Source organism: Phytopseudomonas seleniipraecipitans (assembly GCF_900102335.1).
GTDB lineage: Bacteria > Pseudomonadota > Gammaproteobacteria > Pseudomonadales > Pseudomonadaceae > Aquipseudomonas > Aquipseudomonas seleniipraecipitans.
In genome coordinates this window covers 56155-112108 of record NZ_FNBM01000009.1, presented here as the reverse complement: position 1 = coordinate 112108, position 55954 = coordinate 56155, and the positions used below count along the sequence as shown (strand labels likewise).

54 protein-coding genes (2 of these 54 running past the window's edge) are annotated in these 55954 nt (G+C 61.9%); 38 read left to right on the top strand and 16 right to left on the bottom strand.

The annotated features are described in order from the left end of the window. Window positions 1-312, top strand: partial view of a hypothetical protein gene (locus tag BLS60_RS17690; RefSeq protein WP_070883605.1) — the 3' portion only. 24 nt of this gene lie to the left of the window's left edge; 312 of the gene's 336 nt are visible here — the last part of the coding sequence; the start codon falls outside the window, past its left edge; it ends in the stop codon at window positions 310-312. Between the two features lie 116 nt (window positions 313-428). On the opposite strand, the gene BLS60_RS17685 is transcribed toward BLS60_RS17690, so the two are convergent. The 3 genes from BLS60_RS17685 to BLS60_RS17675 form a co-directional block, all read right to left on the bottom strand. Next, window positions 429-1121 (bottom strand): YetF domain-containing protein, encoded by a 693-nt coding sequence (locus BLS60_RS17685; RefSeq protein ID WP_092370672.1) that lies wholly within the window; start codon window positions 1119-1121, stop codon window positions 429-431. A gap of 248 nt (window positions 1122-1369) precedes the next feature. After that, entirely contained in the window at window positions 1370-1651 is a 282-nt protein-coding gene (locus BLS60_RS17680) for a DUF1652 domain-containing protein (protein WP_092370669.1), read from the bottom strand. Window positions 1652-1744: 93 nt separating this feature from the next. Beyond that, window positions 1745-2047, bottom strand: coding sequence for a con-10 family general stress protein (locus BLS60_RS17675; RefSeq protein ID WP_092370666.1), 303 nt, complete (start codon window positions 2045-2047; stop codon window positions 1745-1747). Window positions 2048-2676: 629 nt separating this feature from the next. Here BLS60_RS17675 and BLS60_RS17670 point away from each other — a divergent pair. The 4 genes from BLS60_RS17670 to recD all read left to right on the top strand — a co-directional run bounded on the left by BLS60_RS17670 (window position 2677) and on the right by recD (window position 12881). Then, window positions 2677-3453 carry a hypothetical protein gene (locus BLS60_RS17670; RefSeq protein WP_092370663.1) on the top strand — a complete coding sequence of 259 codons (777 nt, stop codon included), beginning with the start codon at window positions 2677-2679 and terminating at the stop codon, window positions 3451-3453. A gap of 286 nt (window positions 3454-3739) precedes the next feature. Continuing rightward, window positions 3740-7183: an exodeoxyribonuclease V subunit gamma gene (gene recC, locus BLS60_RS17665; protein ID WP_092370660.1), complete on the top strand. Its 3444-nt coding sequence runs from the start codon at window positions 3740-3742 to the stop codon at window positions 7181-7183. Further along, on the top strand, window positions 7180-10860 hold the full coding sequence (recB, locus tag BLS60_RS17660) for an exodeoxyribonuclease V subunit beta (protein WP_092370657.1): 3681 nt from the start codon (window positions 7180-7182) through the stop codon (window positions 10858-10860). The genes recC and recB overlap by 4 nt, the downstream gene beginning before the upstream one ends. After that, window positions 10857-12881, top strand: coding sequence for an exodeoxyribonuclease V subunit alpha (gene recD, locus BLS60_RS17655; RefSeq protein WP_092370655.1), 2025 nt, complete (start codon window positions 10857-10859; stop codon window positions 12879-12881). Before recB ends, recD begins: the two co-directional genes overlap by 4 nt. Window positions 12882-13344: 463 nt before the next feature. Here recD and BLS60_RS17650 read toward each other — a convergent pair whose 3' ends face one another. Beyond that, a complete protein-coding gene (locus BLS60_RS17650; RefSeq protein WP_092370928.1) occupies window positions 13345-13923 on the bottom strand; it encodes a Maf family protein in 579 nt (192 codons plus the stop codon). A gap of 111 nt (window positions 13924-14034) precedes the next feature. On the opposite strand from BLS60_RS17650, the gene BLS60_RS17645 reads away from it, so the two are divergent. The 13 genes from BLS60_RS17645 to BLS60_RS17585 all read left to right on the top strand — a co-directional run bounded on the left by BLS60_RS17645 (window position 14035) and on the right by BLS60_RS17585 (window position 24215). Further along, window positions 14035-14562 carry a YceD family protein gene (locus BLS60_RS17645; protein WP_070883613.1) on the top strand — a complete coding sequence of 176 codons (528 nt, stop codon included), beginning with the start codon at window positions 14035-14037 and terminating at the stop codon, window positions 14560-14562. Window positions 14563-14574: 12 nt separating this feature from the next. Next, complete coding sequence (gene rpmF / locus BLS60_RS17640; RefSeq protein WP_025167420.1) at window positions 14575-14757, top strand: 50S ribosomal protein L32; 183 nt, start codon at window positions 14575-14577, stop codon at window positions 14755-14757. Window positions 14758-14760: 3 nt separating this feature from the next. Continuing rightward, window positions 14761-15771 carry a phosphate acyltransferase PlsX gene (gene plsX / locus BLS60_RS17635; protein ID WP_092370652.1) on the top strand — a complete coding sequence of 337 codons (1011 nt, stop codon included), beginning with the start codon at window positions 14761-14763 and terminating at the stop codon, window positions 15769-15771. 105 nt (window positions 15772-15876) lie between these two features. Next, window positions 15877-16821, top strand: a complete 945-nt coding sequence (gene fabD / locus BLS60_RS17630; protein WP_092370649.1) for an ACP S-malonyltransferase — start codon at window positions 15877-15879, stop codon at window positions 16819-16821. A 21-nt stretch (window positions 16822-16842) separates the two neighbouring features. Continuing rightward, complete coding sequence (gene fabG, locus BLS60_RS17625) at window positions 16843-17586, top strand: 3-oxoacyl-ACP reductase FabG (protein ID WP_092370646.1); 744 nt, start codon at window positions 16843-16845, stop codon at window positions 17584-17586. Between the two features lie 191 nt (window positions 17587-17777). Beyond that, on the top strand, window positions 17778-18014 hold the full coding sequence (gene acpP, locus BLS60_RS17620; RefSeq protein ID WP_003245177.1) for an acyl carrier protein: 237 nt from the start codon (window positions 17778-17780) through the stop codon (window positions 18012-18014). 211 nt (window positions 18015-18225) lie between these two features. Then, window positions 18226-19470, top strand: a complete 1245-nt coding sequence (fabF, locus tag BLS60_RS17615) for a beta-ketoacyl-ACP synthase II (protein ID WP_092370643.1) — start codon at window positions 18226-18228, stop codon at window positions 19468-19470. Then, the gene (gene pabC / locus BLS60_RS17610; RefSeq protein ID WP_092370640.1) at window positions 19470-20282 is read left to right on the top strand and encodes an aminodeoxychorismate lyase; all 813 of its coding nucleotides are present in this window, start codon (window positions 19470-19472) and stop codon (window positions 20280-20282) included. The genes fabF and pabC overlap by 1 nt, the downstream gene beginning before the upstream one ends. Before the next feature lie 3 nt (window positions 20283-20285). Next, a complete protein-coding gene (mltG, locus tag BLS60_RS17605) occupies window positions 20286-21350 on the top strand; it encodes an endolytic transglycosylase MltG (RefSeq protein ID WP_092370636.1) in 1065 nt (354 codons plus the stop codon). After that, window positions 21347-21979, top strand: coding sequence for a dTMP kinase (gene tmk / locus BLS60_RS17600; protein ID WP_092370633.1), 633 nt, complete (start codon window positions 21347-21349; stop codon window positions 21977-21979). Before mltG ends, tmk begins: the two co-directional genes overlap by 4 nt. Continuing rightward, complete coding sequence (locus BLS60_RS17595) at window positions 21972-22958, top strand: DNA polymerase III subunit delta' (RefSeq protein WP_092370630.1); 987 nt, start codon at window positions 21972-21974, stop codon at window positions 22956-22958. The genes tmk and BLS60_RS17595 overlap by 8 nt, the downstream gene beginning before the upstream one ends. Before the next feature lie 34 nt (window positions 22959-22992). Next, on the top strand, window positions 22993-23349 hold the full coding sequence (locus BLS60_RS17590) for a PilZ domain-containing protein (RefSeq protein WP_070883621.1): 357 nt from the start codon (window positions 22993-22995) through the stop codon (window positions 23347-23349). A gap of 83 nt (window positions 23350-23432) precedes the next feature. Further along, entirely contained in the window at window positions 23433-24215 is a 783-nt protein-coding gene (locus BLS60_RS17585) for a TatD family hydrolase (protein WP_092370627.1), read from the top strand. 221 nt (window positions 24216-24436) lie between these two features. Here the strand turns inward: BLS60_RS17585 and BLS60_RS17580 are convergent, their stop codons facing one another. Further along, a complete protein-coding gene (locus tag BLS60_RS17580) occupies window positions 24437-25570 on the bottom strand; it encodes an aminotransferase class V-fold PLP-dependent enzyme (RefSeq protein WP_092370624.1) in 1134 nt (377 codons plus the stop codon). 76 nt (window positions 25571-25646) lie between these two features. Between BLS60_RS17580 and BLS60_RS17575 the strand changes: the two genes are divergently transcribed. Continuing rightward, entirely contained in the window at window positions 25647-26312 is a 666-nt protein-coding gene (locus BLS60_RS17575) for a TetR/AcrR family transcriptional regulator (protein ID WP_092370621.1), read from the top strand. On the opposite strand, the gene BLS60_RS17570 is transcribed toward BLS60_RS17575, so the two are convergent. Then, window positions 26297-28354 carry a hybrid sensor histidine kinase/response regulator gene (locus BLS60_RS17570; RefSeq protein WP_167357681.1) on the bottom strand — a complete coding sequence of 686 codons (2058 nt, stop codon included), beginning with the start codon at window positions 28352-28354 and terminating at the stop codon, window positions 26297-26299. The genes BLS60_RS17575 and BLS60_RS17570 overlap by 16 nt on opposite strands. Window positions 28355-28529: 175 nt before the next feature. Here BLS60_RS17570 and BLS60_RS17565 point away from each other — a divergent pair, with 175 nt between their 5' ends. Both BLS60_RS17565 and BLS60_RS17560 read left to right on the top strand, forming a co-directional pair. After that, window positions 28530-29135 carry a DUF4823 domain-containing protein gene (locus BLS60_RS17565; protein ID WP_092370615.1) on the top strand — a complete coding sequence of 202 codons (606 nt, stop codon included), beginning with the start codon at window positions 28530-28532 and terminating at the stop codon, window positions 29133-29135. 38 nt (window positions 29136-29173) lie between these two features. Next, window positions 29174-29740 carry a DUF1285 domain-containing protein gene (locus tag BLS60_RS17560; protein WP_092370612.1) on the top strand — a complete coding sequence of 189 codons (567 nt, stop codon included), beginning with the start codon at window positions 29174-29176 and terminating at the stop codon, window positions 29738-29740. A 39-nt stretch (window positions 29741-29779) separates the two neighbouring features. Here the strand turns inward: BLS60_RS17560 and BLS60_RS17555 are convergent, their stop codons facing one another. Next, on the bottom strand, window positions 29780-31444 hold the full coding sequence (locus tag BLS60_RS17555) for an electron transfer flavoprotein-ubiquinone oxidoreductase (protein WP_092370609.1): 1665 nt from the start codon (window positions 31442-31444) through the stop codon (window positions 29780-29782). Window positions 31445-31764: 320 nt separating this feature from the next. Here BLS60_RS17555 and BLS60_RS17550 point away from each other — a divergent pair, with 320 nt between their 5' ends. Together BLS60_RS17550 and BLS60_RS17545 are read left to right on the top strand one after the other, a co-directional pair. Continuing rightward, the gene (locus BLS60_RS17550) at window positions 31765-32514 is read left to right on the top strand and encodes an electron transfer flavoprotein subunit beta/FixA family protein (RefSeq protein ID WP_070883628.1); all 750 of its coding nucleotides are present in this window, start codon (window positions 31765-31767) and stop codon (window positions 32512-32514) included. Beyond that, on the top strand, window positions 32514-33443 hold the full coding sequence (locus BLS60_RS17545; protein ID WP_092370606.1) for an electron transfer flavoprotein subunit alpha/FixB family protein: 930 nt from the start codon (window positions 32514-32516) through the stop codon (window positions 33441-33443). The genes BLS60_RS17550 and BLS60_RS17545 overlap by 1 nt, the downstream gene beginning before the upstream one ends. A gap of 94 nt (window positions 33444-33537) precedes the next feature. Here BLS60_RS17545 and BLS60_RS17540 read toward each other — a convergent pair whose 3' ends face one another. Then, on the bottom strand, window positions 33538-34506 hold the full coding sequence (locus BLS60_RS17540; RefSeq protein ID WP_092370603.1) for an alpha/beta fold hydrolase: 969 nt from the start codon (window positions 34504-34506) through the stop codon (window positions 33538-33540). Between the two features lie 98 nt (window positions 34507-34604). Here BLS60_RS17540 and BLS60_RS17535 point away from each other — a divergent pair, with 98 nt between their 5' ends. The 7 genes from BLS60_RS17535 (at window position 34605) to BLS60_RS17505 (ending at window position 40340) form a co-directional block, all read left to right on the top strand. Then, window positions 34605-35435, top strand: coding sequence for a substrate-binding periplasmic protein (locus tag BLS60_RS17535; RefSeq protein ID WP_092370600.1), 831 nt, complete (start codon window positions 34605-34607; stop codon window positions 35433-35435). Between the two features lie 9 nt (window positions 35436-35444). Beyond that, complete coding sequence (locus BLS60_RS17530; RefSeq protein ID WP_092370597.1) at window positions 35445-35798, top strand: DUF4398 domain-containing protein; 354 nt, start codon at window positions 35445-35447, stop codon at window positions 35796-35798. Continuing rightward, window positions 35795-36604: an OmpA family protein gene (locus BLS60_RS17525; protein ID WP_083328765.1), complete on the top strand. Its 810-nt coding sequence runs from the start codon at window positions 35795-35797 to the stop codon at window positions 36602-36604. Before BLS60_RS17530 ends, BLS60_RS17525 begins: the two co-directional genes overlap by 4 nt. 197 nt (window positions 36605-36801) lie before the next feature. Continuing rightward, window positions 36802-38244, top strand: a complete 1443-nt coding sequence (locus BLS60_RS17520) for an aminotransferase-like domain-containing protein (protein WP_092370925.1) — start codon at window positions 36802-36804, stop codon at window positions 38242-38244. Window positions 38245-38520: 276 nt separating this feature from the next. Continuing rightward, window positions 38521-39111, top strand: coding sequence for an RNA polymerase sigma factor (locus BLS60_RS17515; protein WP_208597318.1), 591 nt, complete (start codon window positions 38521-38523; stop codon window positions 39109-39111). Beyond that, a complete protein-coding gene (locus BLS60_RS17510; protein ID WP_092370594.1) occupies window positions 39108-39698 on the top strand; it encodes a hypothetical protein in 591 nt (196 codons plus the stop codon). Before BLS60_RS17515 ends, BLS60_RS17510 begins: the two co-directional genes overlap by 4 nt. 114 nt (window positions 39699-39812) lie before the next feature. Further along, the gene (locus tag BLS60_RS17505) at window positions 39813-40340 is read left to right on the top strand and encodes a hypothetical protein (RefSeq protein ID WP_143024618.1); all 528 of its coding nucleotides are present in this window, start codon (window positions 39813-39815) and stop codon (window positions 40338-40340) included. 45 nt (window positions 40341-40385) lie between these two features. On the opposite strand, the gene BLS60_RS17500 is transcribed toward BLS60_RS17505, so the two are convergent. The 3 genes from BLS60_RS17500 to BLS60_RS17490 form a co-directional block, all read right to left on the bottom strand. Further along, on the bottom strand, window positions 40386-41141 hold the full coding sequence (locus tag BLS60_RS17500) for a CPBP family intramembrane glutamic endopeptidase (protein ID WP_092370588.1): 756 nt from the start codon (window positions 41139-41141) through the stop codon (window positions 40386-40388). 44 nt (window positions 41142-41185) lie between these two features. Further along, entirely contained in the window at window positions 41186-41353 is a 168-nt protein-coding gene (locus BLS60_RS17495) for a DUF2897 family protein (protein ID WP_070883636.1), read from the bottom strand. Window positions 41354-41514: 161 nt separating this feature from the next. Continuing rightward, window positions 41515-42861 carry a class II 3-deoxy-7-phosphoheptulonate synthase gene (locus BLS60_RS17490; RefSeq protein ID WP_092370585.1) on the bottom strand — a complete coding sequence of 449 codons (1347 nt, stop codon included), beginning with the start codon at window positions 42859-42861 and terminating at the stop codon, window positions 41515-41517. A 170-nt stretch (window positions 42862-43031) separates the two neighbouring features. Here BLS60_RS17490 and BLS60_RS17485 point away from each other — a divergent pair, with 170 nt between their 5' ends. From BLS60_RS17485 to pabB, 4 genes are all read left to right on the top strand, one after another. Next, complete coding sequence (locus BLS60_RS17485) at window positions 43032-43805, top strand: spermidine synthase (protein WP_092370582.1); 774 nt, start codon at window positions 43032-43034, stop codon at window positions 43803-43805. 116 nt (window positions 43806-43921) lie between these two features. Further along, window positions 43922-44320, top strand: a complete 399-nt coding sequence (locus tag BLS60_RS17480; RefSeq protein WP_092370579.1) for an ester cyclase — start codon at window positions 43922-43924, stop codon at window positions 44318-44320. A gap of 336 nt (window positions 44321-44656) precedes the next feature. After that, window positions 44657-46339 (top strand): DEAD/DEAH box helicase, encoded by a 1683-nt coding sequence (locus BLS60_RS17475; RefSeq protein WP_092370576.1) that lies wholly within the window; start codon window positions 44657-44659, stop codon window positions 46337-46339. A gap of 156 nt (window positions 46340-46495) precedes the next feature. Next, window positions 46496-47863 carry an aminodeoxychorismate synthase component I gene (gene pabB / locus BLS60_RS17470; protein ID WP_092370574.1) on the top strand — a complete coding sequence of 456 codons (1368 nt, stop codon included), beginning with the start codon at window positions 46496-46498 and terminating at the stop codon, window positions 47861-47863. Here pabB and BLS60_RS17465 read toward each other — a convergent pair. Next, complete coding sequence (locus BLS60_RS17465) at window positions 47848-48615, bottom strand: DODA-type extradiol aromatic ring-opening family dioxygenase (RefSeq protein WP_092370919.1); 768 nt, start codon at window positions 48613-48615, stop codon at window positions 47848-47850. The two genes, pabB and BLS60_RS17465, sit on opposite strands and share 16 nt — an antisense overlap. A gap of 106 nt (window positions 48616-48721) precedes the next feature. On the opposite strand from BLS60_RS17465, the gene BLS60_RS17460 reads away from it, so the two are divergent. Continuing rightward, a complete protein-coding gene (locus BLS60_RS17460; RefSeq protein WP_092370571.1) occupies window positions 48722-49372 on the top strand; it encodes a thiopurine S-methyltransferase in 651 nt (216 codons plus the stop codon). 59 nt (window positions 49373-49431) lie between these two features. Here the strand turns inward: BLS60_RS17460 and htpX are convergent, their stop codons facing one another. The 3 genes from htpX to BLS60_RS17445 form a co-directional block, all read right to left on the bottom strand. Further along, complete coding sequence (gene htpX, locus BLS60_RS17455; protein WP_070883642.1) at window positions 49432-50304, bottom strand: protease HtpX; 873 nt, start codon at window positions 50302-50304, stop codon at window positions 49432-49434. Window positions 50305-50531: 227 nt separating this feature from the next. Continuing rightward, window positions 50532-50978, bottom strand: coding sequence for a hypothetical protein (locus BLS60_RS17450; protein ID WP_092370568.1), 447 nt, complete (start codon window positions 50976-50978; stop codon window positions 50532-50534). An 87-nt stretch (window positions 50979-51065) separates the two neighbouring features. Further along, on the bottom strand, window positions 51066-52277 hold the full coding sequence (locus BLS60_RS17445) for a pyridoxal phosphate-dependent aminotransferase (RefSeq protein WP_070883644.1): 1212 nt from the start codon (window positions 52275-52277) through the stop codon (window positions 51066-51068). Window positions 52278-52424: 147 nt separating this feature from the next. Between BLS60_RS17445 and msrB the strand changes: the two genes are divergently transcribed. The 3 genes from msrB (at window position 52425) to BLS60_RS17430 (ending at window position 53869) form a co-directional block, all read left to right on the top strand. Beyond that, complete coding sequence (gene msrB / locus BLS60_RS17440; RefSeq protein ID WP_092370565.1) at window positions 52425-52817, top strand: peptide-methionine (R)-S-oxide reductase MsrB; 393 nt, start codon at window positions 52425-52427, stop codon at window positions 52815-52817. Window positions 52818-52935: 118 nt separating this feature from the next. After that, window positions 52936-53424, top strand: coding sequence for a glutathione peroxidase (locus tag BLS60_RS17435; RefSeq protein ID WP_092370562.1), 489 nt, complete (start codon window positions 52936-52938; stop codon window positions 53422-53424). Between the two features lies 1 nt (window position 53425). Next, complete coding sequence (locus BLS60_RS17430; RefSeq protein WP_092370559.1) at window positions 53426-53869, top strand: MarR family winged helix-turn-helix transcriptional regulator; 444 nt, start codon at window positions 53426-53428, stop codon at window positions 53867-53869. Window positions 53870-53887: 18 nt separating this feature from the next. Here BLS60_RS17430 and BLS60_RS17425 read toward each other — a convergent pair whose 3' ends face one another. Further along, window positions 53888-55954 carry the 3' portion of a hybrid sensor histidine kinase/response regulator gene (locus BLS60_RS17425; RefSeq protein WP_092370556.1) on the bottom strand. Its footprint extends 243 nt past the window's final position, so 2067 of the gene's 2310 nt are visible here — the last part of the coding sequence; the start codon falls outside the window, past its right edge; the stop codon is at window positions 53888-53890.

Genomic DNA, 55954 nt, shown 5'->3' with positions numbered 1-55954 from the left:
ACTATCGCCGTGCTCGGCGCGTTGTTCGTTGGCGTTGCCGGCTGCAGCAATATCAAACCGACCGAAGACCATCTCAAGACACTCTCGGAAACCAACATCGGCGAGCCGGTGCGGAGTGTTTCCAATGTGCGCAGCGATTCAACGCAGACCTACTACCTCGCGCGCACGGCTTCCGGTGATTACAACTGCACCGTTCCGAGCGGCGCCACGGGCGGCATGCTGGCATTTTCCTCGATGGGGATGATGAAGCCATTCGCTACCTGCCAGCTCAAAGGTACTCGCGGCGGCCCGCTGACACCGTTCTCTAACTAACGTTGTAACCATGGAATAGGGCTGACCGCAGCCACGGAAGGCTGCGGTCAGCTTCCCGCACTCAGGCCTGCGTCGCGCCCATACGTGCCTGGGGATGCAATACGTAGAGCCACTCCTCAGCGCGTGCGTGGATGGTGCAATGCCCGCGACCAGATAACCTGTTCGCAACGTGGGCAGGCGGCTTCCTGCTGGCGCTCCATGAGCTGTGTGTGGCCGCAGCGTGTACAGGCATAAACGGCGGTTTCAGGCACGTGCTGATAGTCGGTGCGATGCTCGCTTGGTAACACCGAAAGGCCGGGTTTGACTGCCTCGGCAGAGTAGAAGTACAGGCTCACATCGCCGTCGGTTTCAAGAATGCCCAGGCGCACCTGGCCGAGGTGTTCGACGCCTTGCTGACGCAGCTCCATAAAGAACTCGTCGGAAGAGATATTCATGTAGTCCAGGCTGTTCAGCTCGTACAGCCCGTCCTTGATGATGGTGACTGGCTTGCCTTCCATCCAGTTGGAAAAGCGCTCGCTGTGGCTCATGGTCAGAACGGTCGCACGGTACAGCACCAGCAACGTGACGAAGACCATTGCCACTGGTAGCAGCGGAACATCCTCGTAGAACGAGACGTCGCCCGCGGCTGAGCCTAACGTGAGGATCACCACCAGCTCGAACAGCGACAGCTGTCGAATCCCACGCCGGCCACTGACTTTCAAGAAGACAAAAACGACGAGGAACGCGAACGCCGCTCGAAAGGCTACTTCTCCCAGAAATAAAAAAGGGAAATCCCCCAGCAGCATACGCTGCCAATCGAATGCGCTCATGGTCGCTCCGCTATGCTATCTACCTTGCGTTAAGACCGCTCAAATGGGGAATGGATCAAGTAAGTGATCGAGGCCACGGTCAGCCGTACTGGAACGTACAGGAGTCAGAAAGCTGAAGCGCTGCTGATTCCCTGAGCAGGCGTCGATAGTAGGGCTAGCGTTCGCTTATAGGGCGTGCGGCGTGCCGATACGCATTGACCCAGGAGGTTCCTGAGACATAAATAGGTACCGCGAATATCACGCTTTCGTCAGCGTCGAGAAACAACGTGTCTTCTCCCGCAATGGAAGGCATAGATGGTCGGGTGTGTTTTTTCGACCTGTGCTTCTATATTCGCTATCAGTTCCATGATGGCACCGCAACTTAGCGCGGTGCCAATGGGGTAATCTTGAATTTTGACGAATAGCTCAGTGTCTGGATCTTTGACTTCGATAGTGACGGTGAGTGGGCGGTGTAGCGAAGCCTGAAGATGCAACGGCTTGAAGTACCGGGCAACGAATGCCATTGCATCCAGGAATTTGATTTTATTCAAAGCGCTTTCAATCTCCTTTTAGCGGCCCCGTCCCGGTTCTAACACCAACGACACCGCTATAAAGGCCCGGCATGCCGGGCCTTTATAGAAATGCTACGAGCCATTATTGCCGCCATGGCTGTTTTGGCCGCCTTTACGACCCGCCTCTGCGGCCCGCTCGGGATTGTTGGCAAAATTGCCACCGCTGTTGTGTCCTCCCTTACGGCCGGCTTCTGCAGCGCGCTCTGGGTCGTTAGCGAAATTGCCGCCGCTGTTCTGCCCACCCTTGTGGCCGGCCTCGGCAGCGCGCTCTGGATCATTGGCAAAATTCCCGCCGCTGTTTTCACCTCCCTTACGACCCGCTTCAGATGCTTTCTCTCGGTCATTCGCAAAATTGCCAGGGTTGTTGTTGGTCATGGTTGCATTCCTCTTAAGTTAAGTGCGTAAGACGACTGCCTCACACCTAGTATGAAAGAGCGAGTATTTGATTCGTTCGCCATTTTTTTCCATGTTATGACAGGCGGTTAAAGTTATAGTGAATTGCCAGTATCTATAAGGAGTAAGCGGTCATGAAGCGGCCACTTATGATATTCATAAATAATTTTACTAATTCCTCGCTTGTACGCGCGCTGTATAAGTTGACGCATCGCACATCTCGTTTCGCTTGTTGTTGCTGGTTAGTTCGTGATGGCGGATGGGACTTGGTTTTAGTTAAGGATCTACGGCATAGAAGACCGCTATATCCCCTAAAATTTTCTGATCACTGCCTGGTTATCCTGCATGTTCCGAATAGGAGCCAGGGGCACGCCTGACGGTTGCTGGCGTAGTGATAGTGGGCGGTACAACTATTTTAATTTCCTGCTGGCTTGCCGGCTTATGGCCATTAAACCGCTAGTCAGAAAATTCTCAGAAACATGGCAGGGAGGTATTTCAATCGCTACATATGCAAAGCAACCTATTTATTGTCTGCCTTCGATATGAGTCGACGTCTCGGTCGGCTTGGCCGCTAACAAGGCTGTAAATATTCAGTTAAGGAGCGACTCTGTATGCCCGAATTCCTCAAGGCCGATCCGCAGGTGGTGCCGCGAATCGTCAGTGAAATGGAGCAACAGGGTTACGCCGTTATCGAGCGTTTTTTATCAGAAGAACAGTTGGAGGCAGCCCGCGCCCATGTGAAGCATGAGGTGGCGCGGCATGAGCAGGAATACTTTGCGCTGCAGGGCCGGGATGCAGTCAGGGGCAGTGTTATTGAGGCGATGAGTGTTTCGCCTGAGGTAACCGATCTTTTTCGGCAGATTTATCAGGCAGGCCTCGGCCAACCACCGCGTTCGCCGGCCATCTTCCCCGCATTGCGTTGCCTGCAGGGCACCAGTGGCAAGCGCGAGTCCTATTATTTCCACTATGACGCCGCGGCATTGACCGCGCTTATCCCGCTGGTTACGCCCACAGCGGGCCGCCACTGCGGGGATTTCATCTTCTTCCCGAACCTGCGCAATATCCGTTCGAGTCTGTACGCCAACATCGCCGAAAAGGCGCTGATGCAAAATACCCTGACCCAGAAGCTGGTCACCTTTGCCGTCAAGCGTGGCTGGTTGAAACCCGTGAAAATCAAGATCGTCCCGGGTAACGCCTATTTCTTCTGGGGCTACCGCTCTCTGCATGCCAACGAACCCTGCGACCCGAAGGCCCTGCGTTCCACGGTATTGCTGCATTACGGTGAGCCGCACAGCCGTGACAACCTGGCTTCACGGCTGTTTCTCGGCTGGAATTTCCGCCGGGCGCGGGCCAGTAATCAGCGAACTACGCGCAAAAACGTCCGCTAGCGAAGGGCGTCTGTCCCCTTCGATCAGTCTTATCCGATGTGGTGGTCGCGTTACCGCCAGGGCTGCCACTTCACGTTTTTGGGCATTGCTCACCTTCGTAGACAAACTGCCACCGGCTTGATGCCACGTGTGATCCCGGGCGGGTACCGGGTGAGGCTGGAGTGTCGCGACGTTGGCTGCGGGCGCTGTACTTACCTGGCAATCAATCGCCGCTGCAGGTCGCATCTCAGCGCCCCGCTCTGTCATCATTCGCCGTCTGATTCTGCACACCCCAGGAGCTTCATCGATGTCGGCGCTGAACCCCGGTCTGATCGTGATTCATGGCAACCGTCTTGAGGAGCTGCGCGCCCTGGCGGTGGAGTGGATGCGCCGGTACCCGTTGCGGCCGCTGGAAAACGAGGTGCTGCTGGTACAGAGCAACGGCATCGCTCAATGGCTGAAACTGGCGTTGGCCGAACAGGAGGGCTGCGGCATTGCGGCGGCGGTGGATGTGAGCCTGCCGGCACGCTTTCTCTGGCAGGCCTACCGCAGCGTGCTGGGCAGCGAGGCGATTCCTCAGCAGTCGCCGCTGGACAAGGCGCCGCTGACGTGGCGACTGATGCGCTTACTCCCGAGCCTGTTGAGCGAACCGTGCTTTGCACCGTTGCGGCGCTTTCTGGCGGACGATGCCGACCTGCGTAAGCGCCATCAATTGGCCGAGCGTTTGGCTGACCTGTTCGACCAGTACCAGGTGTACCGCGCCGACTGGCTGGCGGACTGGGCCGCGGGCCTCGATCAGTTGCGCAGTGCCCGTGGCGGCTTGAAGCCGCTCGATGACACGGCGCTCTGGCAGCCGCTGCTGTGGCGCACCTTGCTGGCCGATGTTGGCGAGGAGCACCTGTCGCAAAGCCGTGCCGGCGTGCACCCGCGTTTCGTCGCCAAGCTGGCCGAACTGGAAGCGCCCCCCCATGGCCTGCCGCGTCGGGTCACGGTATTCGGCATTTCCTCGTTGCCGGCGCAGATGCTCGAGGCGCTGGCCGCCATGGCACGCTTCAGCCAGGTGATGCTCTACGTGCATAACCCGTCGCAGCATCACTGGGGCGATATTGTCGAAGACAAGGATCTGCTGCGCCACGAATACCGCCGGCAGAAGCGCAAGGCTGGCGGCCAGGCCGGTCAGGTCGGTCAGCTGGGATTGTTCGACGCGGTGGAACTGCACCAGCATGGCCAACCGCTGCTGGCTTCCTGGGGCAAGCAGGGCCGGGACTACATCAACCTGCTGGATCAGTACGACGAGCCGCAGCGTTACCGCGAGCAGTTCGAGCGCATCGACCTGTTCAGCACGATGAACGAGGGGTCACTGCTCGGCCAACTGCAGAACGACATCCTTGATCTGCGCCCAGTGGAGGAAAGCCGCACGCACTGGCCAGCGGTCGACCCGCAGCAGGATCATTCGCTGCGCTTTCACGTCGCCCACAGTGCCCAGCGTGAGGTCGAGGTGCTGCATGATCGTCTGCTGGCGGCGTTCAGCGAAGACCCGACGCTGCGCCCGCGCGACGTTATCGTCATGGTGCCGGACGTTAATACCTACGCGGCGCACATCCGCGCGGTGTTCGGCCAGTTCGCCAGTGATGACCCACGCTTCATTCCCTTCACCCTGGCGGACCAGGGCCTACGCGGCAAGGAGCCGCTGGTGATTGCCCTGGAGCACCTGTTGCGCCTGCCGGACAGCCGCTTCAGCGTCAGCGAGATTCTCGACCTGCTGGACGTGGCCGCCGTACGCGCGCGTTTCGCCATTGGCGAAGAACAGTTGCCGCTGCTGCGCCGCTGGCTGGAAGGCGCCGGTGTGCGTTGGGGGCTGGATGCTGGCCAGCGTGAGAACCTTGGCCTGGGTGCCGGGCTGGAGCAGAACAGCTGGCGCTTCGGCCTGCGGCGCATGCTGCTGGGTTACGCCGTGGGTGGCGCCGGCGCGCGCGCGGGCATCGAGCCCTATGACGAGATCGGCGGCCTGGATGCCGCACTGATCGGCCCGCTGACGCGCCTGCTGGACGCGCTGGAAATTCACTGCGACAGCCTTGCCGAAACGCTGCAGCCGGTCGCCTGGGGCGAGCGCTTGCGGGCGCTGCTCGACGATTTCCTGCTGCCTCAGGATGAGCGCGACGAGGTGCTGCGCAACCAGGCCCAGGATGCGCTGGAAAGCTGGCTGGAACTCTGTGACGCGGCAACGCTTGAAGAAGCCCTGCCGTTGGCCGTGGTGCGTGAGGCCTGGCTGGGCGGGCTGGACCAAGGCGGCCTCAGTCAGCGCTTCCTGGCGGGCGCCGTGAACGTGTGCACGCTGATGCCGATGCGTGCTATCCCGTTTCGTCACTTGTGCCTGCTGGGCATGAACGACGGCGATTACCCGCGCAGCCAGGCGCCACTTGATTTCGACCTGATGGGTGGCGACTACCGCCCCGGCGACCGTTCCCGCCGTGAAGACGATCGCTACCTGCTGCTCGAAGCACTGCTGGCGGTGCGCGAGCGCCTGTACATCAGCTGGGTCGGGCGCAGCATTCGTGACAACACCGAGCGACCGCCGTCGGTGCTGGTCGGCCAGTTGCGTGACCACTTGGCCAGCGCCTGGCGTCTGACGGATGGCGTCGATCTGCTCCACGCGCTGACCATCGAACACCCGTTACAACCCTTCAGCCGCCGCTACTTTGCCGGCGACGGGCCGTTGTTCAGCTATGTGCACGAGTGGGCCGCCTCGCACCGCGCCCTCGTGGCCCAGCCGCTTGAACAGCCACTGGGGACCTACCTGGCCGATGCCGCGCTCAATCTGGAAAAGCTGCAGCGCTTTCTGCGTGACCCGGTGAAGCACTTCTTCACCGTGCGCCTCAAGGTGCACCTGGACGAAGCCGAGCAGGCCGAACTGGACACCGAGCCCTTCGCCCTCGACGGATTGCAGCGTCATCAGATTCAGCAGGCGTTGCTGCAGGCCGCCGCCCTGGCGCTGCAAGATCAGCAGGGCGTCGACGCCGCGCTGGAACGGGCTGCACGGCGCATCCAGCGCAGTGGTCTGCTACCGGTGGCGGGCTTCGGTGATCGCCTGCGCGCGCAACTGCTTGAGCCGTTGCCGGAACAACTGCGCAGCTATGAAGCGCTGCTGGCGCGCTGGCCCAATCGCCTGCCGTCGCCGATTCGCCTGAGCTTCGCCCACGCCGGCCTGGAGTTGGACGACTGGCTCGGCGAACTGCGCAGCGCCGGTGACGCCCTGGCGCGCCTGGAATTGCAAGCCGGTGGCCTGAAACGCAAGGACCGTTCGTACAAATGGCACCGCCTGCTCAGGCCCTGGGTCAGCCATGTAGTGGCCGCCGCCTGCGGGCATCCGCTGACCACGCTGCTGGTCGCCGAGGACGTGCGCCTGGCCTTCGAGCCACTGACCCAGGCCGACGGCGAGCACATCCTGCGCCACTGGCTGGAAGCTTATGCCGCTGGCATGCAGGCGCCGCTGCCGGTGGCGATCAATACCGCCGCGGCCTGGTCCGCTGCCGTCGAGAAGGATGCGGACAAGGCCGAGGAGGCCGCACGCAAGACCTATGAGGGCGGCCACCTGGTTACCGGCGAAGTGCAGCAGAGCGCCAGCCTGGCTCGCCAGTACCCGGACTTCGACACACTGCTCGGCGATGGCCAGTTCCCGCACTGGAGCGCCGTGCTCTACAAATCATTGCTCGATGCAGATATCGCCGAACTCAAGGATGATCAGCCATGAGCCAGCCATCACGCCCTCTGGCACTGCGTTTCCCGTTGCACGGCAGCCGTCTGATCGAGGCCAGCGCCGGTACCGGCAAGACCTACACCATCTCTGCGCTGTACCTGCGCCTGATCCTCCGTCATGGCGGCGAGGCGGCGTTCCGCGAGCCGTTGCTGCCGCCGCAGATTCTGGTGGTGACCTTCACCGATGCCGCCACCCGCGAGTTGCGTGATCGCATCCGTGCGCGTCTGGTGGAAGCCGCCACGGTGTTTCGTGGTGATGCCGAGGGTGATGCCTTGCTGGCGACCCTGAAGACCGACTTCGCCGCCGCCGAATGGCCGGAGTGCGCCCGGCGCCTGGAGCTGGCCGCGCAATGGATGGACGAGGCGGCGGTGTCGACCATTCACGGCTGGTGCCAACGCATGCTGCGCGAGCATGCCTTCGACAGCGGCAGCCTGTTCAGCCAGACCCTGGAAACCGACCACAGCGAGCTGCTTGCCGAAGTGGTGCGCGACTACTGGCGTCAGCATTGCTATCCGCTGCAAGGGCCGGCCCTTGAGTGGGTGGCGGAGCATTGGCGTGCACCGGACGAACTGGGGCTGCGCATCCGCCCGCTGCTCGGCGAGAACGACGATGGCGCCGCCCTGACGCTCGGTAATTTGCTGGACGATACCCTGCAGGCACGTCGGAGCGCGTTGACCGCCCTCAAGCAACCCTGGGCGGTTTGGGCCGACGCGTTGCAGGGTGTGCTCGATCAGGCGGCCGGTGCCAAGCAGGTCGATGCCCGCAAGCTGCAGACGCGCTTCTACACACCCTGGTTCGACAAGCTGCGTGCCTGGGCACTCGGCGATGACGAAATACTGGACATCGGCACTGGCTTCACGCGGCTGACCCCGGACGGCCTGGCCGAGGCCTGGAAGGTCGGGGCACCACCCGCGCATCCGGCGCTGGATGCCATGGCCACGCTCAAAGCCGAGCTTGAAGGCCTGCCCACGCCTGGCGATGCCGCATTGCGCCACGCCGCCGCGTGGATTCGCCAGCGCTTCGACCGCGAGAAGCGCCAACGCGCCGAAATGGGCTTCGACGACATGCTCACCCGCCTGGACGACGCCCTGCAGAGCGACAGCGGCCCACGTCTGGCCGAGGTGATTCGTCAGCAGTTCCCGGTGGCGTTGATCGACGAATTTCAGGACACCGATCCGCTGCAGTACCGCATCTTCGACACCCTGTATCAGGTGGCGGCGAATCGCGACGACTGCGGGCTGTTTATGATTGGCGACCCCAAACAGGCCATCTATTCCTTCCGCGGCGCGGACATCCACACCTACCTGCGGGCACGCCGCGCCACCGCCGGGCGGCATTACAACCTGGACACCAACTTCCGCTCCAGCGAGCCCATGGTTGAGGCGGTCAACGGGTTGTTCCAACTGGCCGAGTCCCGCGAGGACGGGCAGGGTGCCTTTCTGCTGCGCGACGATCTACCGTTCATTGCGGTCGGCGCTCAAGGGCGCAAGGAAGTCTGGACGGTTGAGGGCGAGGCGCAGCCAGCGTTGAACCTGTGGCATCTGCACAGCGACGAGGCGGTCGCCAAGGGGCGTTACCTGGACGCCCTAGCCGGTAGCGCCGCGGCAGAGATCGTCCGCCTGCTGGTGCTTGGCCAGCAGCAACGCGCCGGATTCCTCAAGGGCGATACGCTCACGGCTCTGCGGCCCAGCGATATCGCCGTGCTGGTGCGCGACTTCAAGGAAGCTCAGGCGATCCGTGGCGAGCTGGCGGCGCGTGGCGTACGCAGCGTGTACCTGTCGGACAAGGATTCGGTGTTCGACACCGTGGAAGCCCATGACCTGCTGCTGTGGTTGCGCGCCTGCGCCGAACCTGATCAGGACCGCCCGCTGCGCGCGGCGCTGGCCAGCTCGACCCTGGGCCTGAGCCTGACCGAGCTGGAGCGACTGAACCTCGACGAGCGCTTCTGGGAGGCGCGGGTCATGCAGTTCCGTGGCTATCGTCAGCGCTGGCAGCGCCAGGGTGTGCTGCCGATGCTGCGTCAGCTGCTGCAGGATTTCGGCCTGCCACAGCGGTTGATGAGCCGCCCGGACGGCGAACGGGTGCTGACCAACCTGCTGCACCTGGCCGAGCTGCTGCAACTCGCTGCCGCTGAACTGGACGGTGAGTTGGCGCTGATCCGCCACCTTGGCGAATCCCTGGCTGGGCGCGGTCAGGCTGCCGAGGAGCAGGTGCTGCGCCTGGAAAGCGATGATGCCCTGGTGCGCGTGGTGACTATCCACAAATCCAAGGGCCTGGAATACCCGCTGGTGTTTCTGCCCTTCATCTGTTCCTTCCGCCCGCTGGACGACAAGAAACCGGTGCAGGTGCACGACGGCGAACGCCGCCGGCTGCTGCTCAAACCCGACGAGGCGAGCCTGGCACAGGCCGAGCAGGAGCGCCTCGGTGAAGACCTGCGTCTGCTCTACGTGGCGCTGACCCGCGCCCAGCACGCCTGCTGGCTGGGCATCGCAGACCTTAAGATCGGCACCGGCAAGACCTCGCGGCTGCACCAGTGCGCTCTCGGTTACCTGCTCGGCGGCGGGTTGCCTCTGGCGCAAAGCGCGCAGTTGATCGACTGGCTGACTCCGCTGGCCGATCCGCCCCGTTGCGTGGCGCTGCCCGCTCCGGCGGCCAGCGAGCAGCAGTACCGCGCGCAGGAGGCCGACGCGTTCGAGCCGCAGTGGCGCACGCCGCTGCGCCGTGCTGCCGAGCATTGGTGGATCGCCTCCTACAGCGCCTTGCGCATGCAAGAAGGCGAAGCGAGCGTGGTGGGGCGCCACCCGGTGGATCGCCACCCGGTAGATCGCCACCCGGTAGATCGCCACGAAGACGTGTCCCCTGACAGCTCGACCGTACAGATCGCCGGTGATGACGAGAACCCGGCACTGGCGCTGGAGCAAATTCCGGTCTCCGCCCAGGGCCTGCACCGCTTTCCGCGCGGGCCGAATCCCGGCACCTTCCTCCATGGCCTGCTGGAAATCGCTGCGGCAGAAGGCTTCGCGGCCATGGCGGCGGCGCCGGATGTGTTGCGCGAACACCTGGCGCGGCGCTGCCAGCGGCGTGGCCTGGAAACCTGGATCGAGCCGCTATGGCTGTGGCTGCAGGGCCTGCTGGTGCAGCCCATGGCGCTCGGCAATGGCCAGTCGGTGAGCCTGGCGACCCTGGGCGAGTATCAGGCGGAACTGGAGTTCTGGTTCGAGGCCCGGCGGGTCGATGTGCTGCGTCTGGATGCGCTGGTGCAACGCTCTGAAATGCCCGGCGTGGCGCGCCCGCAGCTGAGCCCGGATACCCTGAATGGCATGTTCAAGGGCTTTATCGACTTGGTGTTCGAGCATGAGGGCCGTTACTACGTGGTCGACTACAAGTCCAACTGGCTGGGTGCTGATGAGCAGGCCTACACCGCGGAGGCCATGAGCGCCGCCGTAGCCAGCCACCGCTATGACTTGCAGTACGTGCTCTATGTGCTGGCTCTGCATCGCCACTTGCGGCTGCGCCTGGTCGATTACGACTACGACACGCACCTGGGCGGCGCGCTGTACCTGTTCCTGCGCGCACCGGGGGCCGGGCAGTATCTGGCGCGGCCGGACCGCGGATTGATCGAAAAGCTGGACGCGCTGTTTCTCGGCGAGCCCATGGAGGACCTGGTATGACGCCGATGTTCGACACCCGTGAAGGCCTGTTTGAACTGCTGGCAGCCTGGAGCGAGCGCGGCTGGCTGCGCGAGCTGGACCGTACTCTGGCGCATTTCTTCGCTGAGCTCGACCCCGAAGCATCACCCCTGCTGTTGCTGGCAGCTGCGCTGGCCAGCCATCAACTGGGCCAGGGGCATGTGTGCCTCGATCTGCAGACCACCCTGGCCGATCCGGATTCGGCGCTGTCGCTGCCGCCGGAAGGCGAGGGCGCCGAAGGCGTCAGCCTGCTGCCCTCCGAGGTACTGGCTGGTCTGAGCACCGATGCCTGGCTGGCGGCCTGCGCGAACAGCGCGCTGCTGCACGATGCCGAGGATGAGGTCGCGCCGCTGGTGCTGCGCGGTACCTGTCTGTATCTGCGCCGCTACTGGGAGTACGAGCGCAGCGTCGCCGGGGACATTGGCGAGCGCTTGCAGGCCCCGGCGGATGCACCGGCCGATCTCGCTCAGCGCCTGGCGGTGCTGTTTCCCGAGCCGCTGGAACTGGGCGGTCAACGCCTCACCGACTGGCAGAAACTGGCCTGCGCCCTGGCGGCACGGGGGCGCTTCACGCTGATCACCGGTGGCCCCGGCACGGGCAAGACCACCACCGTGGTACGCCTGCTGGCGCTGCTGCAGGCGGCCGCGCTGGATCAGGGTGCACCGTTGCGCCTGAGCCTGGCGGCACCCACCGGCAAGGCGGCAGCGCGGCTGACCGAGTCCATCGGTGCGCAGGTGGCAACGCTGCCGGTCAGCGAGGCGGTGCGTGAGCAAATTCCCAAAACGGTCACCACCTTGCACCGTCTGCTCGGCAGCCGGCCGGACAGTCGCCATTTTCGTCATCACGCCGCCACCCCGTTGCCGCTGGATGTGCTGGTGGTCGATGAAGCCTCGATGATCGACCTGGAAATGATGGCCAACCTGCTCGACGCGCTGCCGATGCATGCGCGGCTTATTCTGCTCGGTGACAAAGACCAGCTGGCCTCGGTGGAGGCCGGTGCGGTGCTGGGCGATCTATGCCGCGATGCTGAGGCCGGCGGTTACAGCCAGGCCACCCGCGAGTGGCTGGCACGGCAGACGGGCGAGCGGATCGACGCCACACAGTTGCAGGTGGGTGAGCGCGCGCTGTCGCAGCACATCGTCATGCTCCGCCATTCCCGGCGCTTCGCCGGGGGCTCCGGTATCGGCCGTCTGGCCGTCGCGGTGAATCGCGGCGCGGCGATGGAAGCACGTGAGGTGTTGGCTGCCGGTGGCGCGGATCTGCACCAGTTGCGACTGGCAGGTGAGCAGGACCGCGCCTTCGAGCGCCTGCTGCTTGATGGTTTGCCCGGCGGCGAGCAACGCCCGGTGGGCTATGCCGACTACCTGAGCGTTCTCCGTGAGCAGCGGCCTGGCCTGACTGACGGTGAAGAGCGCTGGGATGCCTGGGCTGCCAGGGTGCTGGCCGCTTTCGATCGGTTTCAGCTGCTGTGCGCCGTACGCAAGGGGTCCTGGGGTGTCGAGGCGCTCAACGGACGCATCGCCCATGCGCTGCTGCAGCGTGGGCTGATCGAACAGGAGCATGGCTGGTACGAAGGCCGCCCGGTGCTGGTCACGCGTAACGACTATGGCCTGGGCTTGATGAACGGCGATATCGGCATTGCCCTGCGCTTGCCCGAGCCGGCGCTGGAGGCGGGCGGCCCCATGCGCTCGGCGCTACGCGTGGTGTTCCCGCGCAATGACGGTTCGGGCAGTCTGCGCTCGATCCTGCCCAGCCGCCTTGGCGCCGTGGAAACCGTCTTCGCCATGACCGTGCACAAATCCCAGGGCTCGGAGTTCGCCCATTGCGCCCTGGTGCTGCCGGACAACATCAACCCGGTGCTGACCAAGGAGCTGGTCTACACCGGCATCACCCGCGCCCGCGATTGCTTCAGCCTTATCGAAAGCCGCGCCGGCGTATTCGAAACCGCCATTCAGCGCCGCGTTGAGCGCCGCAGCGGGTTGTGGGAGCGCTTGAGCACTTAGCTCATCGGCGTCGAATGTGTGGTCGATCCAAGAGGGTGGATGAGGTTCTTTTCATCCACCATGGCGATGCAAGAAGGATTGCGGTCACCTGCGTATCGACGTCCGTCAGCTGCCACCGTTGTCTAATCAGCTGAGCCGCGCTGCTGGCCACCGTTTCGTAGCGCGTGGTTGAGCGCAGCCGCACCTGGGTATCGCTTCGCTGGACGCTAGGCTATGACGATATTCAGAGTGCCTGAACGCCCTCGAGCATCTTGGCCAGACGGATCCGCCAGGGCGATGGCGGGACACAACTGCGATTCACGGCGTATCGACACCCACCAGCCGCATCGGTATCGAGGTGCCGGATGGCACGATGCGGTCCCGGCCACCGTTTCGGAATCCGCCGTTGAGTGCGGTAATACCGTGGCGCGGGTCACCGCTGTTCTCCGGGTATCGCTTCGCTGGACGCCAGACTATGACGTTATCACGGTATCTGAACGCCCGCGGTGTCGAGCATCTCCACCAGGCGGATCAGTGGCAGCCCGATCAGGCTGTTGACGTCGCTACCCTCGGTGCTGCGAAACAGGCTGATGCCCAGTCCTTCTGCCTTGAAGCTGCCGGCACAGTCGTAAGGCTCTTCGGCTTTCAGGTAGCGCTCGATCTGCTCGGCGGTCAGGTCGCGAAAATGCACCGTATAAGGAATGCAGTCGACCTGACAGCTGCCATCGCGGCTGTCGAGTAATGCCAGGCCGGTTAGAAAGGTGACGCTCTTGCCGCTGGCTGCGCTGAGTTGTGCGTGGGCACGGCGATAATCGTGAGGTTTACCGAGTACCTGGCCGTCGAGCACGGCAACCTGGTCGGAGCCGATGATCAGGTGTTCGCCGAAACGCTCGGCCAGCGCCAGGGCCTTTTCCTGAGCCAGACGGCGTACCAGATGCTCGGCGGACTCGCCCTTGCGACGCGCCTCATCGATGCTCGGTGCGGCCCATTCGAAGGGCTGACGCAAACGGCTCAGCAGCTCACGGCGGTAGGGTGAACTGGAGGCGAGAACCAAGGAAGACATCGGCATTGGCCTTGTACGGAATGGGCTGGAAATTCTAGCCGTCAGCAAAGCACCTGGACAGGCGGAATTTCCTTTGACAGCGCACGGTTGCATCCATAGAATGCGGCGCCTATGTCAAACGGCCCGATTCCACCTCACGTTGATCCACGCAAACTCGCCGATCGTGGTGCCACCCTTGAGGGTGAGCTACCGCTAGCCGATTTGTCGAGGCTCTGCGACCCTCTTGCCGATAACGGCGGTAACGTGCGTGCGAAGTTTTCTTTCGAGCGTGACGAGCGCCATGCTGTGGTCATCCACAGCAAGCTCGAGGTTGAAGTCAAGATGGTTTGCCAGCGTTGTCTGGATCAGGTCACCTTACCGATCCTCAGCGAGTGTGATTACGCTGTGGTGAAGGAAGGCGCGAATACCCAGTCCGTGCCGCAAGGCTATGACGTACTGGAAATGGGTGAAGATCCTCTGGATCTGCTGGCCTTGGTCGAGGATGAGCTGTTGCTCGCCTTGCCCATCGTGCCGGTCCATGACCCGAAAGATTGCCAGCCGCCGGCGGGCCTTGATGAGCCTGAGTCGAGCGAGGACGGGGTGACGCGGTCCAACCCGTTCAGTGTATTGGCACAGTTAAAGCGTGACCCAAACGTTTAGGAGTTTACTAGTATGGCTGTTCAGCAGAACAAAAAATCCCGTTCCGCCCGTGACATGCGTCGTTCGCATGACGCGCTCGAGGGTAACGCTCTGTCCGTTGAGAAGAGCACCGGTGAAGTTCACCTGCGCCACCACGTATCGCCGGAAGGTGTTTACCGTGGTCGCAAAGTGATCGACAAGGGCGCTGACGAGTAAATCTTGTCCGCTCCGATCATCGCGATTGATGCAATGGGTGGGGACTTCGGTCCCCACTGCATTGTTCCAGCCAGCGTCGCCTGTCTGGCTGAATTCCCCTCGCTGCACCTGGTTCTAGTCGGCCAAGCCTCCCTTATAGAAACCCTGCTCGCTGGTATCTCCGGTGTGGATTACTCACGCCTGAAAATCGAGCATGCGGCCGAGTCTATCGAGATGGGTGAGCGTCCTGCTCAAGCCTTGCGTGGCAAGCCGGATTCCTCCATGCGCGTGGCGCTGGAGGTGGTGCGCGACGGGCGTGCGCACGCTTGCGTGAGTGCCGGCAATACTGGCGCGCTGATGGCCTTGTCGCGGCATGTGCTGAAAACCCTGCCCGGTATCGACCGGCCAGCGATGATCGCGGCCATTCCGAGCCGCAATGGCGTCTGTCATCTGCTCGACCTGGGTGCCAATGTCGACTGCACGGCCGAGCATCTCTGTCAGTTCGCAATCATGGGGTCAGTGGCAGCCGAGGTGCAGGGCGTGGCGGCGCCGCGGGTCGGTTTGCTGAATGTCGGCAGCGAGGAAACCAAGGGTAACCAGCAGGTCAAGCAGGCGGCTGCGATGCTCGAGGGCGTCGATGGGCTCAACTATGTCGGCTTCGTCGAGGGGGATGGCTTGTATCGCGGCGATGCTGACGTGCTGGTCTGCGATGGTTTCGTCGGTAATGTGCTGCTCAAGTCCAGCGAGGGCCTGGTGACGATGATCGTGTCACGGCTCGAGGCGCTGTTTCGCAGTACGCTGCTGGGGCGCGTTGCCGGGTTGCTGGCGTTGCCGCTGTTGCGCCGCTTGCGCAGCGAGCTGGCCCCGGCACGGCACAACGGTGCGAGCTTCATTGGCCTGCAAGGTATCGTGGTGAAGAGTCACGGCAGCGCCGGCCCGGATGGTATAAAGAGCGCCATTCGCCGGGCAATGACCGATGTGCAAGAGAATTTGCCAGAGCGACTGAGTGGTCGGATCAGGCACTTACTGCCGTAATATGTGACCACTTGGGATGGTCCGCCATCCAAAATGTCAGTTTTCCAGCGCGCGCCGATGGCGGGCGTTAATTTTCGACGAGAAGATCACTAAGGGAACCGTTCCATGTCTGCATCCCTCGCATTCGTCTTTCCCGGTCAGGGCTCGCAAGCGCTGACCATGTTGGCCGGACACGGCGCAGAGCACGCGCTGGTCCTCGACACCTTCAGTGAAGCATCGAGCGCTTTGGGTTATGACCTGTGGGCATTGACCCAGCAGGGCCCGGAAGACCAGCTCAACCAGACTGACAAGACCCAGCCTGCCATACTGGCTGCCTCTATCGCCTTGTGGCGCTTGTGGCTGGCCGAGGGCGGCGCGCGTCCTGCGTTCGTCGCCGGGCATAGCCTGGGCGAATACAGTGCGCTGGTCGCCGCTGGCTCCATCGGCTTCGCCGAAGCGGTGAAGTTGGTCGAGCTGCGTGGCCAGCTGATGCAGCAGGCCGTACCGGCCGGGCAGGGTGGCATGGCGGCCATTCTTGGTCTGGAAGACGCCGACGTGCAGGCCGCCTGCGCCGAAGCGGCGCAGGGCGAAGTGGTTAGCGCAGTCAACTACAACGCGCCGGGCCAGGTGGTAATCGCCGGTTCCGCGGCTGCCGTGGCTCGCGCGGTCGAGGCTTGCAAGGCACGTGGCGCGAAGCGTGCGCTGCCATTGCCGGTCAGCGTACCGTCGCACTGCGAGCTGATGCGTCCCGCTGCCGAGCGCTTTGCCGAGTCGGTTGCCGCCATCGCGTGGCAGGCCCCGGAGATTGCGCTGGTGCAGAACGTCAGTGCCGATGTGGTGGCCGACCTCGATACCCTCAAGCGCGATCTGCTGGCTCAGCTGTACAGCCCGGTACGCTGGGTTGAGTCAATGGTCCGTCTCGGCGAGCAGGGCGTTACCGATCTGGTCGAATGCGGCCCAGGTAAAGTGCTGTCAGGTTTGAACAAGCGTTGTGTCAAGGGCGTCAATACGCACAACCTCGACACCCCCGAAGCCTTTGCCGCTGCGCGCGCTGCACTGGCCGCCGTCTAGGCCGAACACTAGGAGAATGCTATGAGTCTGCAAGGTAAGGTTGCACTGGTCACTGGCGCAAGCCGCGGTATCGGCCAGGCAATCGCCCTGGAGCTGGGTCGTCAGGGCGCCGTGGTGATCGGTACGGCGACGTCCGAAGCGGGTGCCGAGCGTATCGCTGCCACCCTCAAGGAAAATGGCATCGAAGGCACTGGCCTGATGCTCAACGTGAGCAACGACGAGTCGGTCGCCGCCACGCTGGAAAAGATCCAGAAGGATTTCGGCCAGGTGCTGGTGTTGGTCAACAATGCTGGCATCACCCGCGACAACCTGATGCTGCGTATGAAAGATGACGAGTGGCATGACGTCATCGATACCAACCTCAACAGCCTCTATCGTTTGTCGAAGGCCGTGCTGCGCGGCATGACCAAGGCGCGTTTCGGGCGTATCATCAACATCGGTTCGGTGGTGGGTGCCATGGGCAACGCCGGGCAGGTAAATTACGCAGCGGCCAAGGCTGGCCTCGAAGGTTTCGGCCGTGCACTGGCCCGTGAGGTTGGTTCGCGTTCGATCACCGTCAACGCTGTGGCACCGGGTTTCATCGATACCGATATGACCCGTGAATTGCCGGAAGCACAGCGTGAAGCGCTGCTGACACAGATTCCGCTGGGCCGTTTGGGGCAGGCACAAGAGATCGCCAATGTGGTTTCTTTCCTTGCCTCCGATGGTGCAGCTTACGTCACAGGGGCTACTATCCCTGTGAACGGCGGGATGTACATGAGCTGAATACGGGCGGTGCCTTCGGCGAACGTCTTCGATCGATTCAAACTTGGTGGCAAAATTGCGGGTTTGGAAATGAGGTCGTTGAGGTATTTCCGTGGGCGCCATTGGCTTTCAGCTTGAAAAGCCGAAAACCCTTTCTATACACTTGCCGGCACAACCAGCTGGCTGGATTTGTCCAATAGGAGTGACAACACGTGAGCACCATCGAAGAACGCGTCAAGAAAATCGTTGCCGAGCAACTGGGCGTGAAGGAAGAAGAAGTAACCAACAGCGCTTCCTTCGTTGAAGACCTGGGTGCCGACTCTCTTGACACCGTTGAGCTGGTGATGGCTCTCGAAGAAGAATTCGAGACCGAAATCCCGGACGAGCAAGCCGAGAAGATCACCACTGTTCAGGAAGCAATCGACTACGTTACTGCGCACGCGCAATAAGCAGTTCGTCGCTTCCCGAATCGGAAAAGCCGCACGTCTGCAAAGGCGTGCGGCTTTTCTTTAACGGGTCACTGTAAAAGCAAGAAGAACGCCGACGGCGTCTTTCCGCTCGGGTGAGTCTGCCCAGAGCCAATCGCTGGATGATCAATGCCTGGGCAAAGGCTTGCCAGGTGCATCGAGGCGTAGAAAAACCTGATAAGAGGAGATTGCTGTGTCGCGTAGACGCGTCGTGGTTACCGGTATGGGCATGTTGTCGCCGCTGGGTAACGATGTGCCGAGCAGCTGGCAGGGCATTCTGGCCGGCCGCAGTGGCATCGGCCTGCTTGAACACATGGATCTTTCTGCCTATTCCACCCGCATTGGTGGCTCGGTAAAGGATTTCGATGTCGAGCCGTATCTGTCCGCCAAAGAGGCGCGCAAGCTCGATCTATTTATCCAGTACGGTCTGGCGGCCTGCTTTCAGGCAGCTCGTGACGCCGGCCTGGAAGTCACGGATGCCAACCGTGATCGCATCGGTGTGGCCATGGGCTCCGGCATCGGCGGCCTGACCAACATCGAGAATAACTGCAAATCGTTGCACGAGCAGGGGCCACGGCGCATCTCGCCGTTCTTCGTGCCGGGCTCGATCATCAACATGATTTCCGGCTTCCTGTCGATTCACCTCGGTCTGCAGGGCCCCAACTACGCCATCGCCACGGCCTGCACCACCGGTACCCATTGTATCGGCATGGCCGCACGCAACATTGCCTATGGCGAGGCTGACGTGATGTTCGCCGGTGGTGCCGAGATGGCGGCCTGTGGTCTGGGCCTGGGCGGCTTCGGTGCGGCGCGCGCCATGTCCACTCGCAATGACGAGCCGACCAAGGCCAGCCGTCCGTGGGACAAGGGCCGCGATGGCTTTGTGCTTTCCGACGGTGCTGGTGCGTTGGTGCTCGAAGAGCTCGAGCACGCCAAAGCACGTGGCGCGACCATCTATGCCGAGCTGATCGGCTTCGGCATGAGCGGCGACGCCTTCCACATGACTTCGCCACCCGAGGACGGTGCTGGCGCCGCGCGTTGCATGACCAACGCGTTGCGTGATGCCGGCATTCAGCCCTCCGACGTGCAGTACATCAATGCCCACGGCACGTCGACGTCGGCCGGCGACAAGGCTGAAGTGGCAGCGATCAAGACCGTCTTCGGTGATCACGCGCATTCGGTTGCAGTCAGCTCGACCAAATCGATGACCGGGCACCTGCTCGGCGCCGCAGGTGCGGTCGAGGCGATCTTCAGCATCCTGGCGCTGCGTGATCAGGTCGCGCCGCCGACTATCAACCTGGACGAGCCGGACGAAGGCTGCGATCTGGACTTCGTGCCGCACCAGGCGCGCAAAATGCCGATCGAGGTGGCGCTGTCCAACTCGTTCGGGTTCGGTGGCACCAACGGCTCACTGGTATTCCGTCGGTACGCTGATTGATGCTCAGCTGGGTCGATGGCCGGCCGGCCACGTCGTTGTCCCTTGGGGATCGCGGCCTGGCCTACGGTGACGGCCTGTTCGAGACCATCGCCGTGCGCGGCGGCCAGCCGGTGCTGCTCGACCGCCACCTGGCGCGTGTCGGTGCCGGCTGCAAGCGTCTGCTGATCAACCTCGATAGCGCGCAACTACGCGGCGAGCTGTTGGCCTTCTGCGCCGAGCTTCAGCAGGGCGTCGCCAAACTGATTGTCACCCGCGGTGACGGCCAGCGAGGCTACGCGCCGTCAGCCGGGGCTCCACGGCGTATTCTGCAGGCTGGCGTCATGCCGGCTCACCCGCCGCAGCACGCCGAGCGCGGTGTCCATCTGTTCTCCTGTCAGGCCCGCCTGGCCGAGCAGCCACTGTTGGCCGGCCTCAAACATCTCAATCGCCTCGAACAGGTATTGGCTCGTGCCGAATGGCAGGATGCCGAACACGCGGAAGGATTGATGCGCGATGTGTCGGGGCGAGTGATCGAGGGCGTGTTCAGCAACCTGTTTATGGTGCGCGATGGCATGCTGTCGACCCCTGACTTGTCGCGTTGCGGCGTGGCGGGCGTGATGCGTGCCGAACTGCTGGAACAGGCGCAGAGCCTGGGGATTATCTGTCAGGTGCGTGATATCGAACTCGACGAGCTATTGACCGCCGACGAGGTCTTCGTCTGCAACAGCCTGTACGGCATATGGCCGGTTCGCGAGTTACAGGGCCGTCACTGGTCGGTCGGACCGCTCACCCGTAAACTGCAGGCCATTGCCCGTCATCTACTGGACTGCTGATTCGTGATCCGCAAATTACTGTTAATGCTCGAAATTGCCGTTGTGCTGGCTGGCCTTACGCTGGGCTTTGCCGCTTGGCAGCAGCACCGCGCTCTGGAGCAGCCGCTGGCCATTAGCGAGGAACGCCTGATCGAGGTGCCCGCCGGTGCCACGCCTGGTGGCGTACTCAACCGGCTGGAGGCCGATGGCGTGATCGATGGCGCGATTTGGTTGCGCCTGTATTGGCGTTTCAATCTGCAGGGACAACCGCTGCACAGCGGCGAATACCGCCTGACGCCCGACCTGAGTGTGCGGGATATGCTCGACCTGTGGCGACGCGGTGAAGTGGTCCAATACAGCCTGACCCTGGTCGAAGGCTGGAGCTTCCGCCAGGTGCGGGCAGCACTGGCGCGTCAGGACAAACTGGAACTGACCCTGAGTAAGCTGAGTGATGACGAGATCATGGCGAAGCTTGGGCAGCCCGGCCTCAACCCCGAAGGGCGCTTCTTCCCCGATACCTACCGCTATGTGCGCGGCATGAGCGATCTGGACCTGCTCAAGCAGGCTCACAAACGCCTGCAGGTGGTGCTCGATGAAGAGTGGGCGAACCGCTCCGAATCGCTGCCGTACAAGAATCCGTACGAAGCGCTGATCATGGCCTCGATGATCGAGAAGGAAACCGGCGTGCCGGAAGAGCGCGGCGAGATCGCCGGGGTGTTCGTTCGCCGCCTGGCGATTGGTATGCGACTGCAGACCGATCCGACGGTCATCTTCGGTCTTGGTGAACGCTATCAAGGGCGGATCACTCGCGCTCATCTGCGCGAGCCTACGCCTTATAACACCTACACCATCGACGGTATGCCGCCGACGCCGATTGCCCTGGTCGGCCGCGAGGCGATTCATGCGGCGCTGCATCCGGTGGCTGGCAAGGCGCTGTATTTCGTCGCCCGTGGCGATGGCAGTCACGTCTTTTCGGAGACCCTCGACGCACACAACCGCGCCGTGCGTGAATACCAGTTGAAGCGGCGGGCGGACTACCGTTCCAGCCCGGCGCCGACTTCTCAGAACAGCGATAAGGACACCCCGTGAGCGGCTTGTTTATCACCCTGGAAGGCCCCGAGGGCGCCGGCAAGAGCACCAATCGCGAATACCTGGCGGCGCTGCTGCGCGAGCAGGGGATCGACGTGCTGCTGACCCGCGAACCCGGCGGCACGCCGCTGGCCGAGCGGGTGCGTGAATTGCTGCTGGCGCCCAGCGGCGAAGCCATGGCCAGCGATACCGAGCTGCTGCTGGTATTCGCGGCACGTGCCCAGCACCTCGCTCAGGTCATTGTGCCGGCGTTGAGCCGCGGTGCCGTGGTGCTTTGTGACCGTTTCACGGATGCCACGTACGCGTATCAGGGCGGCGGCCGTGGCCTGGATGTGCAGCGTATCGCGCAGCTGGAAACGTTCGTGCAGGGCGCGCTGCGTCCCGATCTGACCCTGGTGTTCGATTTGCCGGTGGAAGTGGGCCTGGCGCGTGCAGCTGCCCGCGGGCGCCTGGATCGCTTCGAGCAGGAAGGCCGCGAGTTCTTCGAGGCGGTGCGTACGACCTACCTGCAACGCGCCAGGGCCGAGCCGGCGCGTTATCGCATTCTCGATGCGGCGCAGACCCTCGAAGCCGTGCAGCGCGACCTCGATGAGCTGCTGCCGCAGCTGTTGGAGCTGCAGCGTGGCTGATGTCTATCCGTGGCAGACCGCCCTGTGGCAGCAATTGGCCGGACGCAGCCAGCATGCCCACGCTTATCTGCTCCATGGCCCTGCCGGGATCGGCAAGCGAGCGCTGGCCGAACGGCTGATGGCGCTTTTGCTGTGCAAGTCTCCGGTGGCGCTGCAGCCCTGCGGGCAGTGCAAATCATGTCATCTGCTGGCTGCCGGCAGCCACCCGGACAACTACGTGCTTGAGCCGGAGGAGGCCGACAAGCCGATCAAGGTCGATCAGGTACGGGCACTGGTCAACTTTGTGGTGCAAACCGCACAGCTGGGCGGGCGCAAGGTGATCCTCGTCGAGCCGACCGAGGCCATGAACCTGAACGCCGCCAATGCGTTGCTCAAGAGCCTGGAAGAACCTTCGGGCGATACCGTGCTGCTGTTGATCAGCCACCAGCCGAGCCGGCTGTTGCCGACCATCAAAAGCCGGTGCGTGCAGCAGGCCTGCCCGCTGCCCAGCGAGAGGGTGAGCCTGGAGTGGTTGGGCGAGGCCCTGCCGGGCACCTCCGAGCAGGAGATTCGCGAGTTGCTGTACCTGGCGGCGGGCTCTCCGCTGGCGGCGGTCAGGCTGCAGGCACAAGGGGTGCGCGAGCAGCGTGCGCTGGTTGTAGAGGGTGTGAAAAAGCTGCACAAGCAGCAGATTTCCGTCAGCCAACTGGCCGAGGGTTGGAAAGAGGTGCCCTTGCCGCTGCTGTTCGACTGGTTTTGCGATTGGGCGCATCTGATCCTGCGTTACCAGCTCACGCAGGACGAGCAGGGCCTTGGCCCCACCGATATGGCCAAGGTCGTGCAGTACCTGGCGCAGAAGGCGCCGCAGAGCAAAGTGCTGAGCATTCAGGAATGGCTGCTGCAACAGCGGCAGAAAGTCCTGGGTAAAGCCAACCTCAACCGTGTGCTGCTTCTCGAAGCCTTGCTGGTGCAGTGGGCAAGCCTGCCTGGACCGGGCTAGAATCGATGCCACGACACGAAATCAGGAATCACGCATGAGCTTGCCACCGAATCTGGGGCCCCGTAACGGCATCTTGTCCCTGACCATCAAGGACAAGTCGGTGCTTTATGCCGCCTACATGCCCTTTATCAAGAACGGCGGTCTGTTCATTCCTACGAACAAGAACTACAAGCTCGGCGATGAAGTCTTCATGCTCCTCAATCTGATGGACGAACCGGAAAAGATCCCGGTCGCTGGCAAGGTTGTGTGGATCACCCCCAAGGGCGCTCAGGGCAACCGCGCCGCTGGTGTGGGTGTGCAGTTCAACGAAGGCGACAATTCTGCTCGAAACAAGATCGAAACCTACCTGGCGGGCGCTCTCAAGTCCGATCGCCCCACCCATACGATGTAGGCTGCAAGCCCCCAGTCGCGAGCGACAAGTGAGCCCTGGCGACTCGCTTGCGGCTCGATGCTTGCCGCTTGAGGCGCTACTTCATGCTGATAGATTCCCACTGCCACCTTGATCGTCTTGACCTGACTGCCCACGGCGGTTCATTGGACGAGGCGCTGGTTGCCGCGCGCGCACGCGGTGTTGGTCATTTCCTGTGTATCGGGGTGAGTGCCGACAATGCTGCCGCGGTGCGCAGCCTGGCGCAGCGCTATGCTGACGTCGATTGCTCGGTTGGCATCCACCCGCTCGATCTGCAGCCGGGCAGCGCGCCGGCACTGGACTGGCTGCTCGCCGAACTCGATCACCCCGGTGTGGTGGCCATCGGCGAGACTGGCCTCGATTACCACTACGAGCCAGAGGCGGCCGAGGCGCAGCGCGAGGCGTTCCGTTTGCACCTGCACGCCGCCCAGATCACCGGCAAGCCGGTGATCGTGCATACCCGCGAAGCCCGCGCCGATACGCTGGCGCTCCTGCGTGAAGCGGCATTGCCGCAAGGCGGGGTGCTGCACTGCTTCACCGAAGACTGGGAGATGGCCAAGGCAGCACTGGATATCGGCTTCTATATCTCGCTGTCGGGCATCGTCACCTTCCGCAATGCCGACGCGTTACGCGAAGTGGCTCGCCAGGTGCCCGCCGACCGCCTGCTGGTGGAAACCGACTCGCCGTATCTGGCACCCATCCCGCACCGCGGCAAACCCAACCTGCCGGAGTACGTACGTGATGTCGCCGAGTACCTGGCAGTGCTGCGCGGCGTGAGTTATGACGAGCTGGCGCAGCAGACGGGCGAGAACTTCAAGCGGTTGTTCCCCTTGGCGCGGGTCGCCTGATTTGCTGTCGGCCTGCGGCTTGCGGCAGGTAAAAAAAACCCGGGTTCGGGGGAATCCGGGTCAAGACCATTAGGAGTCAAGCGAAGTGCGCGGTCCTCGGCACTCCGGCCGCCGCGACACTTGGGGGAGATGCCGCAACGGTCTCTGAAGTATTGGTCATTTGCGGCCGACGTCTATGCCGGCTTTAAACGGATTTGGAATATTTCTCCGGCTGCTAGTGCTCATTGCGAGGCGACGGCGCGTAACAGCCGCAGCGTTTCTTCGATAACGCGTGGCGGCGTGTAGAAGTGTGGTGACAGGCGAATCCCGCCGCCGCGCTGGGCGCAGATGATCTGTGCTGTTTTCAGACGCTCGTGCAGCGCACGGTTCTCCCATCCAGCCAGGGCGAAGGTAACGATGCCCGCGCGTTTTTCCCGCTCTTTGACGCTGAGTAGCTGGACGCCCGACAGACCCTGCAGTCCGTCGAGCAGCCATTGCACCCGTTCGTGTAGCGCGTCTTCGACCTGACGCATGCCGACCTCCTCAAGCAGCGACAGACTCGCCTCCAGCGCCATGGCGCCGAGCATGTTGGGGCTGCCGCATTCGAAGCGCCTGGCGCTGCGTGCTGGTTGCCAGTCATCACGGTCGTAGTCGCCAGCGTGCTCAAGCATGTGCCAGCCGTATTCGTGCAGCGTCAGCTGCTCACGCAAATCCTGTCGGCAATAGAACACGCCCAGGCCTTCCGGGCTCAGCAGCCATTTGTGGCCGTCAGCCATGGCAAAGGCGCAGCGACTGCTTTGCACGTCCATGCCCACGGCGCCCAGTTGCTGGATAGCATCCACGCACAACAGCACGCCGCGTTGCTCGCAGCCAATACCGAGGCGCTCCAGATCCAGGCGCAGGCCGCTGGCGTATTGCACCGCGCTGATCGCCATTAGGCGGGTGCGTGGCGTACAAGCAGCGAGCAGTGCGCTTTCTGCGGCGCCGTCGTGCAGGTTCACCTGCACCACCTCAACGCCCCGTGGCCGTAGAGCCTCCCAAACGATGCGGTTGGACGGGAATTCTTCACTGCTGATGATGATCTGGTCGCCTTCGCGCCAGTCCAGGCCGAAGGCCACGAACGACAGCGCTTCGGAGGTGTTCTTGACCAGTGCGATATCAGCCCGCGACGGCGCATTCAGCAGGCGCGCCAGGCGCTCGCGCAGGCGGCGTTCTGTTTCCAGCCATTGCGAGTAATCACGCGCGCCGCTGGTGATGTTCTCCTTCGCGAAGCGCTCCACGGCCCGCGCGGTGCGTGCCGGCCAGGGGGCGACCGCCGCGTGGTTCAGGTAGTAAAGATCGGCTGGCTGAGGAAACTCGTCGATGATGGCATTCATGAGCGTGTGATCCGTGCAATTTGGCGTTAGTTAGGCATAATAACGGACTTGAATTTTCTGACCTTGTCATATCCTTATGCAGAAAGAACCCCGCAAGATCCGTGAGTTTCGCCGCCGCGAGCAGGAGATTCTCGATATCGCCCTCAAGCTCTTCCTCGAGCAGGGCGAGGACAGCGTGACCGTCGAGATGATCGCCGACGCCGTGGGCATTGGCAAAGGCACCATCTACAAGCATTTCAAGTCAAAGGCAGAAATCTACCTGCGGCTGATGCTCGACTACGAGAGTGACCTGAGCGAGTTGCTGCAGTCGTCCGATGTCGACCGTGACAAGGAAGCGTTATCGCGCGCTTACTTCGAGTTCCGCATGCGTGATCCGCAGCGTTACCGACTGTTCGACCGCCTCGAAGAGAAGGTGGTCAAGGGCAATCAGGTGCCGGATCTGGTCGAACACCTGCACAAGATGCGCGCATCCAACTTCGAGCGTCTGACCCAGTTGATCAAGGGCCGGATCGGCGAAGGCAAACTCGAAGACGTACCGCCTTACTTCCATTACTGCGCCGCCTGGGCGCTGGTACATGGCGCGGTGGCGTTGTATCACTCGCCGTTCTGGAGCAATGTCCTGGAAGATCAGGAAGGCTTCTTTCAGTTCCTTATGGATATTGGCGTGCGTATGGGTAACAAGCGCAAGCGCGATCCCGAGGCGCTGGCGGCTGACTCGTCTGTGGATCAGCCAAGCAGCTGAGTGACCCGGCTGGCTAGCGTGTCGATCTCGAAGGGTTTGGTAAGCACCTGCATGTCGGCGTCCAGGTCGTCGGCGTGCATGACCGAACTCTCTGCGTAACCGGTGATAAACAGCACTTTCAGCCCGGGCCGGATCTCTCTGGCCGCGTCGGCCACCTGCCGACCGTTCATGCCCCCAGGCAACCCGACGTCACTGACCAGCAGATCGACGGTTGCACTCGACTGCAGAATGTCCAAAGCGCGCGGGCCATTTTCGGCATGCAGCACGGCGTAGCCCAACTCTTCGAGTACCTCGCCTATCAGCTCGCGTAACGTCGTTTCGTCGTCGACGAGCAAGATGTTTTTGTGCGGCGCAGGCAGCGTTTTCAGTGACTCGCCGGGTTGCGGGGCGGCGTCAGGGGCTTGCGCCAGTTGGTGGTCGCGAGGCAGCAGGATGTACACCGTGGTGCCATCGTCCACGCACGACTCGATGTATGCCATGCCGCCTGATTGCCGAGCGAACCCGTAGATCATCGACAGGCCGAGCCCCGTACCCTTGCCGGTTGGTTTAGTGGTGAAGAAGGGGTCGAACGCACGCGTGATGATGGGTTGCGCCATACCGCTGCCGGTGTCGCTGACTTGCAGGGACAGGTATTCGCCGGGCGGCACGTCATGCATCTGCGCCTGTTCCAGCGTGAGTGTCACGTTGCGGGTGGTAATTCCCAGCGTGCCTGCCTCTGGCATGGCGTCACGCGCGTTGATGCACAGGTTGAGCACCGCATTTTCCAGTTGATTGGGATCGACCAGTACTGTCCAGGGTGAGGTGGCAGGATCGAACTCGACCTGAATGTGCGGCCCAACGGTGCGCTGCAGCAGTTCCTCGAGGTCCTGGACGAGGTGATTGACGTTGATCGGCTTCGGCGCGAGCGTCTGCCTGCGCGAAAAGGCCAGTAGCCGATGGGTAAGGTTCGCGGCCCGGTTGGCTGCTCCCAGTGCTGCGCCGGTGTAACGCTCGAGCCCGCCGATGTTGCCTTGGCTAATGCGGCTGCCGAGCAGTTCCAAGTTGCCGATGATGCCAGCCAGGAGGTTATTGAAGTCATGAGCGATGCCGCCGGTGAGTTGACCGACGGCATCCATTTTTTGTGCCTGGCGCAGTTGTTCTTCAACCTGGGCAAGTGTGGCTGCCCGCTGTTTTTCTTCGTCGATGTCGCGGCCGTAGGCGTAGGTGGTTTCGCCATCGACGGTCAGGTACCAGGCAATCCACCGCCAGGAGCCATCGGCATGTGCACAGCGCGACTCGATTTGCACGCTGTCATTGGTTAACAGAGCCAGTTGCTCGCGCGCCGCCTCGATATCGTTCGGATGCATCAACTCTAGAAACGAGCGGCCCAGTAGCGATTCGCCTTGCTGGTCGAGGATTCGTTGCCACGACGGACTGGCGCTGCTCAGCCGGCCGGAATCATCCAGCGTTGCCAACAGGTCACGTGAATGCTGCCAGATGCTGTCGCGCTCACGGGTGCGCTGGGCGACTCGTTTCTCGAGGGTTTCATTGAGGGTGCGTTGCCGCTGCTGCTCATGCAGCAACTGGCTTTCGATGACGACCTTCTCGGTCGTCTCGACCACCGTGTCGAGAATTCCCAGCACCCGCCCATGTTCGTCGCGAACCGGGCTGTAGCAGAAGGTAAAGTAGGCCAGTTCGGGATAACCCCGACGTACCACCTGCAACTGAAAATCCTCGATGAAGGTGGCTTCGCCTGCGAAGGCGCGTGCAGCGATCGGCGCAATCGCCTCCCAGCTTTCGCTCCAGACATCGCTGAACGGCCGGCCCTGGGCGTTTGGCTTCTCACCCAGCAACGGCTTGAAGGCCTCGTTGTGTATGGTGATCAATTCGTCGCCCCACACCAGGCACTGGGGGAACTTGGAGGCCATGATCATTTCCACGGCTACAGCCAGGGTGGCCGGCCATGTATCGCGAGCGCCGAGCGGAGTTTCGTGCCAGGGGAACTCGAGCATGCTGGGTGGCGTGCTGGTTGTACGGTTGCTGTTCGATTGCTCGAATGTCATGAGGCGGCTGTTCCGCTGAAGGGCTGGGGCGGCGGCGCTGGGGAAGCGTTTGCTAGGTTGAGGCATCGGGAGTGGAATTTATCATCAACGGTAAGCTCAGGTCTTGATGGGGCTGGCGCGAAACCTGCTTAACGCAGGTATTCGCCGGTTTTCCGCCGCCGGCCGGGAGAGTTAGATGCGTAATCTGTTTGCTGCCGCTTTGCTGCTGAGCCTGGCTGGCTGCATGAATATAAGCGACATGGCTGATGGCGCCACCTATCACTTGCGTGACGCCGGCGTGCTCGACCATAGCAAGGTTCGACGCACCGCCTCCTGGCGTCTGCAGGCCGATTCGTTCATCTACATCGCCCAGGGCCATTTCGCGCCCAGTGGCAAGCACGCCTACCCGCGGCCCAACGTGGTCGCCGAAGAAGCGTTCCGCGGTTTCGTCGAATACTTCCCCATGGTGCGCCGCTCTCGGGCGCCGGTCGGCCTGGACGAGGCCCTGGGCGAGGCCCGTGCTGCTGGTGCCCACTACCTGCTGTACACCCGCTTCGCCTACGCCGACGACCGCATTGGCACCCTGGAAGAGTGGGAAGACCAGGAAGCCTTTGACCGGCTTGGGACTGATCGCAGCGTGCTGCAGCTGATGCTGATCGAAACCAACACTCGTTACCTGGTGGATAACGCGCGTATTCGCAGTCGCGGCGGATTCCTGACGTTTTACGACGCCCGGCCCGAAGATCTGATCAGAGCGCCGCTCGAGGATTATGCGCGTACACTTTTGGGCTTCAGTCGTTAACGGCCCGCTTCTGCCTGGAGCTGGCCTTGGGAGGGGCAGTGAGCGAAACCGATAAAGCCGGTGATCTGCTGGCGCAGATTCCGCCAGCAGGCAGCAAGGGCATGCCGCCGGTGCATGTGTGGAATCCGGATTTCTGCGGCGATATCGATATGCGTATTGCCCGCGATGGCTCATGGTTCTACATGGGCACGCCGATTGGTCGTCCGGCCATGGTGCGATTGTTCTCGACAATCATTCGCCGCGATGGCGATGACTATTTTCTGGTGACCCCCGTCGAGAAAGTCGGCATCACGGTCGACGACGCGCCTTTTGTGGCCGTCTCGGTCGAGACGACCGGGCAGGGCGAAGCGCAGGTGCTGCGCTTCGTGACCAATGTCGGTGACGAGGTAGAGGCGGGAGGAGAGCATCCGCTGCGGGTGGTCCTGAATGCGCAGACCCAGGAGCCGTCGCCCTATGTCCACATTCGCGCCAATCTGGAAGCGCTGATCCATCGCAACGTCTTCTATCAGTTGGTCGAGCTGGCGCAGCCCCGTGAAATCGATGGCAAGGCTTGGCTGGGCGTGTGGAGCTGCGGGGTGTTCTTTCCCATTGGGCCGCTGGAATAGCGCTCAACAAAAAGGCTCCCGAGGGAGCCTTTTTGTTGGTTACATGTTGGGGTAGTTAGGCCCGCCCGTGCCTTCCGGTGCCACCCAGGTAATGTTCTGGGCTGGGTCCTTGATGTCACAGGTCTTGCAGTGCACGCAGTTCTGCGCGTTGATCTGGAAGCGCTTGCTGCCGTCGTCGTTGGCTACCACTTCATACACGCCCGCCGGGCAATAGCGCTGCGCGGGCTCATCGTACAGCGGCAGGTTCTTGTCGATCGGAATGCTTGGGTCAGTCAGCTTGAGGTGGCAGGGTTGCTCTTCTTCATGATTGGTGTTGGAAAGAAACACCGAACTCAGTTTGTCGAAGCTGAGCTTGCCGTCCGGTTTCGGGTAGTCGATCTTCTTGCAGTCCGCCGCGAGCTTCAGGCAGGCATAGTCTGGCTTGTTGTCATGCAACGTAAAGGGCAGCTTGCCGCCGAACAGGTTCTGGTCGACCCAGTTGATGCCACCGCCGACCACGGCGCCATACTTGTGGATCGCCGCGCCAAAATTGCGGCTGCGCAACAGTTCGTCGTACAGCCAACTGGCCTTGAACGCGTCGACATAATTGCGCAGCTCATCACCACCTTGACGGCCTGCAGCCAGCGCTTCGCTGATGGCGTCAGCGGCCAGCATCCCGGACTTCATCGCAGTGTGGCTGCCCTTGATCTTGGCGAAGTTCAGCGTGCCGAGGTCACAGCCGATCAGTGCGCCGCCCGGGAAGACCATTTTCGGTAGCGAGTTGAGGCCACCTTTGGCAATTGCACGCGCGCCGTAGGAAACACGCTTGCCACCTTCCAGGTATTGCTTGAACACCGGGTGGTGCTTGAGGCGCTGGAATTCGTCGAACGGCGACAGGTGCGGGTTGGCGTAGGACAGGTCGATGATCAGGCCAACGACAACCTGGTTGTTTTCCAGGTGATAAAGGAAGGAGCCACCGGTGTTCTCGGTGCCCATGATGTCCATCGGCCAACCAGCGGTGTGCACCACCAAGCCTTGCTGATGCTTGCTGGGGTCGATATCCCAGATTTCCTTGAGGCCGATACCGTAATGCTGGGCATCGGCTTCGCTGTCGAGCTGGTACTTCTTGATCAGTTGCTTGCCGATATGACCGCGGCAGCCTTCGGCGAACAGCGTGTACTTGGCGCGCAGTTCCATACCGGGGGTGTAATAGCCTTCCTTGGGGTTGCCCTCACGGTCGACGCCGAGGTCGCCGGTGACGATGCCACGTACCACACCGCTTTCGTCGATCAGTGCTTCCTGAGCGGCGAAACCCGGGTAGATTTCCACACCAAGATTCTCTGCCTGCTGGGCGAGCCAGCGGCACAGATTCCCGAGGGAAATGATATAGTTGCCTTCGTTGTGCATGGTCTTGGGCACGAAGAAACCCGGAACCTTGACGGAGTTTTCGGCATCCTTGAGTACATAGATGTCGTCGCCCTTGACCGGCGTATTGAGCGGCGCGCCCAGTTCCTTCCAGTCGGGGAACAGTTCATCCAGAGCGCGCGGTTCGAAAACGGCACCGGAGAGGATGTGAGCGCCTACTTCGGAGCCTTTCTCGACCACGCAGACGCTGATTTCCTGGCCAGCCTCGGTGGCCTTCTGCTTCAGGCGGCAAGCGGCGGACAGGCCGGCGGGGCCAGCGCCGACGATGACGACGTCGAACTCCATAAATTCGCGTTCCACGGGCTATCTCCTCATCAAGGCTCTCTAATTTTTTATGGCGTGCCGGCATCCTTCCTGATCCACGCTCGCGCAGTATATAGCCAGCCTGGATCACGGCCAATACAAACGTTTGTTTGAATTTTCTGTAGGCCTGTTAGAATCCGGCTACAACACGAATGGCTCGCAGCTAGGTGTATTGACCGAGCTATGTCGTGCGGTCAAGATACGGGCGGTTTTGCGTTCGCCGTCTGGACTGAAGGTCGCTTGCGTCCTGCTTGTCTGCATCACCGCATGCTCGCTTCTGGCGACATTCCTATTCACCGGAGAGTAACGAGGAATCCATGAAGGTTCTTGTAGCTGTCAAACGAGTGGTCGATTACAACGTCAAGGTTCGCGTTAAGCCGGACAACAGCGGCGTCGATCTTGCCAACGTCAAGATGTCGATGAACCCTTTTTGTGAAATCGCCGTTGAAGAAGCCGTACGTCTGAAAGAGAAGGGCGTCGCCAGCGAGATCGTGGTCGTTTCGATCGGTCCGACCCAGGCACAGGAGCAACTGCGTACCGCCCTGGCACTGGGCGCTGATCGCGCTATTCTGGTCGAGTCTGCCGACGAACTGAACTCCCTGGCGGTCGCCAAGCTGCTCAAGGCCGTGGTCGACAAGGAGCAACCGCAGCTGGTTATCCTCGGCAAGCAGGCCATCGACAGCGACAACAACCAGACCGGCCAGATGCTGGCGGCGCTGACTGGCTATGCCCAGGGCACCTTCGCTTCCAAAGTGGAAGTCAGCGGCGACAAGGTCAACGTCACCCGTGAGATCGACGGCGGTCTGCAGACCGTTGCACTGAACCTGCCGGCCATCGTCACCACCGACCTGCGCCTGAACGAGCCCCGCTACGCTTCGCTGCCGAACATCATGAAGGCCAAGAAGAAGCCGCTGGAAACCCTGACGCCTGACGCGCTGGGTGTCTCCACTGCCTCTACCGTCAAGACCCTCAAGGTCGAAGCGCCTGCTGCACGCGGTGCGGGTATCAAGGTCAAGTCGGTTGCCGAACTGGTCGAGAAACTGAAAACCGAAGCGAAGGTGATCTAATGTCTATTCTGGTTATCGCTGAACACACCAATTCCGAGCTGGCGCCTGCGACCCTGAATACCGTCGCTGCCGCCCAGGCCATTGGTGGCGACATCCACGTGCTGGTCGCTGGCCAGAACGTCAGCGCTACCGCTGAGGCAGCAGCCAAGATTGCTGGCGTTGCCAAGGTACTGGTTGCCGACAATGCCGCCTTCGCTCACCAACTGCCGGAAAACATTGCTCCGCTGGTGGCCGAGTTGGGCAAGGCGTACAGCCACGTGCTGGCTGCCGCTACCAGTAACGGCAAAAACATTCTGCCGCGCGTCGCTGCGCAGCTGGACGTTGATCAGATCTCCGAGATCGTTGCCGTTGAAAGCCCGGACACCTTCAAGCGTCCGATCTATGCCGGTAACGCCATTGCTACCGTGCAGTCGTCTGCTGCCGTCAAGGTGATTACCGTGCGCGCCACCGGTTTCGACGCGGTCGCTGCCGAAGGTGGATCGGCTGCCATCGAAAACGTTTCGGCGGGCGGCGATGCCGGCACGTCGGCGTTCGTTGGCGAAGAATTGGCCAAGTCTGATCGTCCCGAGCTGACCGCTGCCAAGATCGTCGTTTCCGGCGGGCGTGGCATGCAGAACGGTGACAACTTCAAGCACCTCTACACCCTGGCCGACAAGCTCGGTGCCGCGGTCGGCGCCTCGCGTGCTGCGGTCGATGCCGGCTTCGTGCCGAACGACATGCAGGTCGGCCAGACCGGCAAGATCGTCGCGCCGCAGCTGTACATCGCGGTCGGCATCAGCGGTGCTATCCAGCATCTGGCTGGTATGAAGGACTCCAAAGTGATCGTCGCGATCAACAAGGATGAGGAAGCACCGATCTTCCAGGTTGCCGACTATGGCCTCGTCGCCGATCTGTTCGAAGCTGTACCGGAGCTGGAAAAGCTGGTCTGATCCGCTTTTGTAGCCACGAAAACCCGCTCATCGAGCGGGTTTTTTTATGGCTGCGAATAGCGCAATGGTGGTTTGGATGGTGACAAGGCGACGGCTAATCGACCGCCGCCGTCTGGCCCGCTTCTGTGGTTTTGCCTGGTCCTATGCCATCAAGGAAATGTCGATAATGCGCGGCGGTTTCTTCAGGCCGCTCGAGCATCGGCGCGTGGCCGCAGCCCTTGATGATCACCACGCTGACATCGACGAGCAGAGGTTTCATCGCCTCGACGCTGGACACATCGAGAATACGGTCCTGATCGCCCCACAGCAGCAGGGTGGGAGCGCTGATCCGCGGCAGCTCGGGCTCCAGCGGCAGGTAGCGCTGCTGCAGATGCTCGAACACCTCGCGCTGGTGGGCGCTGTCGTCCACCGCGCGTTGCGCCAGATAATTGTGAATGTGCTCCGGCAATTGCGGTGGCGCAACGAACAGCCAGTCGAGCAATTGATCGAACTGCGGGGTGCGCTCTATCAGTAATGGATTATCGCCGTGCTCGTCCATGCGTTGAAAAAAGGCGCTGCGTTGCGGTGCGCTAACGCCGGCATTAGCCATCAGCGCGAGGCTGGTGATCTGCTGCGGATAACGCGCCGCATAGAGTGCTGCGATATGGCCACCCATGGAGTGGCCTACCACGTGCATGCGCCTGATCGACAGTGCTTCGGTGAAGGCGGCCAGCCGCTCGGTCTGGGTGCCGACGTCATAGCTGCCATGCGGACGGCCGCTGGCACCGAAGCCGGGCAGGTCGACAGCGATAACGTGATAGCGCTCGGTAAGGTCACGGGCGAACCACAACCACGTGCTTTTGTCTGCGCCAAAGCCGTGCACCAACAGTACGGTATCGGCACCCGGCGGGCCGCCCTCGTAATAGCTCACAGGCAGGTCATTCACGCTGACGCTACGCTCATGCAGCCCGGCGCGCCATTGTTCGATGGACTGGTAAGCGGTCAACTGCGCGGCTGGTGACAGGTACAAAACTGCACCGGTAGCGAGGATCAAGAGGGCTATGGCTAGAAGCAATTTCTTCATGCGGCGTGTTATCGCTGATTATCCAGATGGTATGAGCTAGCATGTCATGAATCTGGTGCCAGTAAATGCAGGCCCATACATGAATCGAGAGAGAACCAATGCATGAGCGAGCTTTAGTCAGGTCCGGTCTACTGCTGCTAGCTGGCTTGTTGCTGGCAAACGGTGTGCAGGCCGCCGGCAAGTGCGAGCGCTTGGTCGCTACCGGAAATCCTGAGTACCCGCCTTACCTGTGGCGTGACCCGCAGAACCCAGGGCAACTGATCGGCGCCAGTGTCGATCTGCTGAAGGCGGTTTCCGAAGAGCTCGGCATCGGCATCGAGGTGGTGTATGCCGGGCCGTGGTCGCGGGCTCAAGAAGATGTGCGAACGGGGCGTATCGATATGCTCGCGGGAGCCTTTCTGACCGTGCCCCGCCTGGACAACATGGACTTCATTCACCCGGCCTTTCTGTCCACGCCGAGTGTGGTGTGGGTTCGCAAGGGCAGCGATTTTCCCTACGCGGGTTGGGCGGATCTGCAGGGCCGTACGGGCGACACGCTGGTCAATAACAGCTTCGGGCAGTCGTTCGATGCTTACGCCAAGAACAACCTGACACTCGAAGGCGTTTCGAGTCTGACTCAGGCCTTTCAGAAGTTGATGCTCGGCCGCACCGATTACGTGCTTTATGAGCGCTATCCGGGCCAGGCCCTGGCGTCGACCCTGGGCTTGCAGGATGATCTGCAGGTGCTCGATCCGCCCGTATCCAGTGAAGGGCTGCACTTGGCTCTATCGCACAATTCGGCCTGCAACGATCCGTGGTTGCGCGGACAGCTAGCCAAAAAAATGACAGAATTCACCGCCGCTGGCATGCCGCAAACCCTTCTGCAACGCAACCTGCAGCGCTGGAAGGATCAACAGCCTCAGCCGGCAGTCAGTGTTCCGAATCCGTAGGACATTCCCGTGATCTATCGATATACCGGTGCCGCCCTGGCGCTGTTGTTGCTGCAGGGCTGCGCCAGCGATCCTGCGCCCTCCGAGCAGATGCGCCTGACCGAGCAAGTGGTCGAGCAGGCTCGCACCGTCGCGGCAGGCGAAACCGTAGCTGAACTGACTCAGGCAGAAGAGAAACTTGCTCTGGCCCGCGCGGCCATGGCGGACGAAGCCTATCGCGACGCGCGGATTCAAACCGAGCAGGCCGAGCTAGACGCGCGCCTGGGCGAAGCCCGGGTGCTGAGCCTGCGCAGCCAGGCCCAGCTGGTTGAGCTGAACCGCCAAATTGGCCGGTTGCGTGAGCAATTGGGAGCCATGCCATGAGCGCACTGCAGTTAGGCGCTGTTGCGCTGATGGGCCTGTGCCTGGCCGGTTGTGCCGGTCTTGCCGATGAGCAAAATGCCGCGCTGGAGGCCGCACGCAGCAGCTTTCAGTCGGTCAAGGAAGACCCGCAAGTGTTGCGCAGTGCGCCGAAGGACGTGATACGTGCCGGCGAATCGCTCGGCCGCGCCGAGCGACTGGCTGGTTACCTGGGCAGCGCTGACGATGTGGCGCATTACGCATACCTGAGCCAGCGCTACAGCGAAATTGCCCGCGAGCATGGTCAGCTTGCCCTGGACCAGGAGCGTGCTGCTCGATTGGAGCTTGAGCGCCAGCGCCTGCAATTGGCGTTGCGTGAGGCCAAGCTGATCAGCGTGCAGGAGCAGAACGCCTGGCTCGAGGAACAAATCGTCAGCCTGGCGACGGCGCAAACGGATCGTGGTCTGGTGATGACCCTAGGCGACGTGCTGTTCGATACGGGTGACGTGCGCCTTAAAAGCAGCGCCAACCGTACTGTTCTCAAGTTGGTGCAGTTTCTGCAACTCAACCCGCGTCGCATCGTACGCATCGAGGGCTATAGCGACAGCAGCGGCAAGCGCGAGGAAAACCTGCAACTGTCAAAGGCCCGGGCGCAGACCGTTGCCGATGCGCTGAGTGATTTGGGCGTCGATGCCAAGCGCATTGAAGTGCAGGGCTTTGGTGAGCGCTTCCCGGTGGCTGAGAACGCTTCGGCCAAGGGGCGCGCGCAAAATCGTCGTGTCGAGATTGTATTTTCCGATGAGCAGGGGCGATTAGGCGCCACGCGCTGAGCCAGCGCGACACAGACCCGCCGTTGCGTCGCACGGCGGGTTTTTATTGCCTGTGGTAAAAGGCCAGCCGACATGGTTCGGCCAGCGCACAAATACGTAACGCTGGATGCTGTATCGCCTGGATATTTCAAGGCTGTACCGGTACAGAAACATTTAGCTGGGCTACTGTTATGGTTCAGTACCGGGGTTAGATGACCATGACCAATCTGTTGCTCTACCAGCGTATCGCTCAACAGCTCGCAGACGACATACGTCGTGGCGTTTATCAGCCCGGCGAGCGCGTGCCGTCTGTACGTAAAATGAGCGCTCAGCTCAGCGTGAGTCATGCAACGGTGTTGCAGGCCTATGCCAATCTGGAAGACCTCGGCCTGATCCGCGCGCGGCCGCAGTCGGGCTTCTACGTCCACCAGACGCCTGCGCTGACCGCTGATACGCCGGACATCGCTCGCGTCGAGCGGCCGGGGCTGGTAACGCGCAGCAGTATCATCAACCAAGTGCTTGGCGAAGCCCGCCGCGAGGGCGTGTTCCCGCTCGGCGCTGCCGTGCCGCATGTCGACTACCTGCCGGTTCGAGCGCTGCACCAGCAATTGGCCAAGGTCACCCGCTTTCAGAGTCCGCGCGCTTTCAGCTACATGTTCAGTCCCGGCTTCGAGCCGCTACGCCGGCAGGTGGCGATCCGCATGCGTGACGCCGGCGTACTGGTCGATCCGTCGGAGGTGGTGATCACCCACGGCTGCGTGGACGCCCTGCAAATGAGCCTGCGCGTGCTGACCCGTCCTGGCGACCTGATCGCCACCGAGTCGCCGACCTATTACGGCCTGCTGCAACTGGCTGATCTGCTCGGGCTCAAGGTCATCGAAATTCCCAGCGACCCCACTACGGGCATCAGTGTCGAGGCCCTGCAACTGGCTGCCAGCCAGTGGCCGATCAAGGCGCTGGTGCTGACTGCGCGGTTGAGCAATCCGTTGGGCGGCACCATTCCCGAGGCGCGGCAGAAACAGTTGCTGCGTTTGGCCAGCGACTTCGATATCCAGATCATCGAGGACGACATCTACGGCGAATTGATGTTCGAGCAGGGCCGTACCAAGGCGCTCAAGGCCGGGGATCTGGAGGGCCGCGTGGTGTACTGCTCGAGCTTTTCGAAAACCCTGTCGCCCGGCGTGCGGATCGGCTGGATCATCGCCGGCAAGTACCAGGACGAGATCCAGCGGCTGCAGATGTTCACCACCCACTCGGCCTGCAGCGTCACGCAGATGGCTGTGGCGGCGTATCTGGAGAATGGCGGGTATGACCGCCATCTGCGGCACATCCGCCAGGAATACCGCAAGAACCTCAGCGCCTTCCAGCTCGCGGTCCAGCAGCACTTCCCGGAGGGCACGCAGATCACCCGGCCCAACGGTGGCTTCATCCTCTGGGTCAGTCTGCCGGCACGGGTCAATACCAAGGACCTGCATGTCAGCGCTTTGCAGCAGGGCATCAGCATCGCGCCAGGGCTGATCTTCAGTAATACCGAGCAGTTCAATCACTGCGTACGGCTCAACTGTGGCATTCCGTGGAACCGCGAAGCCGAGCGTGCATTGATGACCCTCGGCATGCTGGCCAGCCAGCTGTGTCAGGAGGCCTCGACCAACGGGTTCTGATTAACCCGAATCGTGGCAGATCTGCGTCTACTTTTTCGAGGCGCTCTTGCGAGCCGGTAGACGGACCAGGGGATATGATTGCCTGGCGTTGGCACGCAATTCCGCCCCGCAGCCGAGCGGTAGCCGCTATACCGGCCGTTTCGATTGGCCGCCGAGGAGGGCTGGCGCGGAGCAGTCGGGGGATGCCCGTTCGGCCTACGCAACGGGTTCCTGCAGCTGGTGAAACTGGCGCAAAGCCTGCAAACTGGCGACTCCCGCGCCGCCAGAGTCGAGTGAGTGACCGCCATCCTGCCGATAGCCGCTGAGCCCAGCGATGCCGAGTTGTTGCGTCGCTATCGGGCCGGCGATGCCGCCGCTTTCACGCAACTTTATGAGCGGCATCGTCTTGGCCTGTTTCGCTTTTTGCTGGGCCTGTGCGGCGAGCATGCCGTCGCCGAAGAGGTGTTTCAGGAAACCTGGATTAGCCTGATTCGCAGCGAGTCGCTGCAGAGTGAGGCTGCCGTGCTGTTCAAGACCTGGCTATACCAGATCGCTCGGAACCGGCTGATCGACCACTGGCGCAAGCACGGCAAGCGCCAGCAGCGCGAAGAGGCGTTCGACGAGCTTCTGCACGATCAGCCTAGCGCCGCGTCAGATCCCGAGCGTCAGCTCAGTTTGACCCAGGATCAGGCGCGCATTCAGGCGGCGCTGGCTGACTTGCCTGCCGAGCAGCGCGAAGTGTTTCTGCTGCGTGCTCATGCTGATCTGCAGTTGCACGAGATTGCCGAGCTGACCCGCACGCCGGCCGAAACGGTAAAGAGTCGCTTGCGCTACGCGATGAACAAGCTGCGTCGTCTGCTCAGCGTGGCTGAAGAGGTGTCACCATGAACGACCGTTCGCATCATTTCGAGCGAGACGACGAGCCGCTGTTGCGCCACATGCGTGAGCATGACCGTGCGCAGCCGTCCTCGGCGCTGGACGCCCGGGTTCTGGCAGCGGCTGCCGACGCGGCAAGGGCGCCCAGCGCCAGCGCTCCGGGGGGGTGGCAACGTCTGCTGAACGGTATGGAGGGGGCGCCTGGGCGCAGGCGCTGGTCGGCAGCATTTGGCTGTCTCGCGTTGCTCGGGTTGGGCCTTGGCCTGACGTTCACTACGCTTGACCAGGTGCCGCAAGGCTACGACGCGGCGCCCGCCACGCTACAGCGCCAGGCCCCAGCGCCAATGGCACTACAGGCACCGGCCAATCCCGCCGCGAGCTCGGTAATAGCTGAAAACGCTGAGGCGCCCAGGGTCGTTGCACGCATGGCAGCTAAGGTGGCGCCGTTGTCTGAAGAGGTGCTGGTCGCGCTGCGCGAAATCGCCGAGTTGCAGGCGCGCGGCGATGGTGAGGAGGTCGATCAACGCATAACGCGCCTCAAGGCTGAGTATCCTGGCCTGGATATCGAGGCCGAGCTGGCGCGCTTGCACGAGCGCTGAGTGATCATCGGATTGACAGGCGGTGCTGCCATTCGGCAGCCCGGCTGGTGTTATTCCCCAGGGGTTTTAGAATAAGTTTTTAGCCGCAACTGTGTGAGCAGCCCGATGACTTCGATGCGTTACCTATTGCCGATACTTGTTGCTCTGCTGTTAGGCGCTTGTGGCGCCGACGAGCAGGGCGATGAGACGCCGCGCGAGAACGCGAAGCCGGCCGTGGTCACCACCGAGCCGGTGCAGAAGCCGGTGCAGAAGCCGGTGCAGAAGCCGGTGCAGAAGCCGGTCGAGCCGCCTGTCCAAGCGCCGACCGAAGAGCCGCCGCTGGTCGAGGAAGAAGTTGCGCCGCCAACGCCCAAGAAAGCCGCAGAGCGGGTCAAAGCGGATAAAAAGGTGCAGAAGATGGTGCAAAAGGCGCCTAAAACCAAGCTGGATCTCAGCCTGCCGCCAGAGCTGACCGCTCAGCTCAATGCCGAAGATCAGGCCGCCGAAGACGGTTTGGCGCCGATCTTGCCAGCGTTCTTTGAAGAGAAGAAACCCATCACCAACCCCTTCCAGCTCAGCGGCAAGTTGCTTACTGGGGAAGCTGGTAGCGAGTTTTCCAACTCTGTCGAGGGTGCTCAGCTGGAATTCGAATTCCGCCGCTAACGCTAACTGCTGGCGTTAACCTGTTTGAGCCATGAATGGTCACGGTTAGCCCTTGCGCAGTGGATAGCTCAGCAACGTGAAGTGCAGCAGGTTGACCGCTCCATGCAAGGCAATCGCCACGCTCAGCCGGCCGCTGTAGTGAAAGGCCAGGCCGTAGCCGGCGCCGGCAACGGCCGCCACGACGGCAAACGTCGGGCTGAAGGGAATATGCGCTGCGCCGAAGAGCAGGGCGCCGCAGGCAATCCCCGGCCAGGTGCCAAGCCTCTCGATCAGGCGCGGTTGCAGCAAGCCACGAAACAGTAATTCCTCAGCCAGCACCGCTACGCCCAGGTTGATGATCAACCAGGGCCATAGCAGCTCCGGCCATTTCGGCTGCCAGCCCACCACGCCTAGCAACAATGCCAGGCCGGGCACTGCGACTACGGTCAACACGCACACGGCTATCGCCCGCATCGGTTTGCCCAGCTGCCGAGGCGGCTGGCCCAGCCACCAGGCGAGCAACGTGCAGCCCACCAGCAATTTGTCCCATGACAGCCTTAGCAGGTAAGGCGGCGCATCTTCGCTGATTCGCGTGGCGTTGCCGAAAACCCACGGCTCGAAACCAGGCAGCTGATGTGCGGCGAGCAGCAGACTGGCAACGATGACCAGGCCGCACCAGAGCCAGTCGGGCAGGCGGGCGGGCGTCAATACCAGCGCCATAAACAGGCAAGCAGCAACGATACCGACTGGCTGAATGAAGCCCAGGGCAGCGCCGATGGCGAGGGGAGAGAAGGGCAGTAGCAGGCGGGGTAGTAAGAGCATTGCGCCTCCAGAGCGAAGGCGCAGTTTACAGCCGGTGCACGGGATCAGCGATCTTGAGCGTCCTTGGCATCCTGCTCGATGTTGCGGTCGTGGATACGCTTGAGCTGCTCGTCGCTGAGCGGCAGTTTTTTCGCCGTATCACGCAGCATGAACAGGCCACCGACGATGGAGCCGATTGCCACAATCAGGATCAACCAGGCATACCAGGGCATGTGCGACTCCTTCTCGAGATAGATGAGCCTTCAAGTGATCGGCTCTGAACAGAAGACCGTTTGTCGGCGAGCTTCGTTCAGGTAAAAGCGGGGCGGTTCCATGCACCTGCCAGGATGACCGCTGTGAATCATGGCCATCATTCACAGCGGTCCAACTCAGCCTAGCGGCGCACTTGCTTCAGGGTTTCAGCGATCATGAACGCCAGTTCCAGCGACTGATCGGCGTTCATGCGCGGGTCGCAATGGGTGTGGTAACGATCCGACAGGCCGGCCTCGGTGATCGGCTTGGCGCCGCCGATGCATTCGGTCACGTCCTGGCCGGTCATTTCGATATGAATACCACCCGCATAGGTACCTTCGGCATGGTGCACGGCGAAGAACTGTCGCACCTCTGCCAGAATCTGCGCGAAGTCGCGGGTCTTGTAGCCACTGGACGCCTTGATGGTATTGCCGTGCATGGGGTCGCTGCTCCACAGCACCTGGCGGCCTTCACGCTGTACGGTGCGAATCAGGCGCGGCAAACCGGCTTCCACCTTGTCGGCGCCCATGCGCACGATCAGGTTGAGGCGGCCTGGGTCGTTGTCCGGGTTGAGGATGTCGATCAGGCGGATCAGATCCTCATCGGTCATGCTCGGGCCGACCTTCACGCCGATCGGGTTGCCCACGCCACGCAGAAACTCGACATGGGCGCCGTCCACCTGGCGGGTGCGGTCGCCGATCCACAGCATGTGTGCCGAGCAGTCATAGAAACCGCCGGTGAGGCTGTCGCGGCGTACGAAGGCTTCCTCGTAATTGAGCAGCAGCGCTTCGTGGGCGGTGAAGAAACTGGTTTCGCGAACCTGGGCGGCGCTGTCCATGCCGCAGGCACGCATGAAGGCCAGGGTCTCATCGATGCGGTCAGCCAATTGGTGATACTTCTGCGCAAGCGAAGAGTTGGCGATGAAATCCAGGTTCCACTGATGCACCTGGTGCAGGTCGGCGAAACCACCCTGGGCGAAGGCGCGCAGCAGGTTCAGCGAGGCAGTGGACTGGTGGTAGGCCTGCAGCAGGCGCTGTGGATCAGGTGCGCGGCTGGCTGGATCGAAGCCGATGCCATTGACGATGTCGCCGCGGTAGGCGGGCAGGGTGATGCCGTCGATGGTTTCATCATTGGCCGAGCGCGGCTTGGCGAACTGGCCGGCCATGCGCCCGACCTTGACTACTGGGCAGCCGGCCGCAAACGTCATGACGATGGCCATTTGCAGCAGCACCTTGAAGGTGTCGCGGATTTTCGCGGCACTGAACTCGGCGAAGCTTTCCGCGCAATCACCGCCCTGCAACAGAAACGCTCGGCCCTGGGTCACCTCGGCGAACTGCTTGCGCAGCTCCCGTGCCTCGCCGGCGAATACCAGCGGCGGAAAACTGGCCAGGGTCTGCTCGACCTGGCTCAGCCGTGCGGCATCCGGGTAGACAGGTTGTTGCTGGATGGCTTTGCTTCTCCAGCTATCGGGGCTCCAGGGCTCACTCATGGCGGCATCTCTTGTTGGTGATCGGTCATGGTAACCGATCACTGCACACGTCAAGACATGCTGGTTCAAGCTATTGCCAGGCATTTAGCGCGTGACCTGAGTGCGCTGCATCATCGACAATCGGCGCCAGCCCGGCCTGTGCCGGGGAACGCGATGGTGGAGATCTGCACATGCCTGGCTTGCCCCCGGTGGAGGACATGAAGGACGAAGTGGTATTGGCCGAGGTGCACGATGCCTTCGGTGTGATCCGCGTGGTGGAAATTGGCGAGTACCGGTTTCTCGAATTCGGCGAGTCGATCGAGCAGAGCTGTGTGTTCACCGCTGATCCCAGCTGGCTGGAATACGACTACACCCGCGCCATGTTCGTTGGTGCGTTGTGCCACGAAGCGCCAGAAACTGCGCTGTTTCTTGGTTTGGGCGCCGGCAACCTGACACAGGCGTGCTTGAAGTTCCTGCCGCTCGAAGATGTCGAAACCATCGAGCTGCGCCCCGACGTGCCGCGTCTGGCCATGGAGTACCTGGGCCTGGAGGACGATCCGCGGCTGACCATGCGTATCGGTGATGCTATCGAGTTGCTGCCCAGTGCCGAGACCGCCGACCTGATCTTCGTCGATCTGTACACCGATACCGGCCCTGGCGTCGGCCATCTGGCCTGGCGTTTCCTCGACGACTGCCGTGCCAAGCTCAATCCTGGCGGCTGGCTGGTGATCAATCAGTGGGCCAGCGAGGATGGCAAACCGCTTGGCGCCGCGCTGCTGCGAGGGCTCTACCACCGCCATTACTGGGAATGCCCGGTGGTGGAGGGCAACGTGGTGGTGCTGGTGCCGGCCGAACTCGATCAGCAATTCGATCGCGAAGCGGTCAGTCGCCGCGCCGCCGCGCTGCAGGCAGGACTGGGCTATTCCCTGCAGCCGCTGATCGATGCCGTTCGCCTGGCCAGCTGAGTCAGGAATTAACCCGTCTGTGCACTGTCTTTTTAGAGCTGTTGCCGTTTCACGAGCGTGAGTGTGCCGGTTAACCACGTGCTGACAGCCTGGAATCAATCAGACGGAGCAACTCCATGCACGAGCACGATCTTCCGGCGGTATATCGCGCCTACATCGATTGCCTGAACCGTCAGGATTGGCCGGGCCTGGGAGAATTCGTTCATGACGATGTGGTTCACAATGGCCGGCGTCTCGGCCTGAGCGGTTACCGCGAGATGCTCGAGCGAGACTTTCAGGACATCCCCGACCTGCGCTTTATTGTCCGTTTGCTCACCTGCGAGGAATCGATGATCGCCAGTCGCCTCGATTTTCACTGCTCGCCGAAAGGCCGCTTCCTCGATCTGCCAGTCAATGGCCGCAAGGTCGCCTTCAGCGAGAACGTGTTTTACGCGTTTCGCGACGGCAAGATCGCTGAAGTCTGGTCAGTGGTCGACAAAGCCGCCATCGAGGCGCAGTTGAACAGCCGTAGCTGACCAGCCCAACGATTGGCGCGCAGGCCTGCGGCACAACGCCGCGGGCCGGCCTAATCGGCGTTACACAGACGGTTTTATGTAGGAAATATTGCACAAGCGTATGGAGATTCCGGTATAGTACGCGCCGGCCAATTCATGGCTACGTTCAAGTAGTGCAACTCGCCCGGAAGCTATTTTCGGCAGCCAGTCCGCCAAGCGCGGGCTATCTTGACGATTCATTATCACCACGTTTTCGCAAATCCCCGCCGACATGGCTGCCAGGGTGACCCACAAGGTCCTACATGGCATGTGCAGCTTTGGAACATGGGTCTTTGCGGATGCACTAGAGGCAGACCCATGACCCAGGAAACCGGCGGCTTCGCCGCACTCGGCCTTCACGCCAATATTCTCTCCGCCCTGACCGCCGTCGGCTACGAAGAGCCTTCGCCCATCCAGTACCAGGCCATTCCAGTGATTCTCTCTGGCCAGGACATGATCGGCCAGGCTCAAACCGGTACCGGCAAGACCGCAGCGTTCGCGCTGCCGATCCTGTCGAAAATCGACCCGGCCAAGCGTGAGCCGCAGGCGCTGATTCTTGCACCAACTCGCGAGCTGGCCCTGCAGGTCGCTACCGCGTTTGAAACCTACTCCAAGCAGATGCCTGGCCTCAACGTGGTCGCCGTCTACGGCGGCGCGCCGATGGGCCCGCAGCTGAAAGCCATTCGCCAGGGCGCACAGGTTATCGTTGCAACCCCAGGTCGTCTGGTCGACCACCTGCGTCGCGACGAGAAAGTGCTGTCGACCATCCAGTATCTGGTACTCGACGAAGCGGACGAAATGCTCAAGCTGGGCTTCATGGATGACCTCGAAGTGATCTTCGAAGCCATGCCGAAAAGCCGTCAGAGCGTGCTGTTCTCCGCAACCCTGCCGCACTCGATCCGTGCTATCGCTGAAAAGCACCTGCGCGATCCGCAGCACATCAAGATCGCCGCCAAGACGCAGACCGTTTCGCGTATCGAACAGGCGCATCTGATGATCCACGCCGATCAGAAGACCAACGCCGTGCTGCGTCTGCTCGAAGTCGAAGAATTCGACGCGCTGATCGCCTTCGTACGTACCAAACAAGCGACCCTGGATCTCGCCGCTGCGCTGGAAGCCAAAGGCTACAAGGCTGCCGCGCTGAACGGTGATATCGCCCAGAACCAGCGCGAGCGCGTCATTGAGTCGCTGAAAGATGGCCGTCTGGACATCGTCGTCGCTACCGACGTCGCTGCCCGTGGTATCGATGTGCCGCGTATTACTCACGTATTCAACGTCGACATGCCGTACGACCCTGAGTCCTACGTGCACCGTATTGGTCGTACCGGCCGTGCCGGTCGTGACGGCCGCGCGCTGCTGCTGGTTACCCCGCGTGAGCGCCGCATGCTGCAGGTTATCGAGCGTGTGACTGGCCAGAAGGTGGGTGAAGTCAAGCTGCCAAACGGCCAGCAAGTGCTCGATGCCCGCATCAAGAAGCTCACCAACGGCTTGGCGCCGCTGGTTGGCGACGCTGAAGTCAGCCACGGTGAGCTGCTTGACCGTTTGACCGCCGACATCGGCTGCTCCCCGCGTGCCCTGGCTGCGGCGCTGCTGAAAAAGGTTACCAATGGCCAGCCTCTGGATTTGGCCAGTGTCGAGCGCGAGCAACCGTTGGTGCCGGGCGCTGGTGGTGCTCCGCGTGAGCGCCGTGAGCGTGATGGCGAGCGCAGCAGTGAGCGTAGTGACCCGCGCGAGCGCCGCGCGCCGATGCCGTTGGGCGAAGGCCGCGCACGCTGCCGTACCGCGCTGGGCGCGCGGGACGGTATCGCTGCCAAGAATCTGCTGGGTGCCATCCTCAATGAAGGCGGTCTGGCTCGCGAAGCCATCGGCCGTATTCAGATCCGCGAGAGCTTCAGCCTGGTCGAGCTGCCGGAAGATGGCCTCGATGGTCTGCTGAGCAAGCTCAAGGACACCCGTGTTGCCGGTAAGCCGTTGAAGCTGCGCCGTTATCGCGAAGACTGATTCGCGCTGCGGTAACACTCGGGGGAGCCATTGGCTCCCCCGAGTCGTTTGTGGCGGCGAACAAAATGCCGATCACGTCCAGGCGGAGCAACAGCAGCTAGGACGATCGGGCGCGCGGCTCTACAATCCGACGTCCCCGTTTGTGTGATGTGCCGAATGCCTACCTGCCTCGTTCATTCCCTGCCGTATCAGGCCGACCCTGCCGTGTATTTCCAGCAAGTGCGGCAGGCCCCAGGTGCCGTGTTGCTGGATGCCGGGCGGCCGGCTGCGGCGCGTGGCCGCTATGACCTGCTTAGCGCCTGGCCCGTGCAGACCCTGACCCCGCTGCTGGACGAGCCTGCAGCAACCTTCTTCCAGCGGCTGCGTAAAGCCCTGGCCAGGCTGGGGGACGCCGAACTGCCTGCCGGTACTGAGTTGCCGTTCGCTGGCGGTTTGCTTGGCTACCTGGCTTACGATTTTGCCCGCCGTGTAGAGGAACTGCCGGAACAGGCGAACGACGACCTCGGGCTGGGCGACGCTGCCTTCGGTGTTTACGCCTGGGCGTTGATCAGCGATCACCAAGCGCAGAGCAGTCAGCTGGTGTTTCACCCCTCGCTTGATGGTGACGAGCAGCATAGGCTGCTCGCGCTGTTCCAGCGGCCGGCGGCGGACGTTTCTGACGAGGGTTGTTTCGCGTTGCTAGAGCCATTTCAGGCCAATATCGACGCGCCGGAGTACGCCAGCGCCATCGCGAAGATTCACGCCTATATCGCCGCTGGTGACTGCTATCAGGTCAATTTCGCCCAGCGCTTCCAGGCCCCCTATACGGGGGAGCCGTGGCAGGCCTATTGCGCGCTGCGTGCAGCGTGCCCGACACCATTCTCCGGTTATCTGACCTTGCCGGGTGGCGGCGCGGTGCTGAGCCTGTCGCCTGAGCGCTTCATTCGAGTGAGTAACGGGCAGGTCGAAACGCGACCGATCAAGGGCACCCAGCCACGTGGGCGAACGGCCGAGGAAGATGCGGACAACGCCCGCGCTTTGCTCGACAGCCCCAAGGACCGCGCCGAGAACCTGATGATCGTCGACCTGCTGCGTAACGATCTGGGCCGCAGTTGCACGATTGGTTCGGTGCGCGTGCCCGAGCTGTTTGCTCTGGAGAGCTACCCGAATGTGCACCATCTGGTCAGTGCGGTGACGGGTGAGCTGGCTGCCGGCAAGGATGCGCTGGATCTACTGCTGGGCGCGTTTCCGGGCGGTTCGATCACCGGCGCGCCGAAGATCCGCGCCATGCAGATCATCGACGAGCTGGAGCCTACGCAGCGTGCGTTGTATTGCGGTTCGCTGCTTTACCTGGACGTACGCGGCGAGATGGACAGCTCGATCGCCATCCGCAGCTTGTTGGCCAAGGACGGCATGATCAGTTGCTGGGGTGGTGGCGGCATCGTTGCCGACTCGCTCTGGGAGACCGAATATCAGGAATCGATCACCAAGGTCCAGGTGCTGCTCAGCACGCTGGAGCGATTCGTAGCTCAGCTGAAGCTGTAGATATCCATTCCCAGTGAGCCGAGGGTGAATCCCTGGTGCTCGATACGGCAGGCTGCACCGGCACCGCGGGCGAAGAACAGCGGTAGCAGGTGTTCTTCGCTGGGGTGGTTGCGTCGTGCATGAGGCGCTTGGCGGCGATAGTCGAGCAGGGCGCTCAGGTCATCACTCAGCAGCTTGTCGGCCACCCAATCGCGGAACTCGACCGCCCAGGGCGCGCCATCCTCTGCTTCTTTGCCGAAATCTACCTCGCCTAGATTGTGAGTGATGCTGCCGGAGCCGATCAGCAGTACGTTCTGCTCGCGCAATGCGGCCAGCGCTTGGCCAACTTGCAGTTGTAGGGCAGGGCCGTGGCGGCTCGGCAGTGACACCTCCACGACCGGAATATCCGCCTGCGGATACATCAACGACAGCGGCACCCAGCTGCCATGATCGAACGGTCTTCGCTCATCTGCACGAGCGCGCAGACCAGCTTCCTGAAGCAGCTGCAGAATATCTTGAGCCAGCTGCGGATTGCCTGGCGCCGGGTATTGCAGCTGATAGAGTTCAGCTGGAAAGCCACCAAAGTCGTGCCAGGTTTGTGGCTGTGCCGCGCTCATCACCAGCAGCTCGGTGCTTTCCCAGTGTGCCGAAACCACTACGATGGCACGGGGAGTTGGCAGCTGCTCGGCGAGGCTCGAGAGGGCGATGCCGCTGGCGCCTGGCTGCAGAGCGAGCATGGGCGAGCCATGGGAAATAAACAGACTGGGTAGCATGATGGTCTCCTTACGGTAGGCGGAATAATCCATCAGCATTGCCGAGTGAACAACGGTTATTAAACGCTCATTTCTATCTGATTTACTGATTGTTTGAGGAGGCACCATGCAGGAAGCGTTCTGGCAGGCGCGCTGGCAGCGCAATCAAATCGGCTTTCACGCCAGTGCGCCAAATGCGCTCTTGCAGCGTCATTGGCCGGCAGTCGCTACATCCGACGAGGCTCGGGTGCTGGTGCCGCTGTGCGGTAAAAGTCTGGACCTAAGCTGGCTTGCCGAACGTGGGCACCACGTCATCGGTGTCGAGCTGGCGCAGACCGCCGTCGAGGCGTTCTTCACGGAGCAGGGGCTAGAGCCGATGATCAGCCAGGAAGGTGCGTTCAAGGTCTACCGGCATGGGCGGATAGCGCTCTACTGTGGTGATTTTTTCGCGCTCGACGCCGGCCACTTGGAAGGCTGCGCACTGTTCTATGACCGGGCTGCGTTAATCGCTTTGCCACCTGCGATGCGTGAGCGCTACGTTCGGCATCTGCAACAGACACTACCGTCAGGTTGCCGGGGACTGCTGATAACGCTGGATTACGAGCAGGCGCTGATGGACGGCCCGCCGTTTTCGGTCAGCCACGACGAGGTACAAGGCTGGTCGGGCAGTGCCTGGCGAAGCGAGCTGCTGGGCACTCAGGACGCGCTGGAGGAGCGCTTCCGGGCGCGAGGGCTCACGCGAATGGAGGAGCGTGCTTATCGGCTGCAGCTGCTGTAAGCCAGACGACAGCGCATAAAAAAGGCGACCTGTGGGTCGCCTTTTCATCTGTGTCGCAATCAGCCCAGGCGGCGCAGGGCTTCGATGCGGTCTTCCAGTTTAGGGTGGGTCATCAGCAGGCCGGCCAGGCCATTCTTCAGACCGCCGTTGATGCCAAAGGCCGTCAGGCTATCGGGCATTTGCACTGGAACACCCTGTTCGGCGCGCAGGCGTTGCAGCGCAGCGATCATCGCGCCGGTACCGGCGAGGCGAGCACCGGCCTCATCGGCCTTGTATTCGCGTTTGCGCGAGAACCACATGACGATGATGCTGGCGAGGATGCCCAGTACCAGTTCGGCAAAGATGGTCGCCACGAAATAACCAATGCCATGGCCACCTTCGTTCTTCAGGATCGCCTTGTCGACGAAGTTGCCGAAAATGCGCGCGAAGAACATCACGAAGGTGTTCACCACGCCCTGGATGAGCGCCAGGGTGACCATGTCGCCATTGGCCACGTGGCCGATTTCGTGAGCCAGTACGGCTTTCACCTCATCGGGCGAGAAACGCTCGAGCAGGCCCTGGCTGACGGCGACCAGCGCGTCGTTCTTGTTCCAGCCGGTGGCGAACGCGTTGGACTCGTAGGCCGGGAAGATACCCACTTCCGGCATCTTGATACCGGCGTCGCGGGACAGCTGCTCGACAGTCTGCAGCAGCCACTGTTCATGGCGCGTACGCGGTTGGGTGATGATCTCGGTGCCGGTGCTCATCTTCGCCATCCACTTGGACAGGAAGAGCGAGATCAGCGAGCCGGCAAAACCAAAGACGGCGCAGAAAATCAGCAGGCTGCCGTGGTTCTGGCCGGTAAAGCGATCAACCCCCAGCAGTTTGAGGGTGATGCTGGCGATAACCAGTACCGCCAGGTTGGTGGCCAGGAACAACATAATGCGCATCATGGTGTGAAACGACTCCTCACGGGAAAGACAGGCTCAATACGGCGGCTATATAAGGGCTCGGCCTGTGGCTATTCAACCAAGTGACTATTTCAAACTGTGTCGCCTGGCCGCGGCCTGGAAGCCCGGCGCAGTGTGGCGACAAGTGCTTAGATGGGGTTTCTGCAGTTTATTTCAATCCGGGCCGAGAAATACCGCGGATATTGCGGGCTGGCGCTATACGCAGATGACTAGGGGCGGGGCTCTGCAGGGCGATGTTCGAACAGCTGACGGGTCAGTCGTGCAATCCGTTCACCATGTTGCTGAGCGAGTGCTTCACGCAATTGAAAGGCTAGCGTGGCCTGCACGCGGCTCACCGCCGGTGGGGGGGCTTCGCCGTCCGACAGGGCACGGGGGACGCTGCGTGACAGGCGCAGGAAACCCTTTTCACTCAACACTGCCTGATCCACCGCGTCATAGCCGATAGTGGACTCGTAGCGCAGGTAGCCTTCTTCCGCAAGCCACAGCAGAGTCCCGAGGCAGGCCTGGTGGCGTTTGCTGGGAAGGCCGAACTCGTCCGGCTCTTCGCGACCGATCAGGTCCTCCACGTACAGTGCAGCCTTGCGCGGGAATACCTGATACAGCGCCAGCAAACCGCTGGCCGCATCCTTGTAGAAGTCGTCTATCTGCAGGTCCATAAGGTCGGTCTGATGGCTATGGCATGGAGGGGTAGGCAAACGTTCTGCTCACGAGCGCCCTGGTGGGCGTTCGTGAGGCTGGTATCGTTATTGACGGTAGGTCTTGAGGAAGTTGCCGATGCGGCCGATGGCCTGCTCGAGATCATCGACGCGGGGCAGGGTGACGACCCGGAAATGATCCGGCCACGGCCAGTTGAACGCCGTGCCTTGAACCACCAGCAGCTTCTCGGAGAGCAGCAGATCGAGCACGAACTTCTCGTCGTTGTGGATCGGGCAGATTTTCGGGTCGATCTTCGGGAACGCGTACAGCGCGCCCATCGGCTTGACGCAGCTGACGCCGGGAATGTCGTTGAGCAGCTCCCAGGTACGGTTGCGCTGTTCCAGCAAGCGGCCTTGCGGCAATACCAGGTCGTTGATGCTCTGGTAGCCGCCCAGCGCAGTCTGGATCGCGTGCTGGCTGGGCACGTTGGCGCACAGGCGCATGTTGGCGAGGATGTCGATGCCCTCGATATAGCTCTTGGCCCGATGCTTGGGACCGGAAATGATCACCCAGCCGGAGCGGAAGCCCGCCACGCGGTAAGACTTCGACAACCCGTTGAAAGTCAGGCAGAGCACGTCCGGGGCCAGGGAGGCGGTAGAAATGTGCTGGGCTTCGTCGTAGAGAATCTTGTCGTAGATTTCGTCCGAGAAAATCACCAGATTGTGCTGGCGCGCCAGGTCGACGATGTCCTGCAGCACTTCACGCGAATACACCGCGCCGGTCGGGTTGTTCGGGTTGATCAGCACCAGCGCCTTGGTGTTCGGGGTGATCTTGGCGCGCATGTCGGCGATGTCCGGGAACCAGCCGGCCTGCTCGTCGCACAGGTAGTGCACCGGGCTGCCGCCAGACAGCGCCACCGATGCAGTCCACAGCGGATAGTCCGGAGCCGGGATCAGTACTTCATCGCCATTGTTGAGCAGCGCCTGCATGGCCATGACGATCAGCTCGGAAACGCCGTTGCCGAGGTAGATGTCCTCGATGCTGACGCCTTCGATCTGTTTCTGCTGGCAGTACTGCATGACTGCCTTGCGGGCGCTGAACAGCCCCTTCGAATCGCTGTAGCCCTGGGCGGTAGGCAGGTTGCGGATCACGTCCTGAAGGATTTCTTCGGGCGCCTCGAAGCCGAACGGTGCCGGGTTGCCGATGTTCAGCTTGAGGATGCGCTGGCCTTCCTCTTCCAGACGCTTGGCGTGCTTGAGCACAGGGCCGCGAATGTCGTAGCAGACGTTGGCGAGCTTGTTGGATTTGCTGACCTGCATGATGAAGAATCCCGAATCGAAGAGGTGCGGCGTTCAGCGGGCCGAGGCGGCGGCGAGCCGTTGCGGGTTGAGGTGTCGAATCATACGTGTCAGCCTGAGTCGGGCAAAGGTACAGATAAGGCTTTTTTATCCTGAGGAGGACGGCCTGTGAGCAAGCTCGAAAAACCACTGGAAACCTGGCGTGAGGAGTTGTCGGACACGCAGTTCAACGTCTGTCGGCTGGGCGGCACGGAGCGGCCCTTCACTGGCGAGTATCACGACAGCAAGGAACCGGGCGTCTACCAGTGCGTGTGCTGCGGCACCCCATTGTTCGATTCCGACGCCAAGTTCGATTCCGGCTGTGGCTGGCCGAGTTACTTCCAGCCACTCAATGCCGAGGTAATTACCGAGTTGGAAGACTTCAGCCACGGCATGCACCGTATCGAAGTGCGCTGCTCGAATTGCGATGCGCACCTCGGGCACGTCTTTCCCGACGGCCCGCGGCCATCCGGGCTGCGCTATTGCATCAACTCGGTGTCGCTCAAGCATGTGCCTCGCTAGCGCTAGAACCAGATGATCAACGGCCCGCTGATAGCGGGCCTTATTTTTATGCAATTAAATTGTGTGCAATTTAATTGCTGACTATTCTTGCCATTCATTTTCAAGCGAGTTCTGCACCATGAGTCATGACCTGCTGGCGATACCCTGCGCGATGATCAGCGGCGAGCGCAAAACCCTGGGCGACTTTGGCGCCAAGGCGATTCTGGTCGTCAACACGGCCAGCCAATGCGGCTTTACACCCCAGTACGAGGGGCTGGAGAGTCTCTGGAAGCGATACGCGGACAAGGGGTTGGTGGTGCTGGGCTTTCCCTGCAACCAGTTCGGCAAGCAGGAGCCCGGTGACGAGAAAGCCATCTCCAGTTTTTGCGAGCTGAACTTCGGTGTGAGTTTTCCGCTGTTTCGCAAGGTCGAGGTGAATGGTGATGCTGCGCACCCGCTGTACGTGCATCTCAAGCGAGAGGCCCCCGGTTTGCTGGGCACCCAGCGCATCAAGTGGAATTTCACCAAGTTCCTGATCAGTGGCGATGGCCGCCAGGTTACCCGCTATGCGCCGACCACCAAGCCTCAAGCGTTGAGCGCTGCCATCGAAGCACTGCTGGATAGCTGAAATGAAGCTCGATCAGCAGCTGTGCTTCAAGCTGTATGCCGCTTCGCGCACGGTAGTGCGAGCCTACAAGCCAATGCTCGACCGGCTCGGGCTGACCTACCCGCAATACCTGGTCATGCTGGTGCTCTGGGAGTGGCACGACGTGGCTCCCGAGCAGCCGACGGTGAAAGCGTTGGGCGAGCGCCTGATGCTCGACTCCGGCACGCTCACGCCGTTGCTCAAGCGGTTGCAACAGGCTGGTCTGGTTCAGCGGCAGCGCAGCACGCAAGACGAGCGTGAGGTGCACCTGAGTCTCACTGCAGCCGGCCGGCAACTGAGCGAGCAGGTGCCAGCCCTGAAGCGTGAGTTGCTGTGCGAGCACGATGTGGAGGCCCAAGCGCTGGCGCCTCTCCATGGCCAACTCGATCAGCTCCTGCAGCGTATGGGCCGCTTGCCGGCGTTTTGAAAGCCGGCATTTCACGCCCTAGGTGGGTAGCCACTGATCGACCAGAGCGAGCAACTCTTCGCGGCGGAACGGCTTCGCCAGGTAGTCGTTCATGCCTGCCGCAAGGCAGCGTTCGCGTTCTTCGGAGAGTGCGTTGGCGGTGAGCGCAATGATCGGCAGGTGCTGCCATGTTGGATTGTCGCGAATCCGACGGCTGGCTTCATAACCGTCCATGACCGGCATGTTGCAATCCATGAGCACCAGATCAAAGTTCTCTTCGTGCAGGCGCTCCAATGCCTGTTCGCCATTGTTGGCCAGTACGACCTGCATGCCGTGTTTGCCGAGCATGCCTTTGGCTACCAGTTGATTGACCGGATTGTCCTCGACCAGCAGTACGCGAGCCTGCTTGTGCGGCGCTGCGACACCGACCTGCGCACTGGCGAGGCGCTCCTCCGGCTGCTGCAGCGCATGGTTGAGCGCTTGCAGCAGGTGCTGGCGAGTAAGAGGCCGGGCGACCTGTTCCAGGGGAGCAAGGAGCCTGGCCTGCTCGGCGTCGAGAAAACTGCCGTAAGCCGTCACCAGGATGGTCGGTGCGGCAGTTTGTTTGCGCAGGCGCGCCATGCAGCTCGGACAATCGCTGATCAGCACGTCGAAATCGCTGTCGTCGGCTTGCTCGGCGCTATCCAGGCGCTGGTAATCCAGGCCCCAGCTACCGATCAGCTGCGGTAGCAGTTCGGCCAGGCCGGTGCCAGCGCCGCAGATAGCCAGTATCCGCCCGGTCAATTGCGGTGGCGTGATTGCCGGCTGCAGGCTCGGTAGCGGCAGCAGTGCAATGAAGCGGCTGCCGCTGCCTGGGGTCGACGACAGTTGCAACTGGCCCTGCATGGCCTCACACAGACGGCGCGTCAGCGCGAGGCCCAGCCCGGTGCCGCCAAACTGGCGGGTAATGTCCGCTGCCGCCTGGGTGAATGGCTGAAAGATGCGTGCCTGAGCGTCCTCGGCGATGCCGATACCGGTATCGCAGACTTCGATACGCACCTTGCCCGCGGTGGTGCTGACGCGGATATCGACCCGACCTTCGCGGGTGAACTTCAAGGCGTTGGAGAGCAGATTGCTGACGATCTGCCGTACCCGAGTCGGATCGCCGAGTACCTGGGCCGGGAGCTGCGGATCGATCAGGCAGGTCAGCTCCACGCCGGGCAAGGCGTTCTGCGACAGCAGGCTGGCAGTGCCTTCGACGAGTGTGCCGAGGTCGAAGGCAATGTTTTCCAGTTCCAGTTGACCCGCTTCGAATTTCGACAGATCAAGGATGTCGTTGAGCAGGTCGACCAGCACCTTTCCAGAGTCATGGGCGATCGACAGCTGCTGACGCTGTTCGCTGTTCAGCGGGCCCTCCAGCGATAGCGCCAGCATGCCCAGCAGGCCATTGAGCGGCGTGCGGATCTCATGGCTCATATTGGCCAGGAAGATGGAGCGTGCGTGGGCCATGGCCAGAGCATTGTGACGGGCCTGTTCGAGCTCCTCATTGGAGCGACTGAGCCTGCTGTTGGCCGCCTTGAGCTCCATCGTGCGGGCAGAAACGATCGCCTCCAGCTCGCCGAGGTAGTCGGTCAGCCGGTCTTCGGCATTGCGCCGGTGCTCGATCTCGGTGGAGATGCTGGCGAGCTGGCGGTTGGCAACGTCCACCAGTACGCCTATCTCGTCGTGCTCATGGCCCGGCGGGCAGGGCAGGCGCTTGCGGTCGGGGGTGCGCAGGTCGCGGCCAGCCAGCGCCTGGATCACCTCACTGAGCGGCTTGGTCAGCATGAAGTAGAACAGCACCAACAGGACGACCGAGAGCAACAGACTGCGCGCAAAGCCATTGATCAGGGTGAGCATCGAGCGCTTGATGAAATTGCTGCCGAACGCGTAGGTGTCGATATCGAGTTGCAGCGAGCCTAGCTGCTCGTCAGGCGCATGCTCGACCGACAGACGAGTTTCGAAATGGCGGCTGCTGCCAAATAGGAAGTCGCTGAGGATTCGATAGCGGCTCTCGGTCGGTGACTGCGAAGTGCTGGCCAGGGTATCGCCATTGTTGTCGACGATGCGTGCGCCGATTACCGCGGG

What these genes read in the sequence shown, in the direction of transcription:
- BLS60_RS17585 (WP_092370627.1), top strand. Translation starts at nt 23,433, where the DNA reads ATGCTGATAGATTCCCACTGCCACCTTGATCGTCTTGACCTGACTGCC.
- BLS60_RS17510 (WP_092370594.1), top strand. Translation starts at nt 39,108, where the DNA reads ATGAACGACCGTTCGCATCATTTCGAGCGAGACGACGAGCCGCTGTTG.
- BLS60_RS17480 (WP_092370579.1), top strand. Translation starts at nt 43,922, where the DNA reads ATGCACGAGCACGATCTTCCGGCGGTATATCGCGCCTACATCGATTGC.
- BLS60_RS17520 (WP_092370925.1), top strand. Translation starts at nt 36,802, where the DNA reads ATGACCAATCTGTTGCTCTACCAGCGTATCGCTCAACAGCTCGCAGAC.
- BLS60_RS17535 (WP_092370600.1), top strand. Translation starts at nt 34,605, where the DNA reads ATGCATGAGCGAGCTTTAGTCAGGTCCGGTCTACTGCTGCTAGCTGGC.
- BLS60_RS17495 (WP_070883636.1), bottom strand. Translation starts at nt 41,353, where the DNA reads ATGCCCTGGTATGCCTGGTTGATCCTGATTGTGGCAATCGGCTCCATC.
- BLS60_RS17490 (WP_092370585.1), bottom strand. Translation starts at nt 42,861, where the DNA reads ATGAGTGAGCCCTGGAGCCCCGATAGCTGGAGAAGCAAAGCCATCCAG.
- BLS60_RS17500 (WP_092370588.1), bottom strand. Translation starts at nt 41,141, where the DNA reads ATGCTCTTACTACCCCGCCTGCTACTGCCCTTCTCTCCCCTCGCCATC.
- BLS60_RS17545 (WP_092370606.1), top strand. Translation starts at nt 32,514, where the DNA reads ATGTCTATTCTGGTTATCGCTGAACACACCAATTCCGAGCTGGCGCCT.
- pabC (WP_092370640.1), top strand. Translation starts at nt 19,470, where the DNA reads ATGCTCAGCTGGGTCGATGGCCGGCCGGCCACGTCGTTGTCCCTTGGG.
- BLS60_RS17460 (WP_092370571.1), top strand. Translation starts at nt 48,722, where the DNA reads ATGCAGGAAGCGTTCTGGCAGGCGCGCTGGCAGCGCAATCAAATCGGC.
- htpX (WP_070883642.1), bottom strand. Translation starts at nt 50,304, where the DNA reads ATGATGCGCATTATGTTGTTCCTGGCCACCAACCTGGCGGTACTGGTT.
- BLS60_RS17550 (WP_070883628.1), top strand. Translation starts at nt 31,765, where the DNA reads ATGAAGGTTCTTGTAGCTGTCAAACGAGTGGTCGATTACAACGTCAAG.
- BLS60_RS17450 (WP_092370568.1), bottom strand. Translation starts at nt 50,978, where the DNA reads ATGGACCTGCAGATAGACGACTTCTACAAGGATGCGGCCAGCGGTTTG.
- BLS60_RS17645 (WP_070883613.1), top strand. Translation starts at nt 14,035, where the DNA reads ATGTCAAACGGCCCGATTCCACCTCACGTTGATCCACGCAAACTCGCC.
- BLS60_RS17540 (WP_092370603.1), bottom strand. Translation starts at nt 34,506, where the DNA reads ATGAAGAAATTGCTTCTAGCCATAGCCCTCTTGATCCTCGCTACCGGT.
- BLS60_RS17575 (WP_092370621.1), top strand. Translation starts at nt 25,647, where the DNA reads ATGCAGAAAGAACCCCGCAAGATCCGTGAGTTTCGCCGCCGCGAGCAG.
- BLS60_RS17475 (WP_092370576.1), top strand. Translation starts at nt 44,657, where the DNA reads ATGACCCAGGAAACCGGCGGCTTCGCCGCACTCGGCCTTCACGCCAAT.
- BLS60_RS17685 (WP_092370672.1), bottom strand. Translation starts at nt 1,121, where the DNA reads ATGAGCGCATTCGATTGGCAGCGTATGCTGCTGGGGGATTTCCCTTTT.
- recC (WP_092370660.1), top strand. Translation starts at nt 3,740, where the DNA reads ATGTCGGCGCTGAACCCCGGTCTGATCGTGATTCATGGCAACCGTCTT.
- BLS60_RS17430 (WP_092370559.1), top strand. Translation starts at nt 53,426, where the DNA reads ATGAAGCTCGATCAGCAGCTGTGCTTCAAGCTGTATGCCGCTTCGCGC.
- fabG (WP_092370646.1), top strand. Translation starts at nt 16,843, where the DNA reads ATGAGTCTGCAAGGTAAGGTTGCACTGGTCACTGGCGCAAGCCGCGGT.
- BLS60_RS17505 (WP_143024618.1), top strand. Translation starts at nt 39,813, where the DNA reads ATGCGTTACCTATTGCCGATACTTGTTGCTCTGCTGTTAGGCGCTTGT.
- rpmF (WP_025167420.1), top strand. Translation starts at nt 14,575, where the DNA reads ATGGCTGTTCAGCAGAACAAAAAATCCCGTTCCGCCCGTGACATGCGT.
- BLS60_RS17590 (WP_070883621.1), top strand. Translation starts at nt 22,993, where the DNA reads ATGAGCTTGCCACCGAATCTGGGGCCCCGTAACGGCATCTTGTCCCTG.
- BLS60_RS17670 (WP_092370663.1), top strand. Translation starts at nt 2,677, where the DNA reads ATGCCCGAATTCCTCAAGGCCGATCCGCAGGTGGTGCCGCGAATCGTC.
- BLS60_RS17525 (WP_083328765.1), top strand. Translation starts at nt 35,795, where the DNA reads ATGAGCGCACTGCAGTTAGGCGCTGTTGCGCTGATGGGCCTGTGCCTG.
- BLS60_RS17445 (WP_070883644.1), bottom strand. Translation starts at nt 52,277, where the DNA reads ATGCAGGTCAGCAAATCCAACAAGCTCGCCAACGTCTGCTACGACATT.
- BLS60_RS17435 (WP_092370562.1), top strand. Translation starts at nt 52,936, where the DNA reads ATGAGTCATGACCTGCTGGCGATACCCTGCGCGATGATCAGCGGCGAG.
- BLS60_RS17465 (WP_092370919.1), bottom strand. Translation starts at nt 48,615, where the DNA reads ATGCTACCCAGTCTGTTTATTTCCCATGGCTCGCCCATGCTCGCTCTG.
- BLS60_RS17485 (WP_092370582.1), top strand. Translation starts at nt 43,032, where the DNA reads ATGCCTGGCTTGCCCCCGGTGGAGGACATGAAGGACGAAGTGGTATTG.
- recD (WP_092370655.1), top strand. Translation starts at nt 10,857, where the DNA reads ATGACGCCGATGTTCGACACCCGTGAAGGCCTGTTTGAACTGCTGGCA.
- BLS60_RS17580 (WP_092370624.1), bottom strand. Translation starts at nt 25,570, where the DNA reads ATGAATGCCATCATCGACGAGTTTCCTCAGCCAGCCGATCTTTACTAC.
- BLS60_RS17570 (WP_167357681.1), bottom strand. Translation starts at nt 28,354, where the DNA reads ATGACATTCGAGCAATCGAACAGCAACCGTACAACCAGCACGCCACCC.
- recB (WP_092370657.1), top strand. Translation starts at nt 7,180, where the DNA reads ATGAGCCAGCCATCACGCCCTCTGGCACTGCGTTTCCCGTTGCACGGC.
- BLS60_RS17675 (WP_092370666.1), bottom strand. Translation starts at nt 2,047, where the DNA reads ATGACCAACAACAACCCTGGCAATTTTGCGAATGACCGAGAGAAAGCA.
- pabB (WP_092370574.1), top strand. Translation starts at nt 46,496, where the DNA reads ATGCCTACCTGCCTCGTTCATTCCCTGCCGTATCAGGCCGACCCTGCC.
- fabD (WP_092370649.1), top strand. Translation starts at nt 15,877, where the DNA reads ATGTCTGCATCCCTCGCATTCGTCTTTCCCGGTCAGGGCTCGCAAGCG.
- BLS60_RS17565 (WP_092370615.1), top strand. Translation starts at nt 28,530, where the DNA reads ATGCGTAATCTGTTTGCTGCCGCTTTGCTGCTGAGCCTGGCTGGCTGC.
- BLS60_RS17650 (WP_092370928.1), bottom strand. Translation starts at nt 13,923, where the DNA reads ATGTCTTCCTTGGTTCTCGCCTCCAGTTCACCCTACCGCCGTGAGCTG.